The 57,671-nt window shown below is 74.7% G+C and carries 45 protein-coding genes and 1 rRNA gene; 19 read left to right on the forward strand and 27 right to left on the reverse strand.

The features are described 5' to 3' along the window. The first annotated feature begins 9 nt into the window (after positions 1-9). Positions 10-126: ribosomal RNA gene (gene rrf, locus GVV04_RS29860) — 5S ribosomal RNA — on the forward strand. Positions 127-196: 70 nt separating this feature from the next. Here rrf and GVV04_RS29865 read toward each other — a convergent pair. Further along, positions 197-1,192 (reverse strand): alpha/beta hydrolase, encoded by a 996-nt coding sequence (locus GVV04_RS29865; RefSeq protein WP_161692358.1) that lies wholly within the window; start codon positions 1,190-1,192, stop codon positions 197-199. Positions 1,193-1,634: 442 nt separating this feature from the next. On the opposite strand from GVV04_RS29865, the gene GVV04_RS34640 reads away from it, so the two are divergent. Next, complete coding sequence (locus GVV04_RS34640) at positions 1,635-3,149, forward strand: FG-GAP-like repeat-containing protein (RefSeq protein WP_161692359.1); 1,515 nt, start codon at positions 1,635-1,637, stop codon at positions 3,147-3,149. 89 nt (positions 3,150-3,238) lie between these two features. Then, positions 3,239-4,357 carry a DUF4185 domain-containing protein gene (locus tag GVV04_RS29875; protein WP_161692360.1) on the forward strand — a complete coding sequence of 373 codons (1,119 nt, stop codon included), beginning with the start codon at positions 3,239-3,241 and terminating at the stop codon, positions 4,355-4,357. Positions 4,358-4,439: 82 nt separating this feature from the next. Here GVV04_RS29875 and GVV04_RS29880 read toward each other — a convergent pair whose 3' ends face one another. Beyond that, the gene (locus tag GVV04_RS29880; protein WP_161692361.1) at positions 4,440-6,002 is read right to left on the reverse strand and encodes a WD40 repeat domain-containing protein; all 1,563 of its coding nucleotides are present in this window, start codon (positions 6,000-6,002) and stop codon (positions 4,440-4,442) included. A 113-nt stretch (positions 6,003-6,115) separates the two neighbouring features. Beyond that, positions 6,116-6,736, reverse strand: a complete 621-nt coding sequence (locus GVV04_RS29885) for an L-threonylcarbamoyladenylate synthase (protein ID WP_161692362.1) — start codon at positions 6,734-6,736, stop codon at positions 6,116-6,118. 84 nt (positions 6,737-6,820) lie between these two features. Between GVV04_RS29885 and GVV04_RS29890 the strand changes: the two genes are divergently transcribed. Next, positions 6,821-7,222 (forward strand): hypothetical protein, encoded by a 402-nt coding sequence (locus GVV04_RS29890; RefSeq protein WP_161692363.1) that lies wholly within the window; start codon positions 6,821-6,823, stop codon positions 7,220-7,222. Here GVV04_RS29890 and GVV04_RS29895 read toward each other — a convergent pair. The 4 genes from GVV04_RS29895 to GVV04_RS29910 are packed head-to-tail and all read right to left on the reverse strand — an operon-like array spanning position 7,197 to position 17,880. Beyond that, a complete protein-coding gene (locus GVV04_RS29895; protein WP_161692364.1) occupies positions 7,197-7,487 on the reverse strand; it encodes an acyl carrier protein in 291 nt (96 codons plus the stop codon). The two genes, GVV04_RS29890 and GVV04_RS29895, sit on opposite strands and share 26 nt — an antisense overlap. Beyond that, a complete protein-coding gene (locus GVV04_RS29900; RefSeq protein ID WP_161692365.1) occupies positions 7,487-10,579 on the reverse strand; it encodes a non-ribosomal peptide synthetase in 3,093 nt (1,030 codons plus the stop codon). The genes GVV04_RS29895 and GVV04_RS29900 overlap by 1 nt, the downstream gene beginning before the upstream one ends. A 24-nt stretch (positions 10,580-10,603) precedes the next feature. Next, positions 10,604-12,109 (reverse strand): class I adenylate-forming enzyme family protein, encoded by a 1,506-nt coding sequence (locus GVV04_RS29905; RefSeq protein ID WP_328822648.1) that lies wholly within the window; start codon positions 12,107-12,109, stop codon positions 10,604-10,606. Beyond that, positions 12,106-17,880: a non-ribosomal peptide synthetase gene (locus GVV04_RS29910; protein WP_328822649.1), complete on the reverse strand. Its 5,775-nt coding sequence runs from the start codon at positions 17,878-17,880 to the stop codon at positions 12,106-12,108. Before GVV04_RS29910 ends, GVV04_RS29905 begins: the two co-directional genes overlap by 4 nt. Positions 17,881-18,018: 138 nt before the next feature. On the opposite strand from GVV04_RS29910, the gene GVV04_RS29915 reads away from it, so the two are divergent. The 3 genes from GVV04_RS29915 to GVV04_RS29925 all read left to right on the forward strand — a co-directional run bounded on the left by GVV04_RS29915 (position 18,019) and on the right by GVV04_RS29925 (position 22,476). Further along, a complete protein-coding gene (locus tag GVV04_RS29915) occupies positions 18,019-20,859 on the forward strand; it encodes a condensation domain-containing protein (RefSeq protein ID WP_161692366.1) in 2,841 nt (946 codons plus the stop codon). Between the two features lie 239 nt (positions 20,860-21,098). After that, positions 21,099-21,743, forward strand: a complete 645-nt coding sequence (locus GVV04_RS29920) for a hypothetical protein (protein ID WP_161692367.1) — start codon at positions 21,099-21,101, stop codon at positions 21,741-21,743. Between the two features lie 133 nt (positions 21,744-21,876). Beyond that, a complete protein-coding gene (locus GVV04_RS29925) occupies positions 21,877-22,476 on the forward strand; it encodes a hypothetical protein (RefSeq protein ID WP_161692368.1) in 600 nt (199 codons plus the stop codon). 46 nt (positions 22,477-22,522) lie between these two features. Here the strand turns inward: GVV04_RS29925 and GVV04_RS29930 are convergent, their stop codons facing one another. The 10 genes from GVV04_RS29930 to GVV04_RS29975 form a co-directional block, all read right to left on the reverse strand. Continuing rightward, complete coding sequence (locus GVV04_RS29930; RefSeq protein WP_201754380.1) at positions 22,523-23,617, reverse strand: RICIN domain-containing protein; 1,095 nt, start codon at positions 23,615-23,617, stop codon at positions 22,523-22,525. A gap of 82 nt (positions 23,618-23,699) precedes the next feature. After that, positions 23,700-24,353 (reverse strand): S26 family signal peptidase, encoded by a 654-nt coding sequence (locus GVV04_RS29935; protein ID WP_161692369.1) that lies wholly within the window; start codon positions 24,351-24,353, stop codon positions 23,700-23,702. Further along, positions 24,350-26,209, reverse strand: a complete 1,860-nt coding sequence (locus GVV04_RS29940) for an ABC transporter ATP-binding protein (RefSeq protein ID WP_161692370.1) — start codon at positions 26,207-26,209, stop codon at positions 24,350-24,352. Before GVV04_RS29940 ends, GVV04_RS29935 begins: the two co-directional genes overlap by 4 nt. After that, positions 26,206-26,745 carry a TlpA family protein disulfide reductase gene (locus tag GVV04_RS29945; protein ID WP_161692371.1) on the reverse strand — a complete coding sequence of 180 codons (540 nt, stop codon included), beginning with the start codon at positions 26,743-26,745 and terminating at the stop codon, positions 26,206-26,208. Before GVV04_RS29945 ends, GVV04_RS29940 begins: the two co-directional genes overlap by 4 nt. After that, complete coding sequence (locus tag GVV04_RS29950) at positions 26,645-27,322, reverse strand: MauE/DoxX family redox-associated membrane protein (RefSeq protein WP_161692372.1); 678 nt, start codon at positions 27,320-27,322, stop codon at positions 26,645-26,647. Before GVV04_RS29950 ends, GVV04_RS29945 begins: the two co-directional genes overlap by 101 nt. A gap of 105 nt (positions 27,323-27,427) precedes the next feature. Continuing rightward, positions 27,428-27,628: a hypothetical protein gene (locus tag GVV04_RS29955; RefSeq protein WP_161692373.1), complete on the reverse strand. Its 201-nt coding sequence runs from the start codon at positions 27,626-27,628 to the stop codon at positions 27,428-27,430. 132 nt (positions 27,629-27,760) lie between these two features. Beyond that, positions 27,761-28,588 (reverse strand): helix-turn-helix domain-containing protein, encoded by an 828-nt coding sequence (locus GVV04_RS29960; RefSeq protein ID WP_161692374.1) that lies wholly within the window; start codon positions 28,586-28,588, stop codon positions 27,761-27,763. 490 nt (positions 28,589-29,078) lie between these two features. Continuing rightward, on the reverse strand, positions 29,079-29,543 hold the full coding sequence (locus GVV04_RS29965; protein WP_161692375.1) for a hypothetical protein: 465 nt from the start codon (positions 29,541-29,543) through the stop codon (positions 29,079-29,081). Next, positions 29,518-30,150: an RNA polymerase sigma factor gene (locus tag GVV04_RS29970; protein WP_161692376.1), complete on the reverse strand. Its 633-nt coding sequence runs from the start codon at positions 30,148-30,150 to the stop codon at positions 29,518-29,520. Before GVV04_RS29970 ends, GVV04_RS29965 begins: the two co-directional genes overlap by 26 nt. Before the next feature lie 31 nt (positions 30,151-30,181). Beyond that, positions 30,182-31,495, reverse strand: coding sequence for a S8/S53 family peptidase (locus tag GVV04_RS29975; RefSeq protein ID WP_161692377.1), 1,314 nt, complete (start codon positions 31,493-31,495; stop codon positions 30,182-30,184). A gap of 194 nt (positions 31,496-31,689) precedes the next feature. On the opposite strand from GVV04_RS29975, the gene GVV04_RS29980 reads away from it, so the two are divergent. After that, the gene (locus GVV04_RS29980) at positions 31,690-34,305 is read left to right on the forward strand and encodes a CHAT domain-containing protein (protein ID WP_161692378.1); all 2,616 of its coding nucleotides are present in this window, start codon (positions 31,690-31,692) and stop codon (positions 34,303-34,305) included. Between the two features lie 220 nt (positions 34,306-34,525). Beyond that, positions 34,526-35,323 (forward strand): S1 family peptidase, encoded by a 798-nt coding sequence (locus tag GVV04_RS29985; RefSeq protein WP_161692379.1) that lies wholly within the window; start codon positions 34,526-34,528, stop codon positions 35,321-35,323. Between the two features lie 61 nt (positions 35,324-35,384). On the opposite strand, the gene GVV04_RS29990 is transcribed toward GVV04_RS29985, so the two are convergent. Beyond that, on the reverse strand, positions 35,385-36,671 hold the full coding sequence (locus GVV04_RS29990) for a YncE family protein (RefSeq protein ID WP_161692380.1): 1,287 nt from the start codon (positions 36,669-36,671) through the stop codon (positions 35,385-35,387). Positions 36,672-36,855: 184 nt separating this feature from the next. Here GVV04_RS29990 and GVV04_RS29995 point away from each other — a divergent pair, with 184 nt between their 5' ends. After that, positions 36,856-38,016, forward strand: a complete 1,161-nt coding sequence (locus GVV04_RS29995) for a helix-turn-helix domain-containing protein (protein WP_161692381.1) — start codon at positions 36,856-36,858, stop codon at positions 38,014-38,016. 51 nt (positions 38,017-38,067) lie between these two features. On the opposite strand, the gene GVV04_RS30000 is transcribed toward GVV04_RS29995, so the two are convergent. From GVV04_RS30000 to GVV04_RS30010, 3 genes are all read right to left on the reverse strand, one after another. Further along, positions 38,068-39,033, reverse strand: coding sequence for a golvesin C-terminal-like domain-containing protein (locus GVV04_RS30000; protein WP_161692382.1), 966 nt, complete (start codon positions 39,031-39,033; stop codon positions 38,068-38,070). Then, positions 39,033-39,191, reverse strand: a complete 159-nt coding sequence (locus GVV04_RS30005; protein ID WP_161692383.1) for a hypothetical protein — start codon at positions 39,189-39,191, stop codon at positions 39,033-39,035. Before GVV04_RS30005 ends, GVV04_RS30000 begins: the two co-directional genes overlap by 1 nt. A gap of 99 nt (positions 39,192-39,290) precedes the next feature. Next, on the reverse strand, positions 39,291-41,384 hold the full coding sequence (locus GVV04_RS30010) for a penicillin acylase family protein (protein WP_161692384.1): 2,094 nt from the start codon (positions 41,382-41,384) through the stop codon (positions 39,291-39,293). A 168-nt stretch (positions 41,385-41,552) separates the two neighbouring features. Here GVV04_RS30010 and GVV04_RS30015 point away from each other — a divergent pair, with 168 nt between their 5' ends. The 5 genes from GVV04_RS30015 to GVV04_RS30035 all read left to right on the forward strand — a co-directional run bounded on the left by GVV04_RS30015 (position 41,553) and on the right by GVV04_RS30035 (position 48,293). Next, entirely contained in the window at positions 41,553-43,052 is a 1,500-nt protein-coding gene (locus GVV04_RS30015; protein ID WP_161692385.1) for an MFS transporter, read from the forward strand. A 363-nt stretch (positions 43,053-43,415) separates the two neighbouring features. Then, positions 43,416-45,608: a carbohydrate-binding module family 20 domain-containing protein gene (locus GVV04_RS30020; protein WP_161692386.1), complete on the forward strand. Its 2,193-nt coding sequence runs from the start codon at positions 43,416-43,418 to the stop codon at positions 45,606-45,608. 363 nt (positions 45,609-45,971) lie between these two features. Further along, positions 45,972-46,532, forward strand: coding sequence for a GNAT family N-acetyltransferase (locus GVV04_RS30025; protein ID WP_161692387.1), 561 nt, complete (start codon positions 45,972-45,974; stop codon positions 46,530-46,532). A gap of 150 nt (positions 46,533-46,682) precedes the next feature. Beyond that, a complete protein-coding gene (locus GVV04_RS30030; protein ID WP_161692447.1) occupies positions 46,683-47,612 on the forward strand; it encodes a siderophore-interacting protein in 930 nt (309 codons plus the stop codon). A 357-nt stretch (positions 47,613-47,969) separates the two neighbouring features. Beyond that, positions 47,970-48,293 carry a TraR/DksA family transcriptional regulator gene (locus GVV04_RS30035; RefSeq protein ID WP_161692388.1) on the forward strand — a complete coding sequence of 108 codons (324 nt, stop codon included), beginning with the start codon at positions 47,970-47,972 and terminating at the stop codon, positions 48,291-48,293. Positions 48,294-48,321: 28 nt separating this feature from the next. Here the strand turns inward: GVV04_RS30035 and GVV04_RS30040 are convergent, their stop codons facing one another. Continuing rightward, the gene (locus tag GVV04_RS30040; protein WP_161692389.1) at positions 48,322-48,786 is read right to left on the reverse strand and encodes a septum formation initiator; all 465 of its coding nucleotides are present in this window, start codon (positions 48,784-48,786) and stop codon (positions 48,322-48,324) included. Between the two features lie 102 nt (positions 48,787-48,888). On the opposite strand from GVV04_RS30040, the gene GVV04_RS30045 reads away from it, so the two are divergent. The 4 genes from GVV04_RS30045 (at position 48,889) to GVV04_RS30060 (ending at position 52,351) form a co-directional block, all read left to right on the forward strand. After that, on the forward strand, positions 48,889-49,581 hold the full coding sequence (locus tag GVV04_RS30045) for a response regulator transcription factor (RefSeq protein ID WP_161692390.1): 693 nt from the start codon (positions 48,889-48,891) through the stop codon (positions 49,579-49,581). Beyond that, positions 49,578-50,861, forward strand: a complete 1,284-nt coding sequence (locus tag GVV04_RS30050) for a sensor histidine kinase (RefSeq protein ID WP_161692391.1) — start codon at positions 49,578-49,580, stop codon at positions 50,859-50,861. Before GVV04_RS30045 ends, GVV04_RS30050 begins: the two co-directional genes overlap by 4 nt. 71 nt (positions 50,862-50,932) lie before the next feature. Further along, positions 50,933-51,430 (forward strand): PepSY domain-containing protein, encoded by a 498-nt coding sequence (locus GVV04_RS30055; protein ID WP_161692392.1) that lies wholly within the window; start codon positions 50,933-50,935, stop codon positions 51,428-51,430. 345 nt (positions 51,431-51,775) lie between these two features. Continuing rightward, on the forward strand, positions 51,776-52,351 hold the full coding sequence (locus GVV04_RS30060) for a sigma-70 family RNA polymerase sigma factor (RefSeq protein WP_161692448.1): 576 nt from the start codon (positions 51,776-51,778) through the stop codon (positions 52,349-52,351). Positions 52,352-52,458: 107 nt separating this feature from the next. Here the strand turns inward: GVV04_RS30060 and GVV04_RS30065 are convergent, their stop codons facing one another. The 5 genes from GVV04_RS30065 to GVV04_RS30085 form a co-directional block, all read right to left on the reverse strand. Next, positions 52,459-53,211: a zf-HC2 domain-containing protein gene (locus GVV04_RS30065; protein WP_161692449.1), complete on the reverse strand. Its 753-nt coding sequence runs from the start codon at positions 53,209-53,211 to the stop codon at positions 52,459-52,461. 145 nt (positions 53,212-53,356) lie between these two features. Continuing rightward, positions 53,357-54,388, reverse strand: coding sequence for a methyltransferase (locus tag GVV04_RS30070; RefSeq protein WP_161692393.1), 1,032 nt, complete (start codon positions 54,386-54,388; stop codon positions 53,357-53,359). Further along, positions 54,385-55,563, reverse strand: a complete 1,179-nt coding sequence (locus tag GVV04_RS30075; RefSeq protein ID WP_328822650.1) for an aminotransferase class V-fold PLP-dependent enzyme — start codon at positions 55,561-55,563, stop codon at positions 54,385-54,387. Before GVV04_RS30075 ends, GVV04_RS30070 begins: the two co-directional genes overlap by 4 nt. After that, positions 55,560-56,861 (reverse strand): tryptophan 2,3-dioxygenase, encoded by a 1,302-nt coding sequence (locus tag GVV04_RS30080; protein ID WP_328822651.1) that lies wholly within the window; start codon positions 56,859-56,861, stop codon positions 55,560-55,562. Before GVV04_RS30080 ends, GVV04_RS30075 begins: the two co-directional genes overlap by 4 nt. A gap of 67 nt (positions 56,862-56,928) precedes the next feature. Continuing rightward, complete coding sequence (locus GVV04_RS30085) at positions 56,929-57,642, reverse strand: tryptophan 2,3-dioxygenase family protein (RefSeq protein ID WP_161692395.1); 714 nt, start codon at positions 57,640-57,642, stop codon at positions 56,929-56,931. Between the last annotated feature and the right edge of the window lie 29 nt (positions 57,643-57,671).

Consider the following 57,671-nt stretch of genomic DNA (forward strand, 5'->3'; position numbering starts at 1 on the left):
CGATAGAGTTACGGCGGTCATGGCGGAGGGGAAACGCCCGGTTACATTCCGAACCCGGAAGCTAAGCCCTCCAGCGCCGATGGTACTGCACTCGGGAGGGTGTGGGAGAGTAGGACACCGCCGGACACCTTTCGAAAAGGGCCATCCCCTAGGGGATGGCCCTTTTCGTGTCTACCGCCGATCGGGCGGGGCCGGGTCAGCCGGCACGACGGAGACGACCGAGCATCCCGTTGAGGTCCTGGACGAAGAGCTCGTGGCGGAAGTAGTGCCCGCCGGGCACCTCGCGCCACTCGTGCGGGATCCCCGCCTGACCGAGAGCCGCCCGGAACTCGCGCTGGCCGGCCAGCACCTGGGTCTCGTTCACCGTGTCGAACCAGTTCACCGGGTCGGGTGAGGTGCCGGCGGCGAGGAAGATCCGCTTGTTGTGGTAGCTCCCGATGCGCTGCACCGGGTTGTCGGCGTTGACCCGCGCCTCGTTCCACAGCGGGGCACCGTAGACGGTGCCGCCACCCAGCTCGACCGCGGCCGAGCTCACGTTGGCCCAGTGCACGACGAGGCCGAAGTCCCGGCGCAGGCTGGCCGGCCCGGAGTGGGAGCTGACCGAGCAGAAGTGGCCGTAGTACTTCGCGGCGTACTTCAGGGCGCCGAACCCGCCCATCGAGAAGCCGGCGACGGCGCGGCCGTTGTACTCGGGGAAGGTGCGGAAGTTCTGCTCGATCCACGGCAGCAACTGCGCGATGTGGAAGGTCTCCCAGTTGCGGGGCCCGGTGTTGCTGCTGACCGGGTTGGAGTACCACCCGGTCGCGGCGTCCGGCATGACGACGATGATCTCCCGGCCGGCGGTGAGGTTGACGATGTTCTCGTACATGTGGAAGGCCCGGAAGTCGGAGTTTCCGCCGTGCAGCAGGTACAGCACCGGGTAGCGCTTGTTGCTGGTGTGGTAGCCGTCGGGCAACAGGACGTTGACCCCGGGATCCCACGCGATCGCGTCAGTGGCGAAGCGGTAGTACTGGAGGCGTCCGCCGTTCTCGTTGCGGTCGACGATGCGCAGGCCGTGCCCGTCGCCGGCGGCCTGAGCGGCCAGCGGCGCGCTGAGGGCACCGGCCAGCGCGCCGGCGGCAGCGACTCCCGCCGCTCCGGCCAGGAGCCGCCGGCGGCTGAGGGGCCGAACGCCGTCAGGGGTGAAGTCCATCGAATCTCCTCGGGGAAGCTGCCTATGTGTGGAGTGTCCATGACGGCCCTCCGGGAAGCGGGGAAGGTGGGGCGGGGCCGCTGTCCCGGAGGCGAGGACGAGCGGCGAGCAGTGCGAAGACGTCTGTCGATAGATGGATGAAACTTACGGCCACTCGACGATGCAGTCAAGGAAGAAACTTTCGTGCGGGTGGAGGTCTGGAGATCGTCTCCCACCTGCGGGAATGGCGGGCGACGGAGTGCCCTACCCCGTCCGGCCGCGACGTAAGGTATTGACAGCGATCGAAGTAATTGGCTTCACTTCCGCCAGTGGCGCCGTCCAGGAGCCCGCCCGCCGAGGTGACACATGGCCCGATCCCGCGGCTTGCACGGCTGGCGGTGGAGCGACCAGATCGCCCCGGCTCCGACCTTCCCCGCCCGAGCCTCCCCTGACAGGAGCCGCCATGCCCCGGCACCCGAGAACCCTCCGTCGCTGCCTCGTCGCGCTGGTCACCCTGGCCTCGGCCGTCCTGACCGGCGTCGCGTCGGCGCCCCCGGCCGCGCTGGCCGCGCCCAACTTCAAGGCGCCGTTCCCGTGCGGGCAGCGGTGGACCTACGACCACCACAGCGCCGAGGTGCGCCAGGCGCTCGACTTCGTGCGGGCCGACGGCGGCACCACCGGGGGCACGCCGCAGGTCGCCTCCGCCGCAGGGGTGGCCCGCCGCTACGCGCAGCCCAGCGGCGCCGGCAACTACGTGGTCATCGACCACGGCGGCGGCTGGACCACCTACTACTTCCACCTCAGCGCCTACTCGGTGCCCGACGGGGCGTACGTCGAGCAGGGCCAGCAGATCGGCGTTACCGGCAGCACCGGCAACTCCTCCGGCCCGCACGTGCACTACGAGCAGCTCTACAACGGGGTGGGGCAGTCGATCGTCATCAACGGTGTCTCGCTCGCGCCCTACCCGGGCCAGTACCACCAGAAGTACCTCGTCAGCGACAACTGCGGCGGTGGTGGGGGTGGTCGGTATCTGGCGGGTTCGCCGACGGATTTCAATGATGACGGCAAGGACGACATCGTCGCGTTCAACCAGGGAACCCTCAACGACGTGTACGTCGCCACCTCAACCGGGTCGTCGTTCGCGGGCACCTCCGTGAAGTGGAACGACTTCTTCGGCCTCAACGGCGAAACCCTGTCCACCGGAGACTTCAACGGCGACGGCAAAGACGACATCATCGCCTTCACCCACGGAACCCTCGCCGACGTCTACGTCGCCACCTCCACCGGCACCACCTTCAACCCCGCCACCAAATGGCACGACTGGTTCGCCCCCGGAGCCGAAGTCGCCGCCATCGGCGACGTCAACGGCGACAACAAAGACGACATCATCGCCTTCACCCACGACAACGCCGCCGACGTCTACGTCGCCCTCTCCACCGGAACCGGATTCACCGGCACCGCCAACAAATGGCACGAGTACTTCTCCATCCCCGGCGAATACCCCGCCATCGGCGACGTCAACGGCGACGGCAAAGACGACATCATCACCTTCACCCAAGGCCCCAACACCAACTCCGACGTCATCATCGCCCTCTCCAACGGCACCAACTTCGGCCCACCACAAAAATGGCACGACCTCTTCGCCGTCGGCAACGAACAACCCCGAATCGGCGACATCAACGGCGACGGCAAAGACGACATCATCACCTTCACCTGCAACACCGACGCCGACGTCTACGCCGCCACCTCCACCGGCACCGAATTCACCGGCACCACCATCAAATGGCACGACCACTTCTGCACACCCGGCGAATTCCCCTACCTCGGAGACTTCAACGGCGACGGCAAAGACGACATCATCGTCTTCACCAAAAACACCACCAACGACGTCCACGTCGCACTGTCCACCGGCACCACCTTCACCCCCACCACCAAATGGCACGACTTCTTCGGCCTCCCCGGAGAAACCACCCTCTGAACTCGCCCCCACCTGAGCTGCCTCGCCGTCTTTCCCCGGGGAGGCATCGAGCGCGCCCGGCCGGACCGGCCGGGCGGGAAGGACCTGACATGGCATTGGACCGTCGTGCATTCCTCGGCAGGGTCGCCGCGGTCGCCACGGCCTCGGCCGTCGCGCCGGCCCTGGCCTTCCCCGGCCCGGCCCAGGCCGCCACCTGGAAGAAGCGCCTCACCGGCGCCGACCTGGACACCAACGGCCGGTGGCAGGTCGCCGGCACGGACCTGGGCATCCCGTACGTGCTGGAGAACGGCTCGATCGGGTACCTCTTCGGCGACACCTTCAACACCCCGTGGCCCGAGGGGCCGCCGCTGCCCAACGACTGGCGGTCCCCGGTGATGCTGCGTTCCGGCGTCCACCCCGGTGCGCCCGGAGGAGTCGTCTTCGACAGCGCCGCGCGGGTGGCCGGCAACGGCCGGGCCCCCGAGATCATGCACAACGGGCACCACGGGATCGGGATCGACGGACTGTGGGAGGTGAGCGTCATCCCCAACGACGGGATCAGCTTCCCCGAGACCGGCCGCCAACTGATCTCCTACATGAGCATCGAGAACTGGGACTCCGCCGGTCCCGCCGGCCCGCACTGGCGTTCGCGCTACGCCGGCCTGGCCTATTCCGACAACGACAACGACTTCGTCCGTACTTCGCTGAAGTGGTGGAACAACGGCAACAACACCGACCCGTTCCAGATGTGGACGATGCAGCGCGACGGGGACTGGGTCTACGTCTTCTCCGTCCGCGCCGGTCGCCAGGACGGCCCGATGATGCTGCGCCGGGTCCGCTGGGACCGGCTGTTCTACCCCGAGTCGTACGAGGGCTGGGGCTGGAACGGCAGCAACTGGGGCTGGGGCAGGCCCTGCACCCCGATCCTCAACGGCCGGTTCGGTGAACCGTCGGTACGCAGGCTGCACGACGGAACCTGGGTCATGTCCTACGTCAACTGCGTGACCGGCTGCGTCGTCACCCGCACCGCCGGCGGGCCGGACCAGGTGTGGACCGCCGAGAAGATCCAGGTGTTCCCGTGGCAGGAGCCCGCGCTGTACGGCGGCTTCATCCACCCCTGGTCCGGCAGGAACGCCAACGAGCTCCACCTGATGGTCTCGAAGTGGACCAGGGGGCTCGACAACCGCAGCACCGCCTACCACGTCAGCCAGTTCGTCGGATCCCTCTGAACCATCCGAGGTCGCCGGGCGGCGACGGGGTGCCGTCGTCCGCCCGGCGTCGCTCGACGCGGGACCGGGCCGGGGTGGTCGGTCAGGAGGCCCCCTCCGGCTCGGCGAGGGACCGCAGCGCCGGCCGGAGGCGGATCTGCTCGACCGCGCGGTGGTAGCCGGCGAGCATCAGGAACGAGTCGTCGCCGGCCCCGACCTGGCACATCGACCGAATCCAACCCGTCGAGCCGGTCAGCAGGCCCAGCAGCGACTCGGTGCCCAACGAGCCCCGGCGCGTCCCGCTCGCCGCGTCCCACAGGGTGACGCCGATGCCGTCCCCGGCTGCGGCGAGGAGCACCTCGCCGTCCATTTCCACAGTGCAGAGCGCGTACCGGGGGGCCTCGTCGTCGAAGGAGCCGAGGTGCTCGCCGCTGTCGGGGTCCCACAGGACCACGGTGCCGTCGCCGGCCGCCGAGGCGAGCCGGGTCACGCCGTCGACGGTGACCGCGCAGACGGCATTGACGCCGCCCTGCTGCGCGCCCAGGTGGCGGACCAGTCGCCCGTCGACCGGGTCCCACAGCCGGACGGTGCCGTCGGCGTACCCGGCGGCGAGCAGGATCCGACCGTCCACCGGCACGGCGCACAGCGCCCGGACGACCCACCGCGCCTGCGGGCCGACGACCCGCACCTGGCGGCCCGTCGCCGGCTTCCAGATCCGGATTCGGCCGTCGTCCCCGCCGGAGGCGAGCAGGACGGTGTCGCCGACCGGCACGGCGCACAGGGCGTTCACCGGGCCCAGGTGGCCGGCGAGGGCGTGCACCGCCTGGCCGGTCTCGGGGTCCCACAGGTGCACGGCGTCGCCGTAGCCGGCGGAGGCGAGCAGCACCCCCTGCGGCGTCTCGATCGCGCAGGCGGCCCGCACCACGCCGGGGGTGAGGCGGTCGAGGAACTGGCGGAGCCTGTCGGGGGTCGGGTCCGGCAGCAGGCCCGACAGGTCGGCGAGCACGCCGCCGGAGCCCATCGTCCGCAGGTGCTCACCGGCGCCCGGGTCGCCGATCCCGACAACGTGCCCGATGCCGCCGTACGCGGCCCGCACGCGACCGCCCACCGTCACCGGCGTCACGCAGGCGTGCCACGGCCTGGTCCACGCCAGGGCCGTGCCCGCGACGAGGGTGCTTCCCGCGACGAGGCCGCCCAGCAGCACGCCGGGCCACCGGTGCGCCGACTGCACGCCCGGCACCACCTCGGCGGCGGCGAGGTACCAGGCCGCCGGCACCACGAACCGCGCCGCGAGCCGGGCCACGCCGAGGACGTCCGGCGGGAACGGCTCCGCCCGCAGCGCGTGCCCACCGCCGCGCAGCAGCGAGAACAGCAGGGCCAGCGCCACCAGGATCCCACCGACGACCGTCGCCGGACCGGGCTCGTCGGTGAACGCGGCCAGCAGGACGAACGCGACGGCGGTCGAGAGGAACCCGCGGATCCACGGCGCGGCCCGGGAGAAGGCGACCCGGGACAGGCCCAGGGTCAGCGCCGAGCCGAGCGCCGTCACCACCGCGACCAGCGCCAGCGGCCAGAATCCGTCGACCCGCAGGGCGTCCGGTTGTGACCATCGCACCGCGATCAGCACCAGCAGCGTCGCGGCGACCGGCAGGATGAGTCGCACCATCGGATGACCTCACAGTCCGCGTTCCCGGCCCGGCCGGGGATCGATGAGCTTTGAGCGAATGCCGGTCCGATTGTGCCGAACGGACGCCACCGTGCGGCGGCGGGCCGGTCACACTACGCGAAGCGGGACGGGTCTCCCGCGCCGACGCGGACGACCTCGGGTTCGCCGTCGGAGAAGTCGACCACCGTGGTCGGTTCGGTGCCGCAGTCACCGGAGTCGACGACCGCGTCGACGACGTGGTCGAGGCGTTCCTTGATCTCCCAGCCCTGGGTCATCGGTTCGGCGTCGCCGGGCAGCAGCAGCGTGCTGGACAGCAGGGGCTCGCCCAGCTCGGTGAGCAGCGCCTGGGTGACGGTGTGCGCGGGGATGCGGACGCCGACGGTCTTCTTCTTCGGGTGCAGCAGCCGGCGGGGCACCTCCTTCGTGGCGGGCAGGATGAAGGTGTAGCTGCCGGGGGTGGCCGCCTTCACGGCGCGGAACACGGCGTTGCCGAGGTGGACGAACTGGCCGAGCTGCGCGAAGTCCCGGCACACCAGGGTGAAGTGGTGGCCGCTGTCGAGGTGGCGGATCTCCCGGATCCGGTCCATGCCCTCCTTGTTGCCCAGCCGGCAGCCCAGGGCGAAGCACGAGTCGGTCGGGTAGGCGATCAACCCGTCCCCCCGGACGACGTCGACCACCTGGCGGATCGTCCGGGGTTGCGGGTTGTCGGGGTGCACGTCGTAGTACTTCGCCATGGCGGAAGCTTAGGCCGACGCTCGGCTGTGTCGTATTCCTGACAGTGTCCGATCCCCTTGCGGGTAGGCCTCCATCGTTGTTCCATGGTGCTTCGACCGCCCCGCGCCGGTGGGTACGACGGCGTGCTGCGCCGCCCCCCGATGCCCGGTCCCGTGCTGACCACCGTGCTCGTGTTCGCGCTCCTGGCGCTGCTGTTCGCGCTGGCGACGGTGCATCGGCTGCTGGCCGAGGACGGCTCCCTGGGCGCCGCCGTGTTCTTCGCCAGCATGGCCGTCACCTGCGCCTTCGTGGCGTTCAGCCTGTCCGGCCGCCGCCCCTGGGCGGCCTACCCCGCGTACGTGTCGTCCGGGCTGTTCGCCGTGGCCTCGCTCGGGATGTTCGGCGCGATCACCATCGTCGGGGTCGGCCTGCTGGCCTGGGTGCTGTGGGCCCTGAACTCCCGGTCCGCCCGGGAGTGGCTCAGCGGCCGTCACCGGCTGCGCTGACCACCGCGCCCGCCTCGTCCGGGCGGGCCGCCTCGACGACCGCCACCAGGTCGTCGAGGGTGTCCAGCCGGTGGCCGGGCTCGGTCAGCTCGACCTCCACGCCGTACTCCAGCTCGATCGCGTCGACCAGGCGCAGCAGGCCGAGGGAGTCGACGCCGAGGGCGACCAGCGACCCGCCGCCGAGCACGTCGGCGGCCGGCACGTCACCCCCGGTGGCCTCGCTGACCAGTGCGGCGACCTGCGCGCGCAGCTCGGTGGTGCCCATCAGAGTTCCTTTCCGGACTGTCGGACGATCTCGGCGATCTCCGCGATCGTGGGGGTGTCGAAGAAGGCGTCGAGCGGCACCTCGACGCCGAGCCGTTGCTGGATCCGGCCGCTGATCCGGGTGATGGTCAGCGAGTGCCCGCCCAGGTCGAACAGGTCCTCGTGCACGCCGATGTCGGGGATCTTCAGCACGTCCTGCCAGATCTCGCGCAGCGTCTCCACCACCGGGTCGCCGGCCTCCCCGGGCGGGGCGGGGTTCGCCGCGACCGGGTCGGCGCGGGGCGCCGGGGCGGGCAGCGCCGCCCGGTCGACCTTGCCGTTGGGGCTCAGCGGGAGCCGGTCCAGCAGCATCCAGTCGGTGGGCAGCACGGCCGTCGGCAGGCTCAGCGCCAGGTGCCGGCGCAGGTCCGCCGGGTCCGCGACCGCGCCGGCCCGGGCCACCACGTACGCCACCAGGCGGGCCTCGCCGTCGGCGTCCTGGTGCAGCGTCGCGGTCGCCTCGGCCAGCGCCGGGTGCTCCAGCAGTCGGGCGTCGACCTCGCCCAGCTCGACCCGGTGCCCCCGGATCTTGACCTGGTCGTCGGCCCGGCCGAGGAAGTCGAGCCGGCCGTCCGGCAGCCACCGGCAGCGGTCGCCGGTGCGGTAGAGCCGCCCGTCGCCGAACGGGTCCGGCGCGAATCGCTCGGCGGTCAGGTCGTCGCGCCCGAGGTAGCCGTCGGCCAGCCCCGCACCCGCGAGGTACAGCTCGCCGGGCACCCCGACCGGCACCGGCCGCAGCGCCTCGTCCAGCAGGTACGCCCGCACGTTCGGCAGCGGGCGGCCGATGGTCACCTCGGCCGGGTCGGCGGGGACGTCGGCGGTGCTGGCGTAGATCGTCGCCTCGGTCGGGCCGTACCCGTTGACCAGCCGGGTGGTGCGGGCCCGCAGCGCCCGGGCCAGGGCGACCGGCAGGGCCTCCCCGCCGGCGAGGGCGACCAGCGGGCCCGCCGCGTCCAGGCCCGCCTCCAGCAGCACCCGCCACCCGGACGGGGTGGCCTGGGCGTGGGTCACCCCGGCGTCACGGACCAGCCGCAGCACCCCGGCGCCGTCCAGCGCGCTCACCGCCGAGGCGACGACCACCCGGCCGCCGGTGACCAGCGGCAGGAACACCTCCACCGCGGAGATGTCGAACGACGGAGAGGTCAGGTGCAGCCATCGGTGCCCGGGCCGGCTGTCCAGCAGGTCCCGCATCCCCAGCAGCAGGTTGGTCAGCGCGCCGTGACGCACCGCGACGCCCTTCGGCCGGCCCGTGGAGCCGGAGGTGTACAGCACGTACGCCAGGTCTGCGGCGGCCGGCGCGTCGGTGTCCCGGGTCGGGACCGGGCCTGCGAGGCCACGCTCCGGGTCCGGGCCGGCGAGCAGATCCACCCCGTCCAGGGTGAGTTCGGGCCGGGCGTCCTGCGTTCCGCCGGACGCGGTCACCACCAGCGCCGGGTCGGCGTCGGCGAGCACCAGGTCCCGCCGGGCCGGCGGGTGGCCGGGGTCGACCGGCAGGTACGCGGCCCGGCGGCGCAACACCGCCAGCATCGTCACCACCGTCCGCCAGGACCGGTCCAGCTCGACCGCGACCAGCGACCCGGGGCCGACGCCGCGCTCGCGCAGCAGCGCCGCGAGCCGGGCGCTGGCGGCGTCGAGCCGGGCGTAGCTGAGCGTGACGTCGCCGTCGACGACGGCCACCGCGTCCGGGTCCGCGGCGACCCGGGCCGCGAACAGCTCGGGCACGGTGTCGCCGGGGTACGCCCGCGCGGTGTTGTTCCAGCCCTCGGTGACCCGGTGCAGCTCGTCGGCGGGCAGCACCGGCAGGTCGCCGACCTGCCGCCCGGGGTCGGCGACCACGGCGGCGAGCAGGGTGCGCAGGTGAGCGCCGATCCGGGTGACCGCGTCGGTGTCGATGGCGGCGGGGCTGTGCTGGAGGCTCACCGTGATCCCGGTCGGGCCGTCCACGATCTGCACGTGCAGCGCGTTGCGGGCTGCGCCGCCGAACAACGTCCAGTCCACGCCGGTGGCCACCCCGGGGAAGGCCGGCTCGGCGCCGCGCCGCCGGTAGCCGACCGAGACTCCGGTCAGCGCGGGCGCGGGGCGCAGCCCCGACACGGCGTGGGCGAGGGGCACCGCGCGGAACCGGTACAGCTCGCGCAGCCGGGCCCGCACGGCGTGGGCGTGGTCGGCGAAGGTGCCGGCGGCCGGGTCGGCGGCGAAGGGCAGTTCGTTGACGAACAACCCGACCCGGTCGGCCTGCGCGGCCGTGCGGGTGGACAGCGTGACGCCGACCGGGACGCCCCGGTTGCCGTACCGGGCCAGCAGGGCGTGCACCGCGGCGAGCAGCAGCTCGAACCGGGTCACCCCGAGCGCCCCGGCGGCCCGGCCCACGCCGTCGGCCAGGTCGGCGGGCAGGTCGACGTCCACCGCGGCACCCGGTTCCGCGCCCGTGGGCAGCCGGCGCAGGCCGGGCAGCACCACGTCGCCCGGGCCGGACCAGTGCCGAGCCCAGTACGCGCGGGCCGCCGGCAGGTCGACCGCGACGCGTTCCCGCTCGGCGGCCGCGTCTCCGGCGTACCCGTCGCAGCGGGGCGCGGCCCGCGCCGGGAGGTCGGCGAGCGCGGCGGCGTACGCGTCGGCCAGGTCCCGGGCCAGCACGTCCTTGGACATCCCGTCGAACACCAGGTGGTGGACGGTGACCAGCAGCAGGTGCCGGCCGTCGGCGGCGGTGAGCAGCGTGAACCGGCACAGCGGGCCGACCCGCAGGTCGTGGGGGCGGGCCAGCTCGTGCGCGACCCGGGCGTCGGTCCACTCGCCGAAGGTGACCGCCGGCCGCACGTCGGCCGGCGCGAGCCCGGGGGTGCCGTCGGCCTCGGTGACCACCCGGGTGCCGAGGACGGGGTGCCGGTCGGTCACCGCCGCGCACGCCTCGACGAGGGCCCGGCGGTCCAGGTCGGCGGCGAACCGGACGCCGAGCGCCATGTGGTACGCCGTGCCGGCGACCCCGGCCTGCTCGGTGAACCAGACGGCGTGCTGCGCGGATGTCGCCTCGGCGGTGCCCACATGCTCTCCCATGAATCGCGTTCCCAGTGCTGGTGGTCAGTTGTCGAACAGGCCGGTGAGCTGCCGCTTGAGCACCTTGCCGCCCTCGTTGCGGGGCAGCCCGTCGAGCAACAGCAACCGGGCGGGAAGCTGGTGGCCGGCGAGCCGGTCGGCGAGGAAGCCGCGCAGCGCCGGCAGGGTCAGCCCGTCGGCGACGGCCTGCGGCCGGGGCACCACGGCGGCGGCGACCGCCGACCCGAGCACCGGGTGCGGCACGCCGACCACGGCGGCCTCGGCGACCAGGGGGTGCTCGTGCAGCGCCGCCTCCACCTCGAGGGAGGAGATCTTGAACGCGCCGGACTTGATGACGTCCTGGTGCCGGTCGGTGAGGTAGAGGAAGCCGTCGGCGTCGATCCGCCCGACGTCGCCCATCCGCACCCACCCGTCGCGGAAGGTCGCCCGGTTGGCGTCCTCGTCGCGGTAGTAGGCGCGGGGGTACGGGGCCCGCAGCCACACGTCGCCGGTCGTCCCGGGTGGCAGCGGGACGCCGTCGGCGTCGGCGACGCGTAGCTGCCCGCCGACCGGCCGGCCCACCGCGTCCCGACGCGCCGGGTCGTAGATCATCGTGGTCTGGGCCGGTGCCGCCTCGGTCGAGGTGTAGTAGTTGACGATCGTGGCCTGCGGGAACGCCTCGGCGAGCCGGGCCGCCACCGCCGGCGGCAGCGCCGCCGCGGTCGACCCGATCAGGTGTACGCCGGCCAGGTCCCGGCCCCGCAGCGCCCCCGAGTCGAGCAGCTCGATCGCCATCGACGGGACGACGAACAGCGTCCCCGTGCCCGGGGTCTCGACCAGCCGGGCGAACCGGGCCGGGGTGAACGTGGGCAGGGTCAGCGCGCCGGCCTTCGCGGTCAGCGCGTTGAACAGCATGGTCTGCCCGGCGTTGGTGCCGATGGCGAACGCGTGCAGGAAACGCTGCGAGTGGGCCAGCGCCAGCCGGCGCGGGTTTGTCGACGTGCCGACGGTCAGGTTGGCGTGGCTGGCCCCGACGCCCTTCGGGCGGCCCGTGGTGCCGGAGGTGTAGAGGATCTGCGCGAGGTCACCGGGGCGTACCGTCGGCAGGTCGGCGTCGGTCGCGGGCCCGGCGGCCAGGTCACCGGCCCGCCACACCGGCAGCCCGGCGGGGGCGTGCGGCGCGGCGGTGTCGTCGCCGTGCACGACGGCGGCGGCCGCGCAGTGGGTCAGCGCGTGGCCGAGCTGCCCGGCGGCCAGCCGGTCGGACAGCGGCACGGCGACCCCGCCGGCCCGCAGCACCCCGCAGTACGCCACGGCGAACCGGGTCCAGTCGCGGGCGCCGAACACCAGCCCGACCCGGTCGCCGGGGCGCAGCCCCCGCCGGCCCAGCTCGGCGGCGACGGCGGTCGCGCCGGCGGACCACTGGGCGAAGGTCAGCGCGGCCACCCCGGCCACCTCGACCGCGACCCGGTCCGGGTGCAGGGCGGTGCGCCAGGCCAGCAGTTCCGGCACCGTCCGGGCGGCCGGTGTGCCGCTCGTCGTCGCGGTCACCGCCGCCCACCCCCGGTCCCGGCGACCTGCACTCGGACCTTTTCGACGCCGTCGGTGGCGGCGTAGGCCCCCGGCGCGGTGACGCCGACGGAGGCCCGGGCCTGGCGTTCCTCGATGCCGACGACGTCGTCCGGCGGCGCGTCGGGCACCTCGTCGTCGAACCGGGACAGCACCGGCGTGGCCAGCGCGGTCAGCGCGGTCAGCGCGATGCACACCCCGAACACGACGTACAGCAGGCCGTGGCCCCGGCCGGGGCCGACGCCGATCACCACCCCGACCGTGCCGGCCAGCGCGCCGCCGGGCAACAGCAGCGGCTCGGTCACCTTCGCGGCGAGCGGGGCGATGATCCCCCAGCCCAGCGGCATGGTCGACCAGGCGATCATCTGGTTGAGCGCGAACACCCGGCCGTGGAAGCGCGGCGGCACCTTGGTCTGGATGATCGTGTTGTAGACGCCGTTGACGACGCCCAGCGACAGGTACATGCCGAACGCGCCCGCGCCGACCAGCAGCGGGTCCGGCCGCAGCCCGGTCAGCACGGCGGCCACCGCGATGCCCAGGGTGCCCAGCAGCACCGCCCGCATCCGGCGGCGGCTCGGGCCGCCCCAGACCAGCATCACCAGGCCGCCCACGGCCGCGCCGACGCCGCCGGTCAGCGCGATCCGCGCCACCTGGTCCAGGTCGGCGAAGCCGAGCACCAGCGGGGAGAGCAGGTACAGCGCCGGGAACAGGAACAGGTTCAGGGCGGCGAAGAAGGTCAGCATGGCGCGGAACTCCCGGCGGCGCAGCGCGTAGCGCAGCCCGGCGGCCATCTCCTCGCCGAGCCCCTCCCGGCGTTGCAGGGCCAGGGTCCGGGGGAACCGGACGAGCCCCAGCACCCCCATCGCGAACACGTACGACGCCACGTCGATGAGCAGGATGCCGCGCAGCCCGACCGCGTCCAGCAGGGCGACCGCGACCAGCGGGACGGTGAACTGGGTCAGGCCCATCGCGGTCTGGGTCACCCCGTTGGCGTGGCCGAGGAAGCGCTTGGGCACCAGCTGCGGCACCGCCGAGACGAACGCGAGGCGTTGGAAGGCCAGCGCCACCGACAGCCAGGCCACCAGCGGGTAGAAGTGCCACACCTGCGCCCGGTCGGCCAGCACCAGGGCGGCCAGCACCGCGTTCGCGCCTCCGGCGGCGAGGCCCGCCGTCAGCAGCACCCGCCGCCGGCTGGTCCGGTCGATCAGCGCGCCGGCCAGTGGGGCGACGAGCAGGCCGGGCAGCAGGCCGAGCACCGCGAACAGGGCGAACCTGGCCAGCGACCCGGTCTCCAGGTAGATCCACAGGGGGATCGCGAAGTTGGTCAGCGCGGTGCCCATGCCGGAGACGACCTGGCCGGCCGCGACCAGCCCGAAGCGGCGCATGCTGGGCTCCGGCGCATTCGCCGGGCCGGCGGTCGGGGCGTCCGGCGTGCCGGGGGGCCCGGCCGGCTGGCGGGAGACGGCGACCAGTTGCCACCCGCGCTCCGGCCCGCCGGCCGGTTCGACCGCCCCGGGCGGCACGAGCCCTCGGGCGTCCGGGGCGGGTGAGTCTCGGACGGGTGCGCTCGGGTCGACGGTTTCGGGCCGACCGGCGGCCGCGGTCGCGTCGGAGGGCGGCGCGGGCGGGACGGGCGAATCGACCTGCCGGTGCGCGGTCGTGACGATCTCGGCCAGCTCGCCGGCCCGGTACTTCAGGAAGTAGTGCCCGCCCTCGTCGATCACCGCGAGCGCGGTGCGGTCGGCGAGGAAGTGCCACTCCCGGAACCGCTCGCTGTGGTAGTCGGTGCCGCGGTCCCGCTCGCCGACCACCGAGACCACCGGCGCCCGCAGCGGGGTGACCCGCTGACGCATCAGCTCGGTGAAGTACTCCTCGGAGACCCGGGCGTCGTGGCGCATCGCCCGGATCAGGAACGCCACCTCGTCGGGGTCGAGGGAACCGACGGAGGTGCCCTGCGCCTGCAACCAGGTCCGGTAGATCCGGTCGCTGCGCATCCGCTCGGCCAGGCGCAGCCGCAGCAGCGGCCCGAGCAGCCCGCCGGCCGGCCGGCCGAACGGGAACACCGCGCCGAGGTAGACCGCCTCCAGTTCCCGGCCGGCGGCCTCCAGCAGCCGGGCCACCTCCACGGCGAGGGCCCCGCCGGGGCCGCAGTGCCCGTACAGGACCAGCGGGCCCTCCACCCGGGACAGGATCTCGGCGGCGACGTCGGCGGCGACCTCCTCGATCGGCGCCGGATCGTCGGCCAGCCCGATGTCGTGGCCCGGCATCGCCACCGACAGCAGCCGGTACCCGGCCGGCAGCGCGTCGGCCAGCGGCTGGTAGACCACGGCACTGCCGCCGCCGTACGGGATGCAGACCAGCGTGGCGACCCGCTCGGCGGCGCCCACCGGCGGGGTCAGCTCGTGCAGCAGCCCGCCCGGCCCGGCCCCGCCGCCGGTGGCCAGGGCGGCCAGCTCGCGGACCGTCCGGTGCCGGAACAGGTCCATCACGCTGACCGTGCCCGTCGCGCCGCCGTCCACGGTCGGCAGCTCCCGGCGCAGCCGGGCCACCACCTGGGTGGCCAACAGCGAGTGCCCGCCGAGGTCGAAGAAGTCGTCGGTGGCTCCCACCTCGGCCACCCCGAGTACGGCCTGCCAGATCCCGGCGATCAGCGTCTCCACGGGCCCGACCGGCGGCACCCGCTCCCCGGCCGGGACCTCGTGGGTCGGCTCAGGCAGGGCCCGCCGGTCGATCTTGCCGTGCTCCTGCAACGGCAGCCGGTCCAGCATCACCCAGCGGCCGGGCACCATGTGCTCGGGCAGCCGGTCGGCCAGGACCCGGCGCAGCCCGGCCACGTCCGGCGGCTGCGCCCCGGGCGTCGGCTCCAGGTACGCCACCAGCCGGTCGTCGCGCAGCAGCACCGCCGCCTGGTGCACCCCCGGGCAGTCCCGCAGCGCGGCCTCGACCTCGCCCAGCTCCACCCGGTAGCCACGGATCTTCACCTGGTGGTCGCGGCGACCGAGGAACACCAACTGCCCGTCGGCACGCCACCGGCCCAGGTCCCCGGTGCGGTAGAGGCGCGCGCCCGGCGGGCCGTACGGGTCGGGCACGAACCGCTCGGCGGTCAGGCCGGGCCGGTTGAGGTAGCCGCGGGCGAGGCGGTCCCCGCCCAGGTACAGCTCGCCGGGCACCCCGACGGGCACCGGCCGCATCCGCTCGTCGAGCAGGTACACCCGGGCGTGCGGCAGCGGCCGGCCCGTCGGCACCGGGCCGGTGGCGGGCCCGTCGGCGCTCACCTCGTACGTGGCGACGCCGACGGTGGCCTCGGTGGGGCCGTAGTGGTTGAACACCCGGGCCCCGCCGGCGGCGGCGAGCGGCACGATCCGCTCCAGGTCGGACGCCTCGCCACCGAGGATCAGCGCGCGGGCCGGCAGCAGGTCGCCCGGCCCGGTGTCGGCGGCCAGCGCCGCGAGGTGCGACGGGGTGATCTTCAGGTAGTCGATCCGGTGGGCGCGCAGTTGCTCGGCAAGCTCCGCCCCGGTGCACCGGCGCTGCACCAGGTGCACGGCCCCGCCGGTGGCCAGCGCCAGGTAGAAGACGGTGACGGCGAAGTCGAACGACATGGACTGCATCAGCGCGTACCGGGCGGCCGGGACGACGGCGATCCGGTCGGCCACCCCGTCGAGGTAGCGCAGCACCTGCCGGTGCGCCACCGCCACCCCCTTCGGGGTGCCGGTGGAGCCGGAGGTGTAGATGACGTACGCCAGGTTCCCGCCGGTCGCGCCGGTGGGCGGCGGCGTGTCGGGCCCGGCGGCGACCTCGGCGGCCACGGCGCCCAGGCAGGTCGCCTCGACCCCTTCGGGCAGCCGGTCGCGCAGCTCGGTGCTGGTGAGCACCACCGCCGGCCGGGCGTCGGCGAGCATCAGGCCCAGCCGGGCCGGCGGCTGCTCCGGGTCCAGTGGCAGGTACGCCCCGCCGGCCCGCAGCACGCCGAGCAGCGCCACGGCCAGCTCGACCGACTGCTCCAGCAGCACCCCGACCAGCGTGTCGGGGCCGACGCCGCGCCCGCGCAGCCAGTGCGCCAGCCGGTTGGCCCGCCGGTCCAGCTCCCGGTAGGTGATCGCGTCCGTGCCGCACACCACGGCGGGGGCGTCGGGGGTCGCGGCGACGTGCGGGGCGATCAGATCGGCGAGGGTGACCGCCGCCCCGGTGACCCCCGGGCCGCCGGCCCCGGCCCCATCGGCCCCGGCCCCATCGGCCCCGGCCCCATCGGCCCCGGCCCCATCGGCCCCGGCCCCATCGGCCCCGGGCTCGGTGCGGCCGGCCTCGTCCTGGTCGGGTCGGGCCAGCGCCAGCACCCGGTCCCGCTCGGCGGGACCGAGCAGGTCCAGGTCGACCACCGGCAGGTCCGGCTGCGCGACCGCCGCGCGCAGCAGCGTGTCGAGGCTCGCGGCCAGCCTGGCGACCGTGTCCGCGTCGAACAGGTCGGTGTTGTAGACGAACATCCCGCGCAGCCCGTCGGCGGTCTCACTCACGTACAGCGACAGGTCGAAGCGGGCGGCGGCGGCGTCCGCGCCCAGGCTCTCGGTGCTCAGCCCCGCCGGCCACCGGCCGCCGGTGCGGGCGTAGTTCTGCAGGGTGAACAGCACCTGGAACACCGGGGAGCGGCTGACGTCCCGGGGCACGTTCAGCTCCCGGACCAGCCGCTCGAACGGGATCTCCTGGTGGGCCAGGCCCTTCACCACGGTGCCGCGGGTGCGCCGCAGCAGCGCCGCGAAGCTGGGCTCCGTGCCGGGTGAGTCGGCGCCCGCGCCCACCGGGGAGAGGTCGGCCCGCAGCGCGAGGGTGTTGACGAACAGGCCGATCAGGTTCTCCAGCTCCGGCACCACCCGGCCGGCGACGGGGGAGCCGATCGCGAAGTCCCGCTGGCCGCTGTGCCGGAACAGCACGGCCTGCAGGCCGGTGAGCAGGGTCATGTAGAGGGTGGCCCGGTGCGCCCGGCTCAGCCGGCTCAGCCCGTCGGTCAGGTCGGCGTCGACGGTGAACCGGTGGGTGCCGCCGGCGTACGACTGCACGGCCGGTCGGGGCCGGTCGGTGGGCAGCTCCAGCGGCGGCACGCCGGCCAGCGCTCCGGCCCAGTAGGCGAACCCGTCCCCGGTCGCCGGCCCGTCGAGGCGGATCCGCTGCCAGGCGGCGTAGTCGACGTACCCCGTCGTCGGGGCCGTCGGCGCCGGGCCGCCGTCGCGCAGCGCGGCGTAGCCGGCCGCGACCTCGCCCAGCAGCAGGTCCAGCGACCAGCCGTCGCTGACGATGTGGTGCATGTCCAGGTGCAGGACGTGGTCGTCCGCGCCCAGGCGGATCACCGTCGCCCGCAGCAGGGGAGCGGCGGTGAGGTCGAACGGGGTACGCACGGACGCGGCCACCAGCTCGCGGGCCTCCGCCAGCGATCCCGCGTCGGTGCTGGTGACCGGCACCCGCACCTCGGGCCGCACCTCCACCACGGGCTCGCCGTCGACGTTCTCGGTGAAGCGCATGCGCAGGCTGTCGTGCCGGGCGGCGGCGCCGTCCAGGGCGGCGCGCAGCAGCTCGACCTCCAGGGACCCGCGCAGCCGGGTCGTCGACCAGACGAGGTACGCGGTGGTGCCGGGCGTCAGCTGCTCGGTGAACCAGATCCGTTCCTGGCCGAACGACAGCGATGGTCCCGCAGCGACGTCGGGCGGCGTCGCGGGGGGCGGGAGGGTGACGGCCCGCGTCGGTAGGTCGAGATTCGTCACGCGGAAGCCTTAACACCGGTGTCGGACAGGAGCCCGTAGTCTGCATGCTGCGAACGGAGCATCGCGTCGTCTGATCGGTCCACGGTGGAGAATCCGATCGACCGACCCCGGGCGGTACGGCCCGTCGTACGGTCGGGGATGCGATTTGCCGATGCCGTGGTGCCCGCCGAGTGGGCCGACGAGACCCTGGTTCACGCGCCCTTTCACGGTGCCGGCGCCGGCACGGCGCCGCTGACCTGGGCCCAGCAGGTGACCTGGCGGGCGAACGCCCGCCACGGCTCCAACCACCGCTTCCTCAACCTGCGTCGCACGGTGCCGGTCTCCGCCCGGGCCGGCGTCGACACCGAGCGCGCCACCCGGGCGCTCGGTGCGCTGGTCGCCCGACACGGGTCGCTGCGCACCCGGGTGCGCACGGTCGACGACGAGCCCCGCCAGGAGGCCGCCGCGACCGGGCACCTGCCGCTGCTGGTGCTCGCCGGCACCGGTGACGGCGCGCGGGACGCCCGGGAGGCCGCGGACCGCCTCGGCGGCGTCGCGTTCGACCATGCGCGGGAGTGGCCGGTGCGGGTCGCCCTGGTCACCGTGGACGGCCGGGTACGGCAGGTCGTGCTGGTCTTCAGCCACTCGACCGTCGACGCCCACGCCGCAGAGGTGGTCCTGCGGGACCTGCGGCTGCTCCTGCTGCGCGGGCGGGTCGACACCCCGCCCGGCCCCCAGTCGGTGGACGTGGCCCGGCTCCAGCACGGCGCCGAGGGGCGCCGCTCCGAGCGGGCCGTGGCGTACTGGCTGCGGGAGTTCGCGCGGCTGCCCGCCGAGCCGCTGCCGTCGGGCGGCCCCGGGCTCACCCCCCAGCTGCGCCGGGGAGTGCTGGTCTCCTCGGCCGTCGACCTGGCGGCCCGGGCGCTCGCCGCCCGGCACCGGGTCAGCACCTCGGCGGTGCTGCTCGCCGGGGTGACGGCGCTGGCCGCCGCCCGGTCCGGGCGGGACCGCTGCGGCCTGTTCCCGATGGCGCACAACCGGTTCCCCGTCAGGTACGCGAACGCGGTCGCCAACCTCGGGCAGATCGGGTTCGGCGTCCTGGACGTGGCGGACCGCCCCGCGTTCCCGTTGCTGCTGTCCCGCGTCTGGCAGGCGTCGCTGAACGGCCTGCGGAACGCCTTCTACGACCCCTCGGCGCTGCGCCGGGGATTCGCCGACGCCGACCGCGACTACGCGACCGCATTCCTGCCGCACTACTATTTCAACGACGTCCGGCTGCCCGTCGGCGCTGCGGCTGCCGCACCGGAGGTGACCCGGCGCGACCTGCGGGCCGCCATGGCGCGCACCGGCTTCTCCTGGACCAGGGGGCTGGACCGGGCGTCCTGGCACCTGCTGACCCACGTGGTCGACGAGCCGGGCGGGGTGGGGGTGACCCTCACCGTAGACACCCGTCACGTCGCGGTCGACACGGTCGAACCGTTCCTGCGCGAGCTGGAGGAACTGCTGGTGGAAGCGGCATTCGCCGAGGTGTCCTGGCCGTCGGCCGCCCCGGCGGCGGCCCCGGTCGCGGTGGCGACACCGCCCGTGGTGCTCCCCACCGAAGCCGGCGAGGAGGTGGCGTACGCCCAGTTCGCGGGCGGCCGGGTCGGGACCGGCCCACTCACCTGGGGCCAACGGGCGATGTGGCGGGCCGTCGAGGAGTTCGAGTCCCCGAGCCACAGCGTGCTGAACCTGCGTCGCGTCCTGGCCGTCTCCCGGCGGGCCGACGTCGACGTGGCGCGGGCCGCGCGGGCCGTCGGGGCACTGGTGGACCGGCACGAGTCGTTGCGCACCCGGGTGTGCTGCGTCGACGGCGAGCTCTACCAGTCCGCCGCTCCGGCGGGCCGGCTGCCCGTCCTGGTGCACGCGGTCCCGCACGCCGCGGCCGACCCCGACGGCCGGACCGCCGCGGCGGCCCTGGCCGACCGGCTGGGCACCCCCCGCTTCGACCACGCCGCCGAGTGGCCGCTGCGGGCCGCGCTGGTCACCGTGGACGATCGGGTACGACAGGTCGTGCTGGTCTTCAGCCACTCCACCGTGGACTTCCACTCCACCGAGACCGTGCTGCGGGACCTGCGGCTGCTCGTGCTGCGCGGTTCGCTGCCCAACCCGCCCGGACCGCAGTCCCTCGACGTCGCCGAGCGGGAGCGGGACGGGGAACGGCGTCGTGGCGACCGGGCGGTGGCGTACTGGACGCGACACTTCCCCGGCCTCACGGTGGGCCTGTTCGACCAGGTCGGCCCCGGGCTCGACCCCCGGTACCGCCGGGGCTCGCTGGTCTCCGAGGCCGTGCGTCACGCGGCCCGGCTCGTCGCCGCCCGGCACGGCGTCAGCAACGCCACAGTCCTGCTCGCGGCGACCGCCGCCGTGCTCACCGCCGACAACGGCGGGGACGTCTGCGGCGTGTTCACCATGGCCAACAACCGGTTCCAGCCCGAGTACGACGTCGCGATCAGCAAACTCAACCAGATCGGGCTCTGCCGGCTCGACCTGGCCGACCGGCCCGGCTTCGCCGAGTTGCTCTCCCGCGCCCGCAGGGCGTCGCTGGACGCGTACCGGCACGCCTACTACGACCCGGCCGAGTTGGAACGCGCGTTCGCCGAGCGGGGGCTCGACCACCGCACCGCCCTGGCCCCGTTCTGCTACCTCAACGACATCCGGCTGCCGCCCGCCGCCGGCCCCGAACCGGTCGGCCCGGACGAGGCGGCCCTTCGGGCGGCGGTGGGCCGCAGCACGTTCCGCTGGCTGGAGGAGTTGGACCGGTTCGCCTGGCGCTGCCGCCTCCAGGTCGTCGACGCCCCCGGCGCGGTCGAGTTGGCGATCACCGTGGACACCCGCTACCTGCCGCCGGAGCGCGCCGAGCGGTTCCTGCGGGCCGTCGAGGCCCTGCTGGTCGAGGCTGCCTTCCACGACGTGCCCTGGCCGTGGTCGCCGTCGCCGGCCCCCGCCTTCCCCCGGTAGGGCTGGCGGGTGGCGCAGACGTGCCGCCCGGGATGCCCGCGCGCCCGGGCCGTCAGCCCGGGTGGCCGAGCTGTCGCGTCCACGAGGTCTGATTGATCCGGCCTGGCGTCATCTGTCAAAGGCCGGTGCCCGCGACGGTATCTCCGCCCGCCACGCCGGCTCCTGAAGCCATGACCACACCGACGCGGGGGCCGGAGTGTCCCCGGGCCGGTCACCTCCGTCGATGGGAGACAGTTGTCATGGCATTTCTGGGTAGCCGCGCCCGGCGCGCGGCGCTGGCCCTGCTCGCCGGCACGGCCCTGGCCGGCCTGCTGGCGACCACCGCTACCGCCGCTCCACCGGCCGGGGAGCCGGACCGGGTCATGGCGGTCACCGACGTCTGGATGCGGGACGTCGCCACGGACGTCGGCCTCCAGCCGCACACGGGCAGCCCGGTCTGGGCCAGCCCCGACGTCAAGATCTGCCCGACGGCGGTGGAGTGCGCGACCAGCGCGAACGCGATCGTCGGCATGACGAACTACATCTTCGTGAAGCTGCGCAACCCCGGGCCGTACGGCTCGGGCATCGACAGCGGGGCGCTGCGGTTCTACCGTACGACCCCGGGCGGCAGCATGGCCTGGCCGATGGGCTGGCTGCCGGTCGCGGCGGTGAGCGTCGTCGTCGCACCGGGCGTCACGACGGTGAGCGTTCCGTGGGGCGGCGTCCCCGGCCCCGGTCACTTCTCCCTGCTGGCCGTGTGGGAGTCGCCGAACGACCCGTTGCCGTTCCTGACCGCCGACATCCTGGCCAACGTCCGGAACAACAACAACATCGCCTGGCGCGACCTCAACTCGATCAACCCGCTCACGGGTGGCCCTCAGGGATCCGGCCCGGCGTCTGATTGATCCGGCCTGGCGTCATCTGGACAACCGCCACCCCCGGCGTCGGTATCTGCGGTCGGTCGGCCGGCTCCTGAAGGCATGACCACGCCGGCGCGGGAACCGGGCCGGAAACCTCCGTCGATGGGAGACAGTCGTCATGGCATTTCTGGGTAGCCGTGCCCGCCGCGCGGCGCTGGCCCTGCTCGCCGGCACGGCCCTGGCGAGCCTGCTGGCCACCACCGCCACCGCCGCTCCACCGACCGGGAAGCCGGACCGGGTCATGACCCCCACCGACGTCTGGATGCGGGACGTCGCCATGGACTCCGGCCTCCAGCCGCACTCGTACAACCCGATCTGGTCCAGCCCCGACATCAAGGTCTGCCCGACGGCGATGGGGTGCGCGACCAGCGCGAACGCGATCGTCGGCATGACCAACTACATCTTCGTCACGCTGCGCAACCCCGGCCCGTACGGCACGGGCATCGACAGCGGGGCGCTGCGGATCTACCGCACGTCCCCGGGCGGTGGGATGGCCTGGCCGACGGACCTGACCTGGGTGGCGACGGTGCCCGTCGTCGTGCCGCTGGGCGTCACGACCGTGGTCGTCGCGTGGGGCGCTGTGCCCGGTCCCGGGAACTTCTCGCTGTTGGCCGTGTGGGAGTCCCCAGACGACCCGTTGCTGCTGATCACCCCGGACCTGCAGGTCAACGTCCGGTACAACAACAACATCGCCTGGCGCGCCCTGCAGTCGGTCTAGCCTTCGCGGGCGGGCGCGGATCCGGCCGGTTCGCCGCCGCCCGGCGTCATTCGGCGCCGGGCGGGGGCGCGGGCCCGATGCGGAAGACCTGGCCGCCCTTGCCCACGCAGCGTCCCATCACCGCCTCGGTCCCCGCCGAGGTGCCGGAGTCCCGGATACCCACGCAGCCGTAGCCGGGGACGCGGAGGACATAGGTGTCGCTGTCGTACGAACTCGACGGCTCGATCCGGAAGCGGCTGCCGTGTGCGCAGTCGTCCCAGGGCTCCAGGAGCCCGGCGCCGGGCCCCGCGGTCAGAACCCGCAGGCAGCCCGGACCGTAGTCGGGGTGGTCCCACCTGATGCGGTAGGTCTCGTCGCCGGCCGGCTGGAGCGCGGTTGTCTGCGGCCACACCTCGTCGCACGCGCGCTGCACCGCCACCAGCGGGGTGTACCGGAGGTCCAGGACGCGGCCGTCCGTCAGACACAGGTCGGGCGCGGTGACGGGGCGGATGCGGATCTCCCCGAGGAGGCTCGCGGGCAGCGGCGGGGTCTGTTGGAGGGTCGCGCCGGTTGTCTGCGGCCCCGCTGTCGCCGCCGGGCCGGTCGGCGTGCCCCGGGCCGACATCGTCGTCGGCGATGCTCCGATGCCGACGGCCAGCAGGCTCGCCAGGAGTGGTGCGACCAGCGCCGGACGGAACCGGCGTCCCGCCGGCCGCCACCGGGCCGCCGGTGTGCGACGGAGGGTGCCCCCGTCGGAGCGCCCATCCGTGGTCGCGGCCGGGCCGCCGCCCGGGGCCGGGTCGGGCCGGGCGCCGTCGGGTGGTGCGAGCGGGCCGGGTGGCGGGTTTTCGGGCGCCAGGGGCTGATCCGGTTGCTCCCCGGCCGCGTCGAGCCGATCCCGGGCGCGCAGCCACTTCTGCAGGTGTTCCTCAGCCCCACAGGCCCGTACCAGCGCCTCGAGCAACTCGGCCCGTGGTGGGCAGTGCCCGCGCAGGGCGGCGGCGGTGGTGCTCCGGGGCAGGACGTCGCCGCGTGCCGCCGCCCGCCGTTCCAGCTCCCGGTAGGTGTGGCCGGACCGGTCCTTGAGCTCCCGCAGCAACGCGAGGAACTCGACCGTCGTGCCTGCCTGGTCCGGCCGAAGGTCCGCTCCGGATGTCGTCACGCCCCAAGGCTATAGATCGATATCGACTTAAGGATGGTCGGTGATCTGACAGATGCCAGCTGCTGACGGCCCCGGTGTCCGGTCATGTCCCGGCTCGTGTCACCCCCCGGGCGGGTTCCCGGCCGCCGGACAGTACCGCGCCGAGGACGCGTTCCGTCGGGAAGAGGCCCAGCTGCCGCGAGTCCACGCTGGCCGCGCGATTGTCGCCGAGAAGCACCAGCCGGTCCCGGGGCACGCTGCGCCCCCCCGGCCCGTCCGGCGCTGCCGGCAGGCCCCCCGGCAGCGGATCCCCGGCCACCGCGGCGACCCTCTTGATCATCCAGATCCGGTTGGCGATCACCGCCGCCGAGGCGCCTCGGGGCAGCGGTGGCAGACGCCAGCCGTGCGCGGGGCGTTCGACCACCACCACCTGCCCCACGACGGGTGTCCCGGCCCGGCGTACCAGGACCCGGTCGCCGTCGCCGTAGGCGGGAAGCATGCTCGCGCCGCGCACCGTGACGGCGACGAAGTGCCGCCGCAGCACGACCGAACCGGCCCGGACCAGCGCGACCGCGAACAGGCCGCCGGGGAGCGTCACCCACGGCGTGTCCAGCGCCCCGAGCGCGACGACGGCGCCGAGCCCGCCGGCGGTGAGTCCGGGCGCCGCCCGCCTCCACCTGATGCGGCGTCGGATGCGGCGGGCGTCTGCGGCTGTGGGCGGCCGGGGCCGGAGCAGGTGGGCCTGCCCGCCGGTCATGCCTCCTCCCTCCCCGCGGCCGTCGCCTGATAGCCGGCGGCCTGGAGGGTGAACAGCCGGGCGTACTCCCCGCCGGTCGCCATCAGCGTGACGTGGTCCGCCTGCTCCACCACCCGCCCGTCGCGGAGCACGACGATCACGTCGGCGTCCCGCACCGCACCGAGCCGGTGCGAGATGAGCAGACTGGTCCGCCCGCTGCGATGCCGGCGCAGCGAGGTGTGGATCTCGTGCTCGGCCTCGGCGTCGAGCCCGGACGACGGCTCGTCGAGGACCATCAGGTCACGCTGGTCGCGCAGGAACGCCCGGGCCAGGGCCAGGCGTTGCCACTGGCCGCCGGAGAGGACGGTCCCGGTCGTCTGGTCCTCCCTGTCCCGCTCCGAGAAGAAGATGCGGGACAGCAGGGTGTCGTACCCCTGCGGCAGGGCCGCGATCTCGTCGTGGATGCCGGCGCGTTCGGCGGCGATCCGCACCCGGTCGTGCTGTTCGCGCAACGCCAGGTCGCCCAGGCCGATGTTGTCCGTGGCGGTCAGGTCGTAGCGCATGTAGTCCTGGAACACCGCGCCGATGCGCTGCCTCAGGTGCGTCACGTCGAACTCGCGCAGGTCCACACCATCCCAGAGGACCGCGCCGCGGGTCGGGTCGTAGAATCGGCACAGCAGCTTGACCAGGGTGGACTTGCCGGCACCGTTGAGCCCCACCAGCGCGACCGACCGGCCCGCCGGGATCCACAGGTCGACGCCCCGCAACACCCATGGGTGCTCCTCCGAGTAGCGGAACCACACGTCCCGCAGCTCGATGCCGTGACGAAGCGGCGGCAGCGGACGCGGCGGCGCGGCGGTGACCAGGTCGTTCCCGGCCCCGGTCACCGCCGTGTAGTGCTCGAAGACGAGCAGCGCCTGGTGCGCTCGCGCCACCTCGCCCGCCAGGGCGGTGAGCGCGCCCTGCACCCCGGCCACACCGGCGACGAGGACGGTCAGGTCGCCGACCGACAGCCTGCCCGCGCGCGCGGCGGCCACCGCCCACAGCAGGCCACCGCCGGCCACCAGCGCCGCGAGCAGGCCGAGGCCGGACTGGATCCAGCTCTCGCGGCGGTCGACGGCCCGCTTGGCGGCGTTGGCGTCACGCCGCTCGGCGAGCATCCGGCCGCGGAGGTAACCGCCCGTGCCGAACAGCCGGATCTCCTTGGCCGCCTCGGCACTGGACAACAGGTCGCTGTAGAAGAACTCGCGCCGTTCGATGCCGCCCACGTTCCAGAACATGCGGGCCCGTCGACGCGACAGCGCGATCTCGGCCACCAGGACCGGCACGCCGGCTCCCAACACGACGAGCGTCAGCAGCGGGCTGAGGAGGTACAGGGAGCCGAGGAAGCCGACCACCGTGATCGCGCTGCGGACGCCACCGAGCACGCCGTCGACGATCTGGCCGGGTGTCCCTCCGGCAGCCTGCTGGGCCAGGCGGAGCCGGTCGAGAAACCCGGGGTCCTCGAAGCGACTCAGCCCCGCGAAGTCGTCCACCGACGCGAAGAGCCGGTCCTGGGCCACCAGCCCGACCGCCCGGTCCAACTCCGCACGCAGGTACGTGGTCAGTTGCGGCGCCACCGCGACGAGCGCGCCGGCCCCGGCGAGTCCGAGCGCGAGCCAGCCGAGCCCACCGAGCGGGCGGCCCCCGACCAGCCCGTCCAGGATGAGCTTCGTCAGCCACGCGGCGAGGACCGGCAGCGCCCCGCCGACCAGCATCACCACCACGTACACCGTCAGGGTTCCGGGGGCGGTCCGGGCCGCCAGCGCCCAGGCGGGACGGATGCCCCGCGCGGCCCTGGTCGGCCCGGTCGTCGCCCGGTCGGTCCGCCCGCTCATACCAGGGCGGCTGGCTGGTCTAGGGCGAAGTGGTCGTCGGTGACGACGAGCCGGCCGTCGTCGTCCGGCGCTACCGCGAGCACGGTGGGGAACGCCCGCGTCTTGAACGCGAGGCTCATCGGGCCGTCCGGGTTCTCGAGCACCACCCGGACGACCGGGGAGAGCCGGCTGACGAAGTCCGCGGCCTGGTCGGCGTCCCCGACCACCACTGCCAGCGCCCGCCGGTCACCACCGGTCCGGTTCCGCGCGTAGTCGATGAAGGTCGGCAGCTTCTCCTTGCACGGTTGGCAGGTCGGTGAGAAGAAGCCGACGACCGTCTCGCCGGTCAGCGATTCCCGGTCGAGCGGCCGGTCGTCCACGGTGACGGTGCTGAACTCACCGACCGCTTCGCCGGCGACCAGGGACGCCGGGCCTCCGCCGAGGTTGGCGAGCAGTTCAGTGTGCTCGCGGAGTCGCTTGATGGTGCCCATGCTGAGCAGCAGGTTCACGGTGGCGATCAGCCCGACGAGGGTGAGGGCCGCGACCAGTAACGGCATTCTTCGTACCCCTTCTGTGTGGATGCGGCCCGCGCTGGCGGTCGGGGGCCGGGGACATCGGGTGGAGCAGTTCGGCAATGTCGTCCCCGGCCGCCACCAGGAGGCCCAGAATCGTGCCGGCGACGGCGGCCAGTGCGGCTCCGCCGAGGTGCGTCGGCGTCGGTTCCAGCGTGGCCGGCACGGCGGCTGCCGCGAGGGCGGCGAGGACGGCGTTGCGGACCACGTGGGGGAGACCGAGGGTGACGGTGGAAGCGCCGAAGCAGCGGCAGGCGGTCCGGGTGCCCCGCCGCAGCGAGACCGCGATGCCCGCGCTGAACACCAGGAGCAGCGCCGCCGCCACCAGCAGGCCGGCCACGCCGGTCACGGGCAGCGGAACAGCCAGCAGCGTCCAGGCGGCGAACTCGACCGCGACCACGGTGCCGGCGAGGGGCCGTACGGCGCGGGTGGGCGCCAGCCCCAGGTCGCGGATCGACGCGGCGAAGGTCTCGAACGCCCCGCGCCCGGTGACCTTGCTCAACGAGGAGACCAGGAAGACCGTGCCGAGCAGGAACCGGATCCCGATCGTCAGGTACTGCACCGAACCTCCTCGATCGTGGGGCGGATGGGCCGGGCCCGGAGGCGTATCGGTGCCCGGGTGGGCCGTGCCGGCGGATCGCAGAGCCCGCCGGCACGGCCCGTGCGATCAGCAGAAGCAGCTGTAGGAGCCGCCGTTGTTGCACGTCGAGCACGGGGCGTTGTAGGAGCAGTGGCCGCCGTAGGCCTTGTTGCACTGCCAGCAGCCGGGCCAGGACTTGCAGGCCGCCGTCGTCGCCGCAGCCGCCTCGACCCGGGGGACGAAGAGGCCGAGGAGCCTGCCGCCCAGCGCTTCGATCTGTCGGTACATGTTCACCTCCATGGTGATTTCGGGCTGTAGAGCCCAGGTGCCGGTTATGTGGACAACCTTCGTGCACGGCGGCATCGATCGTCTTGGAAAAACCCGACCGGCTGCCGGTGGCCGCCGGAGCGACGTGCGCGGTCAGGGCCGGACGAACCCCGGGTCGGCGCCGCGTTCGAGGAGGTACCGCGAAATGCTGCGGTCGGTCATCCGGGAGAACTCACGGGTGAGGTGCGGCTGGTCGTAGTAGCCGCACACCGCGGCGACCTCGGCGGCAGGGCTGCCCCCGACCAGCAGTCGGAGCGCCCGCTGGAACCGCACGACCCGTCCCGCCGTCTTCGGCGACAGCCCGATCTGCTGGCGGAAGCCGCGCTCCAGATTCCGGGCGCTGCAGTGGGTCGAGGCGGCCAGGCCGGAGACGGACGCCGTGCCGCCGCTGCCGGTGAGGAGCTGCCAGGCGCGAAGCACGTACGGGTAGCACCGGGGCCCCCGGTCCAGCCAGCGGCCGAGGGCCTGGTCGAGCCCGTGGAGGCGCCGGCGCCAGTCGGGTGCCGCGGTGATCGCGTCGGTGAGGACGACCGTCGGCACGCCGGGCAGGTCGGTCAGGTCGGTGGCGACGTCTGTCAACTCGTGCATCGGGACGCCGAGAAGGGTGAACGCCGCCCACGGTTCGAGGGCGATCTCCAGGGTGTACGGCCGGACCCCGCGTATCCGTTTTCGGGGCCGGGTGTGCAGGCCGTAGACGGTGTAGGCGAACGAGTCCGGATCGACCACGGTCCCGTCCCCGTCCCCGTCCGGGTCGAACTCGGCGACGAGGGTCACGGCGTCGGTGGGAACCGCGAGGTAGTCCTTCGGGCGGTCGGGATGGCGGCCGAAGCGGCGGTATCCGCGGATGCCCGGCGGCCGGCCGTCGACATCTGCTGCTCCCGCCGACCGATGTGCCGGGCGCGACTGGTGTGCCGTGACCATCGAATCCCCCGATTCGTCTGTGGCAGAGTGCCGCAACGTCGGCGCCCGACTACTGGGCCGGGCGGGCCGTGTGCGCGGCTGCCTCCACCCTGTAGAGGCGGTCGGGAGACTGACAAGACACCTCGTCGTCCAGGACACCTGACCGGTTGTCCTGGCTGCTCAGGGCCGCTGTCCGGCACTGTCCGGGACAGCGTCGGCCCGCCGCTTCGGACGGCGGCGGGCCTGGCGGTGCGTCCCCGGGCGGTGGCGGATCGGCGTTGTCCCGGACGGCGCGTACCCCGGGCGGCGGTGACGGCCGTGCGTCCCCGGGCGGCGGCGGATCGGCGTTGTGCCGGGCGGCGGTGACGGCCGCGCGTCTCCCGGGCGGCGGTGGACCACCGCGCTTCCCCGGGCGGCGGTGCGCGGGCGGCGGGCATGCGCCGCCCGCGATGTCGGATCCGAGGGAAGGGCGCCCGTCAGTGGTGGGTGCCGACAGGCCGGCCCCGTGGCCTCAGCCCAGGCTGACCCAGTCGGTGGCCACCGCGTACCCGTCGGCGCGGGCGGCGAGCCGGACCGGGCCGGCCGGGGGAGCGCCCAGCGAGAAGAAGCCCACCTCGTCGACCGGCGACTCGTCGTACTGGCCGGTGGCCGTCCGGGCGGTGACCCGACCGCCTCGGGCCGGGGAGAGCTGGCCGACGATGCCGGCGTCGCTCACCTCGATCTCCAGCACCACGGCGCCGCTGCGGAAGGACAGGGTCCGCGCCGTGCCGCCCGAGCGGGTGAGCCCGGCGGGCTCGGCGTCGCACGCCGAGTCGAACATCAGCTCGGCGACCGCCAGTTCGGCGTCCAATGTCCGCCAGGCGAACGCTGCCCGCGCGGCGGTCAGGAACTCCTCGGGGACGGGCCCGGCGTCCCACAGCGCCGCGCCCAGCTCCACGGTCAGGGCATCGTCATCGGCCGGCGGCCACGGCGCCATCGCGGTCACCCCCGTTCTTGTTGGGGCCGCGACGGGCCCCGAGGAACGGGGCGAGCGCCGGGCAGTTACGCAGCTTGTGCAGACAGCGGCCCTGGGTGGGCCCAATGCTACCGACCGGCATGCCGAGTCGCTCGCCGATCTCCCGGTAGCTGACCGGGGGGTCGGCCGTGAGTAGGGCCAGCAGCTCCTGGCAGCGGGGCGGGAGCTGGGCGAAGCCCTCCCGCAGCGCCTGGCCGCGTTCGGCCCGCAGCAGCTCCTCGTCCGGCGCCGGCGCGTCCACCGGCGGCCCGTGCCGGGCGTCGAGTGCGTCGTCGTACGGGTCGACCGGCTGGCTGCGCCGGCCGAGGCGGGACAGCCGGTAGCACTCTCGGCGGGCGGTGGTGGCCAGCCAGGCGGCCAGCGCCTGCGGGTCCCGTACCTGGTCCAGCCGCTCCACCAGGCGCAGCCAGACGGTCTGGTTGACGTCGGCGGCGTCGGCGCGGCTCATCCCGTGCGCCCGGATCACCGACACCACCAGCGGGGTGTAGCGGCGCACCAGCTCGGCCCAGGCCGCCTCGTCACCGCCGGTGGCGGCGGCGACCAGCTTGGTGGCGGTCGGGTCGCTCACCGGCGTGCCCCTTCGCCGACCGGGCGGAATCTCACGCGACCAGCACGCCGTAGTCGGGATGCCAGCGGGGGTTCGCGAGCAGCGCGATCCGGGCCGCGTCGGCGGTCAGGCCCCCGGCGACCATCATGGCCGCCAGCCGGCCGGAGACGTACGCCGTGGCGAACGAGGTGCCGGCCCACCCGGCGAACCCGTGGAACACCCGGGTCGGCCGCCCCGGCAGCGGCAGTTGGCCTACGACGTACGTGCTGTCGTGCTCGCCGACCGCGCAGGCGTCGACCCACGGGCCGAAACCGCTGTACGCCGCCGGCGCGATGCCGGTGCCGGCCCGGCTCACCGCGGCCACGCCGAGCACCCGGCCCAGGGCGGCCGGCCAGACCGGGCGGCTGGTGCCGGCGTTGCCGGCGGCGGCCACCACGGCGGTCTGCGCCGGCAGCGCGGCCACGGCGTTGACCAGGGGCAGCGGGGGCAGGTCGTCCTGCGTGAAGCCGCCCAGGGACAGGTTGACGACGGAGACCTGCGGCCCGAGCCGGGCCATGGCCGCCACCAGCATCGCCTCGTCGCCGACGCCGGTGGGGTTCAGCGCCTGCTCCGGGTCGACCCCGACTCCCGGCGCGGCCTGCCGGACCACCCCGGCGACGAAGGTGCCGTGGCCGCCCTGCGCGGCCAGCACGGTCCCGGAGACGTAGAGCGCGTCCTCGTCGTCCGACTCCGGGACGTAGCTGCCGCCGAGCCACTGGGGGTGGTACGCGCCGGCCTGCTGCCAGATCCCGGTGTCGCAGACGCCGACGGTGACCCCGGCGCCCTCGCCGAGCCGGGCCGGGTCCGGCGCGGCCAGCGCGCCCACCGCCTGGGGCGGCCCACCCGGGTTGCCCATGATGTTGCCCAGGCCCAGCAGCACGTGGTGCGGCTGGACCGCCGGGACCGGCTGGCCCTGCCACTGCTGGGGGTTGCGCAGCGCCGACACCACCGTGGGGACGTCGGTCTCCTTGGCGAACACCAGTCGGGTGACCCCGGCGAAGCCGGCGCCGACGGTCACCTGGTGCCCGCGCGTGCGCAGCCAGGTAATGACCCGCTGGGCGTCGGCATTGGCCGCGAGCAACTGCCGGGGGCGGTAGAGGAACTCCCGGCCCGCAACCGTGTGCCGCCGGATGTTCGGGTCGGCGGCCAGCGCGTCGGAGAAGGCGCGTTGGTACGCGTCGTCGTCGCCGGTGTCGCCGGCGGCGGCGGCGGGTCGTAGCGAGCTGCCCAGGGGCGCCGCCGCCGCGGCGAGCGCGCCGAGTGTCAGCACCCGGCGTCGGGACAGCCGGCCGGCCGCTGGCGGCGGGCTGGGGAGGTCAGTCGGCACCGGTCCTCCATGCGGTTGCGGGCGGCGCGATCGGCGGTGTCCCCGGTGCGGGCGCCACAGCACTTACCGGGCAGGGCTGATTCTTCCAAACCATTGTTGAATGTCAATGACGTGAATCGTCGCCCAGATCCATGGAACTCCCACTGACCGCGTCCGCATTGACGCTGGTCGGTTCATCGGGAACGCTGTCCGACATGGCCGACAGCGCCGATCCCGGTGCCGGAGCGGCCCAGTCCGCGCTCGACGCGGTGCAGCGCTATCCGCGCGAGGCGATCACGATCGCGCAGCGGGTGCTCGCCGCCGGCCGCGCCGTCACCGGCGACGAGCGCTCCACCGCCGAACGGGCCGTCGGCCTGGCCCTGCGGGAGCTCAACGACCTGCCCGGCGCGCTGCGTCACCTGCGCCGGGCGGTGCGGGCCGCCGCGACACCCCGCACCCGCGCGCTGGCCCGGATGAGCCTCGGCTACGTCCTGGCCAACGCCGGCCGCACCGGCGCGGCCCTGCGCGCGGTGACCGCCGCCCTGCCGCCGCTCACCGGGGCGGACGCCGGGCGTGCCCGGATGCAGCGGGGGGTGGTGCTGCACTACCGGGGCCGCTACGACGAGGCGGTGCGCGACTACTCCCTCGCCGTCGAGATCGCCCAGCGCGAGGACGACCCGCTGCTGGAGGCCCGGGCCCGCAACAACCGAGGTCTGCTCAACGCCCATCGGGGCACCGGCCGGGGCCGCGACGACGACCTCGCCCGGGCGGCGGTGATCTTCCAGCGGCTCGGGCTGGAACTCGCCGCCGCCGACGCCCGCTGGAACCTGGGCATCGCGGCGGGCCAGCGCGGCGACACCGTGGGCGCGCTGCGCTGCTTCGCCGAGGTCGAGCAGGAGTACCGCCGGCTGTCGGTGCCCCGGCCGGCGCTGCTGCTGGACCGGTTCGAGCTGCTGCTGTCGGTGCCGCTGCTCGACGAGGCGGTCGAGGTGGCCGGGGCGGCCGTGCGGGAGCTGGGCCGCCGGGGGATGGCCTCCGACCTGGCCGAGGCGCTGCTGGCCCAGGCCCGCGCCGCGCTGCTCGCCGGGGACCTGGACACCGCCACCGACGCCGCCGCCCGGGCGCGGGTCCGCTTCCGCCGCCAGGGCCGCCGCACCTGGGCCGCCTTCGCCCGGCACGTCGAGCTGCGCGCCGAGTTCCGCCGCGGCACCCGCTCGGCGGCGCTGCTCACCGCGCTGGTGCGCACCGCCGACCAGCTCGACGCCACCGGCTGGCCCGGCCCCGCGCTGACCACCCGGATCGACGCGGGCCGGCTGGCCGCCGCGCTCGGCCGTACCGGAAAGGCGGCGGCCCTGCTCGGCCGGGCGGCGCGGGCCCGTCGGCGGGGCACCGCGCCGGGCCGGGCCCAGGGGTGGTACGCCCTGGCGCTGGCGCGCCGGCTCGCGGGGGACGACCGCTCCGCAGCCCGGGCGCTGCGGCGCGGACTGGCCGTGCTGGACAGCCACCGGGCCTCGCTCGGCGCCACCGAGCTGCGGGCGCACAGCGGGGCGTACGGGCAGCAGTTGGCCGCCGAGGGACTGGACCTCGCGGTCCGGTCCGGCGCCCCGGGCCAGGTCCTGGCCTGGGCGGAGCGGTGGCGGGCCAATGCCCTACGCACCCGGCCGGCGCTGCCGCCCGAGGACCCGGACCTGGTCGCGGCGCTCAGCGAGCTTCGCCTGGTCAGCAGCCTGTTGGAGGATGTCCTGCTCGCGGGCCGGCCGACGCACGCGCTGCGGGGCCGACAGGCCCGGCTCGAACAGCGCATCCGGGACCTGGCCCGGCGCGCGCCCGGCGGCGGCGACGTTACGGCCCCGCCGGGCATCGCGGCGCTCGCCGCCCGGCTCGGCCCACGCGTGCTGGTGGAGCTGGTGGCGCACGGCAGCCGCCTGGGGGCGGTGCTGGTCCGCGACGGCCGGGCCAGCCTGCACGACCTCGGTCCGCTCGCCGAGGCGGTGGAGCAGGCCCGGCGGCACCGCTTCGGCCTGCGCCGGCTGGTCACCACCGGCGACACCGCGGCGGCCCGGGCCGGGGTCGGGCACGCCGCGGCGGCGCTGGACCGGCAGCTGTTCGACCCGCTGCGGCGGCGGCTGGGCGACCGCCCCCTGGTGCTCGTCCCGACTGCGGCGCTGCACGCGGTCCCGTGGTCCGGCCTGCCGACCTGCGCCGGGCGGCCGGTGACGGTGGCCCCGTCGGCCACGGTCTGGCTGCGCGCGGACGGCCGGGCGGCGCCCGACGGCGCACCGGTGCTGGCGGCGGGCCCGCGCCTGCCGGCAGCGCGGACCGAGGTCGGGCTGCTCGCCCGCGAACTGCCCGGCTCCCGGCTGCTCGCCGGGGCGGACGCCACCGCCGCCGCGTTGACCGCCGCGCTGGACGGCGCCGGGCTGGCCCACATCGCCGCGCACGGCACCTTCCGGGCCGACAACCCGCTCTTCTCCGGCCTGGAGCTGGCCGATGGGCCGTTGCTCGCGTACGAGCTGGAACGGCTGCCCCGCCCGCCGGGCTGCGTGGTGCTCTCCGCGTGCGACTCGGGGCTGTCCGGGGTGCGTCCCGGCGACGAGGTGCTGGGCTTCACCGCCGTGCTGCTGGCGCTGGGCACCCGGTGCCTGGTGGCGACCGTGTTGCCGGTGCCGGCCGACCTCACCACCGCACTCATGCTGGACCTGCACCGGCGGATGCGTGCCGGCGTCCGGCCGGCGCGGGCCCTCGCCGACGCCCAGGCCGCGTTCGTGGCCACCGGCGACGGCTCCGCCGTGGCCACGGCCGCCGCCTTCGTCTGCTTCGGCGCCGGCTGAGTGGTGCCTGCGGTGCCCGGCCCGGCCGGCCCGGCCCGGCCGGCTCGGCTCGGCTGGACGGCTCGGTCGCGCCGCCCGCCGGGGCCTCGGCCAGACGCGTGAATAGCGCCGTCGTATGACCCGGAGGGGATGATCAGAAATTCATATACTTCAATAGAATCTCCGTCATCCGGCCGCGGTGCGTCCACCGGCGCGCCGGTCTTCCGATGCGGAGGAACATATGGTTCGCTGGCGCACCCTCACCGGCCTGTTGGCCGCCGCGCTCGCCGCGGTGACCGCGGGCAGCCTCACCCTCACCGCACCCGCCGCCGCGGCACCCGACGACACGATCACCCCGAACGTCGTCGGCGGCACCCGGGCCACCCAGGGCGAGTTCCCGTTCATGGTGCGGCTCTCGATGGGCTGCGGCGGGGCGCTCTACAGCCCCCGACTGGTCCTCACCGCCGCGCACTGCGTGGGCGCCACGGGCACCAACACCAGCATCACGGCCACCCTCGGCGCGGTCGACCTGCAGTCCAGCAGCCGGATCACCGTGAAGTCGAACTACGTCTACCGCGCCCCGGGCTACAACGGCTCGGGCAAGGACTGGGCGCTGATCCGGCTGGCCACCCCGGTCACCACCCTGGCCACCCTGCCGATCGCCACCAGCGGCGCGTACGACAGCGGCACCTTCACCATCGCCGGCTGGGGCGCGGCGCGGGAGGGCGGCGCGCAGCAGCGCTACATGCTCAAGGCCACGGTGCCGTTCGTCAGCGACTCGGTCTGCAACTCCAACTACGGCGGCGACATCATCCCGGCCGAGGAGATCTGCGCCGGCTACACCAGCGGCGGCACCGACACCTGCCAGGGTGACTCGGGCGGCCCGATGTTCCGCCGCGACGCCAGCAACGCCTGGATCCAGGTCGGCATCGTCAGTTGGGGCAACGGCTGCGCCCGCCCCAACTACCCGGGCGTCTACACCCAGGTGAGCTACTTCGCCTCCGCGATCGCCGCGGGCGCCGCGAGCCTCGGCGGCTGACCGGACGACAGCACGGTACGGCCCGGCCGGACCACCGGCCGGGCCGTACCGTGCGCCGGGCCTACTGGGCGGCCGGCGGCGTCCAGTCGCTCGGCAGGTGCCCGATCCGCACCCGCTGCGGGTGGTCGCCGACGGGCACGCTGGCCACCTTCTGGCCGGTGGTGAAGCTGATCGCGGTGACCCGGTCCGCGCCCGACTCGGAGATGACGCAGTCGCGGCCGTCCCCGCTCACCGTCGCCCAGTACGGCTTGCTGGCGGCGACCAGCGGGCCGGGGGCGAGGGTGGCCCGGTCGACGACGGTGGCGTAGTCGTCCATCGTGCCGGCGACGCAGAGCTTCGCGCCGCCGGGACTGATCGACATGCCGTGGTGCCGGGAGTCGTTGACCCAGGTGGTGCGGTCCTCGCTGGTGTTGGGGTTCTTCGGCAGGGTGGCGACTCGGGTGATCTTGTCGGTGGCCACGTCGTACTCGACGAAGCCGTTGAAGAACGACACCTGGAAGTAGAGCTTGCGCTCGTCGGGGGTGAAGACCGCGGGCCGGACGGCGTCGGAGAGGTCGCCGCGGCCGAAGGCGTCCAGCCGGGGCCGCATGTCGATCTCCTTCACCTTCTGCAAGGTGCCGGCGTCGGCGATCGTGATGTGCCGGTCGCCCTTGGTCCAGTCCTGCGACGGGTCGTCGAGAGAGGTGTTCACCTCGCCGATGGACATGTTCCAGATGTGCTGGCCGCCGCCGGTGAAGAGGTTCTCGTGCGGCTTGTCGCCGGTGCCGAACGAGCCGACCTGCTGGCCGGTGTTGATGTCGAGGACGTGCACCTTGTTCGAGGTGGAGGCGGAGACCGCGACCCGGGTGCCGTCGGGCGAGACCGCCATGTGGTCGGAGCGGAACCCGGAGACCGGGAACCGCCACCGCACCGCCCCGCTGCTCAGGTCGATCGAGACGACGTCGGCGAAGCTGGGCCGGGACGCCACCAGCGCGGTGCCGTCCGGGGTGGTGTACATGTCGTCGACGAGTTGGTCGTGCCCCTCGCCGGGGCCCTGCTGGATGCCCAGGTAGAACGCGAGTTTGATGGGGTTGAGGTAGATCTCCCAGAGCCGCTGCTGCTTGTCCGGGATGACGTTGAGCCGGCCGAGGCGGGCGTAGTCGCCGCGCGGGCGGATGACGTCCACGGTGCCCTCCCAGTTGTTGCCGACGAACATCACCTCCGCCAGCCCGGCGGCGGCGGGGGCGGCGGCGTGGCCGACGGCGGGGGCGCCGACGGTGGGCGCGGCGGCGACGGCGAGAACGAGGGCGGCGTACCGGCGCGGGCGGGGGCGGTGGGCGTGCGGGAGCGCGGACGGTGCTGGGGTCATGGACTGCTCTCCTGGACGATGGGTCGGCCATGGCGTGGGGCTCCGCGGCGCGGAGCGCGGTGTTACCTTTCGGTAACAGAAGGAAACCAACCGAAGCCGGGCTCCCGGTAGGCGCCGGGGGCCAAAACCCGGTCGGGCCGTTGTGGACGGGCCACAGCGGTCGCGGCCGAGGGGGAGCGGGCCGATGGCGTTGACGGAACGGGCCGGACCCCTCGGCGCGCTGCTGCGCGAGCTGGCCGCGGACCGGCAGGTCGTGGACGAGATGGTCCAGGCCGCCCGGGTGCACTCACCGGAGGTGGCGCGGCTGCCGCCGGCGGAGAACCGCCGGCACGTGGCGGCCCTGTTGGCCGCCGGGCTGGCCTCCTTCCAGCGCCTCGCGGAGCCCGGCGAACGGGACTTCGCGGCGGCGCGGCGGCTCGGTGCCGACCGGGCCGCGCAGGGCGTCTCCGTCGCCGGCCTGCTGCGCGGGGTGCAGGCGGGCCGGCAGAAGGTGGTGGAGATCGCGCTCGACCGCGGCCGGGCCGCCGGGATACCCGACACCGCGTTGCTGGAGGCCCTGCTGGAGTTCGGCCGGTACGCCGGCGGCCTGGAGCGCGCCCTGGTCGACGGCCACCACGCGGCGGAGCTGGAACTGGTCCGCACCCGGCGGGACTCCCGCAACCGGCTGCTACGGCGGCTGCTGCTCGACGAGGCGGCCGACGTCCGGCCGGACGAGTTGGCCGCGTTCGGGCTGCGCCCCGACGGCTGGTACCACTGCGTGGCCACCGACCTGACCGACCCGGCCCGGATCCCGGCGGTGCGGCGGCAGTTCTGCGGGGGCGGGGGAGTCTTCGGCACGGTCGACGACCGACTCGCCGGCCTGGCCCCACGGCTGCCGCCCGCCGGCCTGGCCGACGCGGCCGTGCTCGTGGTGGCCGCCCCGGCCCGACCGCTGGCCGAGGCCCCGGCCGTGCACCGGCTGTGCGTGGCCGCCCTGCGGGTGGCCGCCCGGGCCGGGCTGCGCGGCCTACACGGAGTGGTCGACCTGGCCGGCGAGACCGCGCTGGCCGCCCAGCCGGAGCTGGCCGGGCTGGTCAGCGGGGAGCTGCTCGGCGCCCTCGACCCGGCCGACGACTTCCACCGGCAGCTCGCCTCGACCGCGCTGGCCTACCTGGACCACGGGCAACGGCTGGACCTGACGGCCGCCGCCCTGCACCTGCACCCGAACACCGTCCGCTACCGGCTGCGCCGGTTGCAGGAGCTCGCCGGGCTGCCGCCGACCCTCGCGGAGCCGGGCGGCCGGTGGCCGGTGCCGCAGACCCTGCGCTGGTGGTGGGCGCTGCGGACCTGGCTGGGGCAGGAGTGAGGCGTACCGCCGGTCCGGGCCGTACGCCTCACCCCACCCCCTGCGGTGGCCTCAGGTGATCCGGGTGAACCGGACCGCGTCGGCGATGACCAGTCCGGCGGCGGTGGTCCACCGGCTGACCCCGACGCGGTTGGCGTCCCCGGCCGGCAGGGCGAACGTGCCGAGGGAACGCCACTGTCCGCCGGTGGCGCGCTGGTCGACCTGGACGGTCCGGTTGCCGGCGGTGGTGGCCACGATGTACGGCGTGGCGCTGTTGTAGCCCGCGTTCGCCGGCCACCAGGCGTCGATCCGGTAGCTCCCGGCCGCCGGGACGTTGACCCGGTACCACGCGACGTCGCTGGACTGCACCGGATCGGCGAAGCGGTAGTCGGCGCCGTACCGCTGCCCCGAGTACGACGAGACGCCCCAGTTGGCGCTGGCGGTGAACCGCCCGGCGGTGGTGTTGTCCACGATCGTGCTCCACGCGCCCCCGCCGGACATCCGGGCGGCGACGTCGGCGCGCATCACGTCGAGGTCGATGAACGACGGGTCGATCTTGCCGGAGGTGCTGGTCTCGCGGTGGCCCCGGGCGTGGCTGGCGTCCCGGCCCAGGCGGGTGAGCACCGCGGCGGTGGCGGCGACGCAGGCGCTGTACTGGGCGCTGGTCATCTCCTGGTTGACGCCGTTGTAGTCGATCTCCCAGCCGATCATCAGGGTGTTGCCGTCGCCGGCCGGGATCGGGCCGCTGCCCCGGCTGGCGCCGGCGTGGTTGCACCGACCGGCGGAGATCAGGTGGAACACGCCGTGGTAGTCGACCAGGGCCTGGCAGAGCGGGCCGGCCAGGTCGGGGCGGCCGTTGATGCAGATGTTCAGCGCTGGGTGCGGGTTGGTGGCGCTGGAGGTGGACGCGGTGTGGTGCCACAGCACCCCGATCGGGGCGAAGTCGCCCGGTCGTGCCCGGTTGCGCCAGTCGCCCTCCTCGACGACCTGCACACCCGCGGCCCGCAGCACGTCGGCGAGCCAGGGGACCGTGGCCATCAGGACGACTCGAGCAGGTCGGCCAGGCACTCGGCCTGCCCGGCGGCGCGGGCCGGGGCGGGCCGGGCGGTGGCGGTGACGGTGAACGCGGCGGCCAGCAGGGCCGGCAGGCCGAGCAGGCGCCGACGCCGCAGGGTGGCGGAGGGGGAGGTGGCCACGGCACTCCTCGGTGAGGGACGGGGGGCCCGTCGATCGACGATCAGGATGACGGGCACGCTATACCGTCACGAGCATCGATGTCGATACCCTTCGACCCCTCAGATCATCATGCCGGTGAGCTGCTCCCAGTCGGTGACCACCGGGATCAGCTGGCCTGCGGCCCACAGGGGCAGCTGGTCGTCGAAGTGCGGGTCGTCGGGGCTGCCGGAGGCGCCGAACGGCACCACCCACCGGCTGTCCGCCCGGTCGGTCAGGTCCCAGACGTAGCGGGCGACCGGGCCCCGCCAGCAGGCGTCGGAGATCCCGGGGACGCTGCTCGTGGCCAGTACGCAGTCGGCGTCGCCGGAGAGCGTCACCCGCTCGCGCATCTCCTCCACCGCCGCATCGACCTCCTTGGCCACCGACAGGTGCACCGGGTGCAGGACGTGCCGCCGCCCCCAGGTGCCGGGCGGGTCGCCGTGCGCCACCTCCTCGAGCGCGGCGGCGGCCACGGGCCCCACGTCGACGCCGAGGGGGCCCAGCCCCGCCACCACGGCGTCGAGGGCGTGGCCGATGCGACCCAGGGGATTGGTCCACGCCGCGAACAGCTCGTCGTACGCGCCCTCGGCGCGCAGTGGGCGCAGCCGCGGGTGCTCGTGCAGCCCTCGGGCCAGGGCCGCCCGCCAGGCGGCGAACGCGCCGGCGTCGGCGCTGTCGGCGCGCATCCGCCCGTCCCAGGCGGTCAGCCGGTCGTGCAGGGCCCGGGCCGGCGTGCTGAGGGCGTCGACGTCGAGGCGGTCGAGCGCGCCGCGCAGGACGGCGGCGTCCAGCCGGTCGTCGGTGTGCACGGTGGACGGCCCGGCCCCGGCATCCAGCAGCGTGCGGATGCGCCGGGCGCGGTGCGGCGGGGCGAAGTCGACGCCGAGCGCCGCCACGTCGGGCCGGCGGTCGTTGGCGCAGACCGCCGGCCCGGTCACCGCGGTCCGGGGCATCGGGGCGTACTCGCCGGTCCAGTGGTAGCGCGGCTCCCAGCCGGGCACCGGCTCCCGCCGGCACCGCTCGTCGCGGACCGGGACGAGGCCGGTGACGAGCTGGGCGACCGCCCCCGACCGGTCGGCGACGAGCACGCTGTTGACCGGCTCGACCCAGCGGCGCAGCGCCGTGGCGACGTCGTCGACGGTCCGCGACCGCAGCAGCGGCAGCAGCGCGTCGAAGCCGAGGCGCTGCTCGACCCGGGCGGGGGTGCGCAGGCTGATCGCCTCGCCGGTGTGCCGGTCCTCGTCGATGACCGGGCCCCGGGGCGTCTCGATCACCTCGACCCGCACCGGGTCGCCGCCGCGTACGCCGATGCGCTCGACGTGGCGGCGGGCCGGCGCCCAGCCGTCGGCCTCGCGCACCAGGACCCGGTCGCCGTCGCGGCGCAGCTGCTCCCGGTAGAGGTCCTGGTAGTCGGCCATCGCGTTGGTCACCGCCCAGGCCACCTCGCCGGCGTGGCCGAAGTGCGGCAGGCCGGGAACGCCGGGGAAGGCGAACCCGAGCACGTCGAACTCGGGGCAGGCCAGCCGGACCTGGTGGTAGATGCCGGGGAGTTCGAGGACCCGGTGCGGATCGCCGGCGATGACCGGGCCCCGCCCGGTGGCCGGGTCGGCGGGCACGGCCCAGGCGTTGCTGCCCGATCCGGCCGGCGGCTCGGCGCTGAACAGCCCGGCCGCCGCGGGCCCGAGGGTGGCGGCGACGTGCGCGTGCCACAGCTTGTTCGGGAAGGTCGCGAACAGCACGTGCTGCACCAGGAAGACCCCGAGCGGGGACCACGGCCGCCACCGGCCGGGGGCGCAGCCGGCCGCCGCGAACTCCGGGGCCTTGGCGGCCCCCTCGGCGAGCCCGTCGTTGACCCCCTGTGCGTACGCGGCGACCCAGCGCCGGGCGGCGGGGTCGAGCCGGACGAAGCAGCGCCGGGCGGTGTCGTCGAGGCGGGCCCGGCGGGCGAACCGGTCCCAGCCCACCTCGGCGGGCCCGACGTGCTGGGCGAGCCGGCCCTCGGAGCGCCACCGCTCCACCTCGATCTGCCAGGCCCGGTCGAGCGCCGCCGCCCGGCCCTGGAGGCGGGCCAGCTCGTCCACGGTGTCCGCCCACAGGTGCGCCACGCCCCAGGCGTCGCGACGGATGCCGGTCGTCCGGGCGTGCGGCGCACCCGACGAGGCAGGCTCCCACAACAGTCCCAATTTAGGTTACCCTCCCCTAACTTACGGACCTTACTGGAGGGGTGCGTGAAACGGAACCGGGAGGGGAGGTCGCCCCTCGGCACGCTCGCCGCCCGTCACGTCCCGGTGCTCGCCGCGAGCTGAGCGGTCCACCCGCTTTCCCTTCCGCCCAGGAGCGCCATGAGCCTGTCCGAACCCGCCGTCCGGACGCTGTCCGCCCCCGCCCGCCCGCTGCCCACCCGGTGGCTGATCCTCGCCGTGCTCTGCCTCGCCCAGGTCACCGTGGTGCTCGACAACACCGTGCTGACCGTGGCGGTGCCCGTGCTCACCGCCGAACTGGGCGCCAGCGCCGCCGACGTGCAGTGGACCATCAACGCGTACGCGCTGGTCCAGTCCGGACTGCTGCTCACCGCGGGCAGCGCCGTCGACCGGTACGGCCGGCGCCGGCTGCTGCTGGCCGGCCTCGTCCTGTTCGGCGCCGGCTCGCTGGCTGCGGCGTTCGCCCAGTCCACCGGGCAGCTCATCGCGGCCCGGGCCGGCATGGGCGTCGGCGGCGCCCTGCTCGTCACCGCCACCCTCGCCGTGGCGATGCAGGTCTTCGACGCCGCCGAGCGGCCCCGGGCGATCGGCATCTGGGCGGCGGCCAGCGCGCTGGGTTTCGCGGCCGGGCCGCCCGTCGGCGGGCTCATCCTCGCCCGCTTCCCGTGGGAGGCGATCTTCCTGGTCAACGTCCCGATCGTGGTGGTCTGCCTGGTGGCCGCCGGGCTCCTGGTGCCGGAGTCCCGTAACCCGTCCGGCGGTCGCCTCGACCTCGGCGGGGTGGCGCTGTCCACGGCCGGCCTCACCGCCGTGGTGTACGCGATCATCGCCGGCCCCGACCGGGGCTGGGTCTCCGCCCCGGTGCTGGGCCCGGCCGCCGGGGGAGTGCTGCTGCTCGCCGCGTTCGTGTGGTGGGAGCGGCGGATCGCCCACCCCATGCTGGACATGGGCTTCTTCCGGGACCGCCGTTTCGTCGGCGCGGTCTCCGGGGTCGTCCTGATCACCTTCGGCGCCACCGGCGCGCTGTTCCTGCTGACCCAGCACCTCCAGTTCGTGCGCGGGTACCCGGCCTGGGAGGCCGGGTTGCGGATGGTGCCGTTCGCGCTGTCCATCGTGGTGCTCAACCTCGCCGGCATCGCCGCCCGGCTGATCCGCCGGCTCGGCACGGCCGGGGCCATCGCCGTCGGCATGACCCTGCTCTGCGGCGGCCTGCTGTTCGTCACCCACGCCCCGGGGGACGGCTACGGCGTGCTGCTGGTCGGCCTGCTCACCATGGGCACCGGCTGCGCCCTGGCCAACCCGGCGATCGTGGAGGCGGTGATGAGCGCGATCCCGCCGGAGAAGGCCGGCGCGGGCGCCGGCGTGGACGGCGCGATGACGGAGGTCGGCAGCAGCCTCGGCGTCGCCGTCCTGGGCGCCGTGCTGAACGCCCGGTTCGCGGCCCTGTTGCCCGCCGCGCTGGCCGGCGCCGGTTCGTTCCCTGCGGCGCTGGCCGCCGCCCGGACAGACGCGGACCGGGCCCAGGTTGCCGACGCCTTCCGCGCCGCGTCGGAGTCCGGGCAGACGGTGGGCGCGGTCGCCGTCCTCGCCGGTGGCCTGGTCGCCGCCTGGCTGCTGCGGCGGGCGCACCGCACTGCCTGAGGCGCCCTCCGGCCGGCCGACCGGACCGCAGCGCGATGCCGACCGACCGGAGCGTGCGGCGTGGCGGTGCCCGGGTCGTGCAAGCCTCTCGCAAAAGCTGGAAGTTGTTGCGGTGGAAGTTGCGCCGATTTTCGGGGCGCGTCAAGGAGTTCCCTCGGACGCGAGGGGAGAGTCCTTGGGGTGGGCGGCGGGGATGCGCCGGGAGTGCGGTGGGGCGGCTGCGCGGGCGGCGTGTTGCCGGCAGGTTTCAAAAAATTTGCCGAAAGGTCTTGCAAAGTCTTTCATCCATCCCGCATCGTCTTGCTACCTGGACGGCCGTCCATCCACCAGTGCCTCTTCGCCCCCGAGGAAGGTTCACCCGTCATGGAACGTTTGAGGTCACCCCTACGTGGCCGCGCCGGCGGCCTGCTGCTCGCCGCCGCCGTCGCCGCGTCGGTCGCCGTGCCGGCCGCGATCGCTACCACCACCGCCGCCACCCCCGCCCGCGCCGCCGCCGGGCTCAACGACAGCGAGGTGACGGCCAGCCTGTGGGAGTGGAACTGGCCGTCCGTCTCCGCCGCCTGCACCAACCACCTTGGCCCCGCCGGGTACGGCGCGGTCCAGGTCGCGCCGCCGCAGGAGTCGGTCAGCCTGCCCAACAGCGTCGACGGCGTGCACCCCTGGTACGAGGTGTACCAGCCGGTGTCGTACAAGCTGGAGAGCCGGTTCGGCACCCGCGCGCAGTTCGCCGCGATGGTCACCGCCTGCCACAACGCCGGCGTCCGGGTGTACGTCGACGCGGTCGTCAACCACATGGCCGGGGCGAACAACCCCGAGGAGATCGTCGGGTACGCGGGGACGGACTTCTCCGGCCCCGGCTACAGCTTCCCGGCCGTGCCCTACGGCAACGGGGACTTCCACCGGCCGGGCGACAACTGCCCGACCAGCGGCGGCATCAACGACTGGAACAACGAGGCCCAGGTCACCAGTTGCGAGCTGCTGGCACTGACGGACCTGTACACCGAGAAGGACAGCGTCCGCACGAAGGTCGCCGGCTTCCTCAACGACATGATCGGCCTCGGCGTCGACGGGTTCCGGGTCGACGCGGTCAAGCACATCAAGAAGGACGACTTCGCGGCGATCCTCGGCAAGCTCCGCAACACCGTGGCCGAGAACAAGCGCCCGTACATCGCGCAGGAGATCTTCGACGGCGCCAGCAACGACGCGCTGAAGGCGCGGGCGTTCACCGGCAACGGCGACGTGCTGGACTTCGCGTACGCCAAGGGCCTCAGGTCCGCCTTCCAGGGCTCGATCTCCACCCTCGCCAACATTCCGAGCTGGAACCTCGACGCCCCCAGCGCCAACGTCTTCTCCATGGTCACCAACCACGACCTGGAGCGCGACGGGGTCGTGCTGTCCTACAAGAACGGCAGCGACTACACCCTGGCCAACTACTTCGCCCTGGCCTACCCGCACGGCAAGCCCTCGGTCTACGACAGCTTCTCCTGGTCCAACCGCAACCAGTCCCCGCCGGCCAACGGCAGCGGCTACGTCACCGACACCGCCTGCGGCGGCGCGTGGAACTGCCTGAGCCAGTCCACCGGCGTCAAGGGCATGGTCGGCTGGGCCAACGCCGCCCGGTCGGTCAAGACCGTCTCCGACTTCACCACCGTCAACAGCAACGTCATCGGCTTCCACCGGGGCGACCGCGCCTGGTTCGGCGTCAACGACTCCGGCAGCGCCTCCACCGCCACGTTCACCACCGGCCTCGCCGACGGCCAGTACTGCGATGTCGTCTCCGGCCCCGCCACCGGGTCCGGCTGCGCCGGCGGCACGGTGACCGTCTCCGGCGGCCGGGCCACCGTGACCATCCCCGCCAACAACGCGGTCGCGATCCACGTCAACGCCCGGCCCGGCGGCGCCACCCCGTCGCCCACCGCGTCGCCCACGGTCACCCCGACGGTCATCCCCACCGACAAGGTCGCCACCACCTTCACCGTCGCCGCGACCCCGGCCGCCGACCAGGACGTCTACGTCGTCGGCAGCATCCCCGCCCTCGGCTCCTGGGCCCCGGCCAGCGCCGTCAAGCTGACCGCGCAGGGCAACAACACGTACCAGGCGGTGATCGAGCTGCCGCAGTCCACGGCGGTGGAGTACAAGTTCATCAAGAAGACCTCGGACGGCTCCGTCACCTGGGAGACCGGCGCCAACCGCTCCTTCACCACCCCGGAGGGCGGCACCTACACGGTGAACGAGACCTTCCGCGGCGACACCGACACGGGCGGGCAGGTCGCCGCCTCGTTCCACGCCACCGTCACCACCTCCTACGGCCAGAACGTCTACGTCGTCGGCAACATCGCGGCCCTCGGCGGCTGGAACCCGGCCAGCGCCGTCGCGCTCTCCTCGGCCGACTACCCGGTCTGGCGGGCCACGCTGAACCTGCCCCCGAACACGGCGGTGGAGTACAAGTACATCAAGAAGAATCCAAACGGCTCCGTCACCTGGGAGAACGGCGGTAACCGCACCTTCACCACCCCGGCCGGCGGCACCCGGACCAGCACCGACACCTGGCGGTAGGCGACCCACCGCCCCTGCGCCGACGGGGTGGCCGGCTCCCCGGAGCCGGCCACCCCGTCGGCGGTCGCGGGCCACCCGGGACTGTCCGACACGGCCACGAGGAGGGCTGCCGAAGACGCTGATCGTGCCGGAGCCGCGACGGCCTACGGCGGCAGGGAACTCCCCGCCTCCGTAGGTGGGGAGGGCTTCCCAGCCGGGCGGGAGACTGTGGACCGTGGCGCACGCCCGACGGTTAGGCTAGCCTGTCCTGACTTTCCGCCACGGTGCCGCGCCGTGGCCGGTGCCGGCGGCCGGTGCCGTCGGCGTGGCAGGCCGCCGGCCGGACGGCGGCCCGCGCCACCGCCGGCCCCATCGAGGAGAGACATGACGACTGCCCCGACCTCCTACGCGCGCCACATCGACGGCTTCGGCGAGGTGGCCATCCGGCCCGTGCGGCCGGCCGAGGACATCGACGTGATCCACGACTGGGTCACCCGGGAGCGCTCGCGGTTCTGGGGCATGCGTGACGCCGGCCGCGAGCGGGTGCTGGAGATCTACGAGTACCTGGACTCGCTCGACACCCACCACGCCTACCTGATCCACCGGGACGGCCGGCCGGTGGCGCTGTTCCAGACGTACGAGCCGGCGGCCGACCCGGTGGGGGAGTGCTACGACGTCCAGCCCGGCGACTTCGGCATCCACCTGATGATCGGGCCGCCGGACGGCGGCGTCGAGCCGGGCTTCACCGCCGTCCTGCTCGACGCCTTCCTGGCCTTCGTGCTGACCGACCCGAGCCGTCGGCGCATCGTGGCGGAGCCGGACGCGCGCAACGACAAGGCGATCGCCCGGCTGACCCGCGCGGGATTCGTGCCGGGACCGCAGATCGACCTGCCGGAGAAGCGCGCCCAGTTGCTCTTCCTGGACCGGGCCGCCGCGCTCGGCTGACCCACCGGCGGGCGCCGTCCGGCCTGGTCAGGGCGGTGGCCGCCGCCCGAAGGAGGGAAGGCTGCACCACCCTGACACCCGACTGTGGCGTTAGGTTAGCCTAACCTCGTGTCGAATGATCACGTCGAGCCGTCGCCGGAGCAGGGTGTCATGACCCAGACCCTGCCCATCGCGCCGTGGCGCCTGTTCGCCGTCGAGGTCCGCGCCGTACGCCGGCTCAGCCCCTCGTTCCTCCGCGTCACCTTCACCGGCCCCGACCTCGACCGGTTCGCGGACAACGGCTACGACCAGCGGATCAAACTGGCGCTGCCGCTGCCCGGGGAGCGCGGGGTCCAGCTCCCCGTCGGCGCCGACTGGCACGCGAGGTGGCGGGCTCTGCCCGAGGACCGGCGCTGCCCGGTGCGCACCTACACCGTCCGGGCGGCCCGGCCCCAACTGGCCGAGGTCGACATCGACCTCGTCCTGCACGGTGACGGCGGCCCGGCCAGCCGGTGGGCCCACCGGGTCCGGCCCGGGGACGAGGCCGCCCTGCTCGGCCCCGACGCCGGCTACCCCGGCGAGCACGGCGGAATCGAGTTCCGGCCCCCGTCGACGGATCACCTGCTGCTGGCCGGCGACGAGACGGCCGTGCCCGCGATCTGCGCCATCCTGGAACGGCTCCCACTCGACGCCCGGGGCCGGGTGCTGCTGGAGGTGCCGGAGCGGGCCGATGCGCTGTCCGTCCCGACCCCGCCCGGCGTCGACGTGGCCTGGCTGCCCCGTGACGGGGGGCCGCACGGCAGCCGCCTGGTCCCCGCCGTCGCCGCGGCGACGGCGAGCATGCTGTCCGGCCGGGCGCCGGCCGTGGCGGGCCCGCCGTCCGGGCGGATGTCGATCGCCGACGTGGACGTCGACTGGGACATCCTCTGGGAGGTGCCGCCCCCGGCGGCGCCGGTACAGGGGCCGCTGTACGCCTGGCTGGCGGGCGAGGCCGGGGTGATCCGTACGCTGCGCCGGCACCTGGTCGTCGAGCGGGGGATCGACCGGCGGGCGGTGGCGTTCATGGGCTACTGGCGGCTGGGCCGGGCCGACCCGATCTGACCCGCCGCCGATCGGGGTGGGCTGGGACCGGCCGCCGGAACCGCTGTTTCCGGCGGGCAACCTGGTTGGGTTCCGCGTCGGCGCGGCCTATGGTGGCCCCATGCCATCGGCCGCGCCGCTCGCCCGCGTCACCGTCACCGTCGTGACGGCGTCGCCGGCTGCCGCCGGCCGGCGCACGTGGGTGGCCGCCCGCCCGGCGGGTGCGCCGTCGCTCGGCGCCGCCCCCATCCACGGGCTGCCGAGCCCGATCCCCAGCGGGCGTGGCCCCCCGCCGGGATACCTCCGACGGGTACGGCCACCAGGGCGAAGCTTCCGGCTTCGGCCCTTTTCTTTTACCTTTTTCCGGAAGGACGCGACATGAGCACCGACATCCAGGACGCCAGCGGCCGGCATTGGCTCGCCGACCTGCGCGCGACACTGACCGACGATCACGCGGCGCAGACGGTCCGGCTGACCGAGCTGACCGCCGACACCGGCGACCCGGGTGAGGCGCACACCCGCGCCGCGCTGATCGCGGCGACCCGGATGAGCCTGGGGCGGATCGCCGATGCCCTGCGCCGCATCGAGGACGGGAGCTACGGCGCCTGCGAGAAGTGCGGGGCGCAGATCCCGCCGGAGCGGCTGGAGGTCGTCCCGCACGCCCGATTCTGCGTGCCCTGCCAGCAGAAGCACCACGGCTGACGACGATCCGCCGGTGGCCGTCGCCGAGTCAGTCGTCGGCGACGGCCACCGGCTCGCCGGCCACGCACCGCAGCTTCAGCTCGTGCTCGCCGCCCGACCCGACGAAGGTGACCTCGACGTCGTCGTCCGGGCCCTGGTCGGCGTCGCCGACCCGGTAGCCCTGCGCGGGTGCCCAGGACACCAGCCGCACCCCGCCAGGGGCGCACTCGGCCACCGCGCTGCCGCCGGCGGTCGCGAAGAACCGGCGCGCGCCGGCCCCCGGCGACGCGGTCGCCGACGGCCCGCCCGGCCCGGTGGACGGGCTGCCGCCCGGGGCCCCCGTGCTCGCCTGCGGGGAGGCCAGCGCCCGTTCGACGTCCCGCTGGCTGTGCACCCCGCCCGGGGTGCCGGTGATGCTCTCCCCGACCAGCCGGATCGCGGCCACCCCGACCAGGGTGGCGAGCAGGGCGGTGGCCAGCCACCCGGCGAAGGCGAGGGCACGACGACGGCGCATCCCCCGACTATCCCCGATCGAAGGTTGGCGGGAGCGCCGGTCGAGGCTAAGGGAGGGTTAAGGAACCGGCCGGCGGCGGTCCCGGCGGCTAGCCTGCATCCTGTGCCCCGCCTGCTGCTCATCGAGGACGACCTGACCATCCGGACGCCGCTGGCGCGGGCGCTGCGGGACCGGGGCCACGCCGTGGCCGCCGCGTCCACCGCGATGGCGGGTCTGCGCGACGCCCTCGACGACCGGCCGGACCTCGTCGTGCTGGACCTGGGCCTGCCCGACCTCGACGGGCGGGACCTGCTGCGGATGCTGCGGGCGGTCAGCGCGGTGCCGATCATCGTGGCGACCGCCCGCGACGACGAGACCGAGATCGTCCGGGTCCTCGACGCCGGCGCCGACGACTACGTGGTGAAGCCGTTCACCGCCGCCCAACTTGACGCGCGGGTCCGCGCGGTGCTGCGGCGCGGCGCGGCCCAGGCGACGCAGGACCCGACGCTGGCGGTGGGCGGCCTGCGGGTGGACCCGCGCTCACGTCAGGTGACCCTCGACGGCACGCCGGTCGAGCTGACCCCACGCGAGTTCGACCTGCTGCACCACCTCGCGGCCCGGCCCGGCGAGGTGGTCACCAAGCGGGAGCTGCTCACCGAGGTCTGGCAGATCCCGTACGGGGGCGCGGACAAGACCGTCGACGTGCACCTGTCGTGGCTGCGCCGCAAGCTGGGCGAGAGCGCCCAGCAGCCCCGCTACCTGTACACGGTGCGGGGGGTGGGGGTCCGGCTGGAGTGCCCGGGCGGTGCCGGGTGAGGGCGCGGCTCGCGCTGCTGGCCGCCGCGGTCAGCGTGCTCACCCTCGTGGCCTTCCTCGTCCCGCTGGCGCTGCTGGTGCGGGACGTGGCCGAGGACCGGGCCACGGTCCGGGCGACCGCGGACGCGCAGAGCCTGGTGCCGGTGGTGGGTACGGCCGACGCGGCGACCATCCGGCTGACCGCCGAGCAGCTCGCCGCGGAGTCGGGCCGACCGGTCAGCGTGTTCCTGCCCGGCGACACGGTGTTGGGCACGCCCGTCCCGCGTACCCCGGCGGTGGCCCTGGCCGAACGGGGGCGCAGCCTCACCGCGGAGTCGGACGAGGGACGCGAGGTGGTCATCGCCGTGCAGGGGCGGCCGGACGGCACGGGCGTGATCCGGACGGTGGTGCCGCGCGCCGAGCTGACCGCCGGGGTGACCCGGGCCTGGCTGGTGCTGGCCCTGCTCGGGGTGCTGCTGGTGCTGCTCGGGCTGCTGGTCGCCGACCGGCTGGCCCGCACCCTGGTCCGGCCGATCGCCGAGCTGTCCACGGTGTCGCACCGGCTGGCCAACGCCGAGCTGGACGCCCGGGTGACGCCCGCGGGCCCGGCGGAACTGCGCGAGGTTGCCGGCGCGCTCAACCACCTGGCGGGCCGGATCCAGGTCCTGCTCGCCCAGGAGCGCGAGCAGGTGGCCGACCTTTCCCACCGGCTGCGCACCCCGCTGACGGCGCTGCGGCTGGAGGCCGAGTCGCTGCGCGAGCCGCAGGAGGCGGCGCGGATCGCCGCCGCGGTGGACGGGTTGGAGCGGGCCGTGACCGGCCTGATCCGCCAGGCCCGCCGCGACCGGTCGCCGGCCGCCGTGGGCGGCGACGCGGCGGCGGTGGTCGCCGACCGGGTGGCGTTCTGGTCGGTGCTGGCCGAGGACACCGGGCGGGAGGTCCGCTGCGACCTGAATCCCGGGCCGCTGCCGGTCAGGGTGCCCGCCGACGAGCTGGCCGCGGCCCTCGACGCGTTGCTCGGCAACGTGTTCGCGCACACCCCGGATGGCACCGCGTTCACCGTCCGTCTCGCCCGCGACGCCGACGGGGTGGTCCTCACCGTGTCCGACGAGGGACCCGGCATGCCGGCCGCCACGGTACGCCGGGGAGCCAGCCCGGCCGGGTCCACCGGGCTGGGCCTGGACATCGCCCGCCGCGCGGCGGAGGCCGGCGGTGGCCGGCTGGAGCTGCGCACCGCCCCGGGCGGCGGGGCCGAGGTGCGCCTGCGGCTGGCCCCGCCGGCGACCTTAACCGGGCCTTAGCGTTCGTGCAGCGCGCCGCTATCCCGCCACGGTCGATCCTCGACGCAGCAACCGAGGAAAGGTGTACCGAGATGAAGCGCAACTCCCTGATCATGGCGTCCGTCGGTGGCGCGGCGATGCTGGCGGTGGCCGGGGTCGCCCTCGGCGTCACCGCCACCGACGACCGCGCCACACCGACCGCCCTGGTCGCCGCCACCGTGGCCCCGGCGGCGACCGGCAGCCCGGACGGCGCCCCCACCTCGGCGCCGGCGACCGGTGTGCCCGCCACCGGCTCGCCGGCCGGCACGGCGACGCCGCCCCCCGCCGACGGGAGCGTCGACGAGCGGCGGGCCGGCGAGATCGCGCTGGCGCGTGCCGGAGGCGGCCGGATCGTCGAGGTCGAGGCCGAGGACGAGGACGGCCGTCAGGTGTGGAGCGTCGAGATCGTCAACGGGCAGACCGAGCACGAGGTCGACGTCGACCGCAACGACGGCGCGGTGGTCAAGGCCGAGCAGGAGCCGGTCGACGACGACGACCGTGACGATGACCGTGACGATGACGACGACGATGACGACGGCAGCGACGACTGAGCGACGCCGGCCGGCCGGGCGGGCTGCTCCCATCCGGGAGCGGCCCGCCCGTCCCCGTCGCCGGGCATGCCGTCGCCCGTCCGATGGCGCGCCCGGCGACGGCCCGGTGCGGCGCCGGGAACTTTTCCGTCCCCGCGCCCGACAAACAGTGGTGCGCCGCACCGGGGCGGCGCGCGGAGATACGCCTCCCGCCGCTGGTGGGAGGCGTCAGCCGCCGGAGCCGGGCCGGGAGACAGACCACGTGAACGCAACAGCGCCGCGCGCCGTACCGGTCCGCGTGAGCACCGCCGAAGCGCGCCGCCGGTCGGGCGCGGCCACCCGCGTCGGGTCGGGTGGCCGGCCGTGGTGACCGCGGAGGCCGACGACGAGCAGGTGACCCGCTGGGCACGCCTCGCCGGGCAGGGCGACCAGCAGGCCGCCGCGGCGTTCGTCCGGGCCCTGCAGCGACCGGTGTGGCGGTTCCTGGCCCACCTCGCCGGGCCGGGAGAGGCCGACGACCTGACCCAGGAGACGTTCCTGCGGGCGCTGCGCAGCCTGCCCGGCTTCGCCGGCCGCTCCTCGGCCCGCACCTGGCTGTTCACCATCGCCCGCCGGGTCGCCGTCGACCACGTCCGGGCGGCGGTGACCCGCCCGCGTACCGCGACCCTGCCGGACTGGCGCACGGCGGCGGAGGGCGTGGGCGCGGTCGAGCCTGCGGCCGACGACGGGGTCGCCCTGCACCGGCTGATCGCCGCGCTGGCCCCGGAACGACGGGTGGCTTTCGTGGCCACGCAGGTGGCCGGCCTGTCCTACGCGGAGGCCGCCCAGGTCTGCGGCTGCCCGATCGGCACGATCCGCTCCCGGGTGGCGCGGGCGCGCGAGGACCTCGTGGCCGCCTGGCAGGCCGACGCCCACCCGGCCCGCCCGACCAGCGCCGGCTGAGCCCCGGGGCGGGTGGCCCGGAGACCGCTGACGCCCGTCCGACCAGCGCCGGCTGAGTCCTCCGGGGACCGCCGACGGCGCCTGCCCCGCCCGCCGAGGGCCGGCCTTCAGGCGGCCCGCCGGTCGCTGGCCTGCGCGGCGTACGGCTGCGGTGGCACCAGGCGCAGCGGGGCCGGCTGCTCGGACTGGTCCGGCTCGACCCGCCAGCGGGAGGCCCGCGACCGGCCCTGCCCCGACGACGGACCACCCGGGCGCAGCCGGGGCCGCGACAGCAGCACGGTGAGCACCCAGCCGACCACCAGGAAACCGTGGCTGACCAGCCGGGACGCGGCCACCTGACCGGTCATCAGGTCGTTCACCGACAGCAGCACCAGCGTCGCGACGAAGGCGCTGAGCATCGGCAGCACCCCGGCGGGCGGGAACCGCCGCGCCGCGACGAACAGGAACCCGGCGCCGACGGCGACGTTCCACGCCGCCGACTCGTGCCACAGGTGCTGGCCGGCGGCGTGCGCGTGCGCGACGACCGCGCCCCGGCCGACCTGCGCCAGCCCGAGCACCAGTTGCACGGCACCGACCAGGCCCAGCGCGGCCCGCAGCCCGGCCACCAGCCGGCCCCGCCAGGCGGGCGTCCGGCGGGGGGAGGCCCCGGCCGGGACGGCGGCGAGGACCGCGTCGGCCAGGTCGGGCATGGGCGACACCACCCGGGTACGCGCCCGCCGAGTCACCGCCGCCGCCGCGTCGAACCAGGCCCGGCAGTCACCGCACGTGTCCAGGTGCCCGTCGGTCGCGGCCCGCTCGGCCGGGGTCTCCTCCCCGTCCAGTTGGGCCGACAGGATCTCCCGCCACTGCTCACACCGCATGTACCGATAGTCGCTCACCGGCGGCCTGTGGTTCCCGCCGACGAACCGCGCGCTGCTGGTCAGGTGCCCCGCGGGCGCTGCCTCCCGGCGAAGCGGTCGTCATGCCGCTCGACGACGAGCGCACCCCGCCGCCGCCCGCCCCGGCTCACGGCCCGTGCGGCGGCTTGTACGCGGTGACCAGCTCCCAGCCGCCGGGCAGCACCCGCACCCGGGTGAAGCCGACCTCCTCGAGCAGGGCGGTGTAGAACTCCACCTCCCGCAGCCGGCTGACGCAGCTGTCGACGCCGATGAGGAAGTAGCTCCAGAAGAACTGCATCGCCAGCCGGTCCGGGGTGCGGAACTCCTCGCAGATCAGCAGGAGCCCGCCCGGCGCGAGGGCGGCGTACGCCTTCTCGACCAGCGTGCGGGCCACGTCGTTCGGCCAGTCGTGCAGCACCCGCACGAACGCCAGCGCGTCGTAGCCGCCGGGCAGCGGCTCGGCGAGGAAGTCGCCGCCGACGAACCCCAGCCGGTCCGGGTGCCCGCAGCGGGCCCGCGTCAGCTCCACCAGCGGTGCCACCGCCGGCAGGTTGTACACGTCGGCCCGCAGCCCCGGGGCGTCGTCGAGCACCCGCGCGGCGAGCGTGCCGTCGCCGCCGCCGACGTCGAGCAGGCGGCGCCGGTCCGGCCACAACCGGTCGGCGTGCCGGTGGACCGTCTCGAGCACCGGGCCGAGGCCGACGGCCATGCTGCGCTCGAAGGCGGCGGTCTGCTCGTCGTCGCGCGGCGGCCACGCGAAGTCGTCGTCGGTCATGCCCGCGTCTCCGCGCAGGCTCTCCGCGAGCCGGCCGTGCAGCCGCCGCCACGGGTACCGGTCCCGGTCCCGCTCGACCGCGTCCGGCCCGGCGACGGCCGCCACGGCGTCGCGCAGCCCGGGCACGGCCCGGTAGCGGGCCACGGCGATGTCGTCGCCGGGTTCGTCCCGCTCGACGAACCCGAGGCTTTCCAGGCAGTCCAGGAACTTGTACAGCCGCAGCGGGCGCACCCCGAACTTCTCGGCGAGCTCGCCGAGGACGGCCGGACCCGGCTCCAGCGCGTCGAGCAGGCCCATGGTGAGTGCTGTCTCCAGCACGTCCATGGCCTTGGTGCCGTTGGCGAGCAGGCTCATCAGGGCCCGCGGCGACAGCGTGACGGTCATCGACCCAGCTCCTCTTCCAGTGCGTCCATGAACGCGTCGACCTCGTCGAGGGTGTTGTAGACGTGCGGGCCGACCCGCAGGTAGCCCCGCCAACTGCAGATCACGTCCCGCGCGGCCAGCCGTCGCTTGACCGCCTCACCGTCTGCGACGTCCAGGCACACGACGCCGCCGCGCCGATGCGGCTCGGTCGGGCTGACCACCGTGATGCCGGCGGCCCCGGCGCGGGCCAGGATCCGGGACGTGCACGCCAGGGAGTGCTCCCGGATCGCGGCGACGCCCACGCCGGCCAGCAGGTCCAGGCCGACCTGGGAGACCAGCGAGGTGAGCGGGAACGGGGTGCCGCCGGCGAACCGCTGGGCGCCGGCGGCCCAGCCGGTCGACGGCCGGAAGGTCAGCGCCCGGTCGCCGGCCTGCCAACCGGTCGCCGCCGGCTCCAGGGTCGGTGTCAGGTCGGGGCGGACGTAGAGGAAGGCCGTGCCGACCCCGCACAGCCACTTGTGCGAGCCGCCGAGGACGACGTCGACGCCGAGGGCCGTCACGTCCAGCGGCATGACCCCGACGCTCTGGAAGGCGTCCACCACCACCAGGGCGCCCACGTCGTGGGCGCGCGCGACCAGGCGGGGCAGGTCGACGGTGGCCCCGGTGGAGAAGCTGGCGTGCGGCACGCACACCAGCAGCGTCCGCTCGTCGACGCGCCGGACGAGCGCGTCCTCGTCGAAGTCGGGGCCGCCGGTGCCGACCACGTCGAGCCGGGCGCCGTAGCGGCGGAACGCGTTCCACACGAACGGCACGGCCGGGAACTCCAGGTCGGTGATGACGACCCGGTCGCGCGGCGGGCGGTAGTCGAAGCAGGACGCGATCCGGCCGAGCAGGATGCTCAGGTTCGCGTCGGTGACCACGCTGCCCGGCGGGGCGCCGATGAACGCGGCCAGTCCGTCGGCGTACCGGTCGAGGCCCTCGTGCCAGCCCTGCCACGCGTCGTCCCGCCAGGTGCGCAACGTGTCCCAGTAGCCGGTGAGCACGCCCTGCGCCGCCCTCGGCACCGCGCCGGTCGAGTTGTTGTTCAGGTAGAGGCAGGTCTCCAGCAGGGGGAACTCGGCGCGCAGCGCGGCGTGCGCGGCGGCGTCGAGACACCGCGGCCCGCCGGTCGCGGATTCCAGTTCGGGTGCGCTCACTCGGGACAGCCTCCACTCGGTTCGGACGGGGCGGCCGGGTCGGGTTCGGCGGCGACGGCGGTGAAGACCGGGATCGCGCGGACCTCGGCCAGGTAGGGGGTCCCCTCGGTGTAGCCGGTGCCGGGCCGCTCGCCGAGCATCCGGACCGCCAGCCGGTGGTGGGTGCGGCGCCAGTGCAGCACCGTCGCCGCGAATTCGCGCATCCGCCCCTGCACCAGGTCGCGGTCCGCCCCGGCCAGCCGGCCGTCGCGGACGGCCGCCCGCAGCGCCGCGTCGACCGTCGGCCCCCCGGCGCGCACCCGGTCGCGCAGCTCGGGCACCGACCGGTAGGCGGCCGAGTCCAGCCGGGACCCCTCGGGGGTACGGCACAGCGACTCCATCAGCTTGTAGGAGCGGGACTGGATCGCGCTGGCCCCCTCGGTGTACGCCCGGAACGTCCGGAACGACTCCGGCTGCATGCTCGCCAGCAGCGAGAACAGGGGCGCGGCCGAGGCGAGCTGGTCCCGGGCGTACGCCAACCGGTCCGCCGCCGTGACGGCCCGTCCCGCGTCGAGCGCGTCGATCGCCGCGCGCAGCTCGTCGGCGAGCCCGGCGAAGACGCACTCGTAGGACTGGAGCACCCGGATGAACAGGTACTCGTCGTGCGACAGGTACACCGGCAGCATGCTCAGTCGCAGCGCCCGCTCCTCGGCGGCGCTGCGGTCGGCGGCGGCCAGGGCGTGCAGCGCCGCGACGGCCGCCGCCGGCCGGGGATCGTCGACGGTCAGGCCCAGCCGGGACAGCGCGGGGGTGACGGCCCGGACGCCCAGCCGGTAACGCTTGGCCACCAGCGCCGGCCCGGGCCGCTGCTCGGGCAGCAGGTCGGTGGCGTCGGTGGCGGCGGCCAGCTCGAACGCCAGGGCGTCGGCGACCAGGTGCACGAGCAGCCGGTCGCGGCCCTCACGGGTGGCGGCCAGCTCCGCCACCGGCCCGTCGTCGCCACTGCCACCGCCTCCGCCGTCGGGCAGCCCGAGCAGGCCCAACGCGAGGTAGCTGCGGTAGTCGTACCGACCGTCCCACTTGTCGAGCGCGACGTCGAGGAAGGCGCGCAGCAGCCGGGCGGGGCCGGAGTCCGCCGACCCGGTGCCGGTCGCCCGCGCGGCGACGTGCGACCTCGTCTCGTCGAGGAGGGCGAGCAACTCCTTTCCGACGAAGTGTTTGCCGGTCCGGTGGAACTCCGCCGTCACCGGGAGGTAGGGAAAACTGTCGGGATCGGCCCCACCGGACAGCCAGCTCGTCAGCTCGCGCACGAACCGCACCTCGACATTACAATTATGTAAAACACGGACGGTGACGTTCCGGCGAATTTCGAGCCGGCGAGATTCTTCAGGGCCGGTCCGGCTGGAAAATGTCCTCGGCCGGCGTGGCGGGGGCGACGCGCGCCTGCCACAGTTCCGGGAAGAACCGGTGGTCGATCAGCCTCGCGAGCATGGTGGCCGGGCTGCCCTCGGTGCCGGCGACGCCGTGGCCGCCGACCCGGATCGCGGCCTGGTAGTGCCGCACCCGCCAGAACGCGACCCGCTCGTCCCACTCCACCATGGCCTCGGCCAGCCGGTGCGCCGGGTCCGTCGGGTCCGCCCGGAGCAGCGTCGACAGGTCGGTCCCCCGCCGAGCGAGGTGGTCGGTGAAGGCCCGGCCGAGGTTCCGGCTCCCCGCCTGCACTCCGCGCCAGCCGGGCGACTCGGCGCCCGATCCGGTGCCGAGCGCCGGCTGCATCGCCTGGAAGACCGTCGGGGGCAGGTGTCGGAACATCTCCAGCTGGTCGGTGACCAGCCGCACCCCGAGCGTCGCCCGGGCCAGCAGCGGCTCGGCCGCCGCCGGCTCGTCGGCGGCCACCCGGGCGCCGGCCTCGGCCAGCTCGGCCCCCGCCAGCTTCAGCCACAGCTCGGTGGACTGGTGCACCACCTGGAAGAGCAGCTCGTCGCGGTGGATCATCTCCTCCGGGCGGCGCTGGAGCTCCAGCAGCGAGTCCGTGCGCATGTAGCGCGCGTAGTCGGTGGCGCCGTCGCCCGGCAGCACGGGTGAGTGGTCCCGCTTCACGGAATAATTTCCCTTCGATCGACACCGGT

The sequence above is a fragment of the Micromonospora rubida genome (assembly GCF_009908295.1).
GTDB classification, from domain to species: domain Bacteria; phylum Actinomycetota; class Actinomycetes; order Mycobacteriales; family Micromonosporaceae; genus Micromonospora; species Micromonospora rubida.

Coding starts and splice junctions, on each gene's coding strand:
- GVV04_RS29865 (WP_161692358.1), bottom strand. CDS start 1,192: ATGGACTTCACCCCTGACGGCGTTCGGCCCCTCAGCCGCCGGCGGCTC.
- GVV04_RS34640 (WP_161692359.1), top strand. CDS start 1,635: ATGCCCCGGCACCCGAGAACCCTCCGTCGCTGCCTCGTCGCGCTGGTC.
- GVV04_RS29875 (WP_161692360.1), top strand. CDS start 3,239: ATGGCATTGGACCGTCGTGCATTCCTCGGCAGGGTCGCCGCGGTCGCC.
- GVV04_RS29880 (WP_161692361.1), bottom strand. CDS start 6,002: ATGGTGCGACTCATCCTGCCGGTCGCCGCGACGCTGCTGGTGCTGATC.
- GVV04_RS29885 (WP_161692362.1), bottom strand. CDS start 6,736: ATGGCGAAGTACTACGACGTGCACCCCGACAACCCGCAACCCCGGACG.
- GVV04_RS29890 (WP_161692363.1), top strand. CDS start 6,821: ATGGTGCTTCGACCGCCCCGCGCCGGTGGGTACGACGGCGTGCTGCGC.
- GVV04_RS29895 (WP_161692364.1), bottom strand. CDS start 7,487: ATGGGCACCACCGAGCTGCGCGCGCAGGTCGCCGCACTGGTCAGCGAG.
- GVV04_RS29900 (WP_161692365.1), bottom strand. CDS start 10,579: ATGGGAGAGCATGTGGGCACCGCCGAGGCGACATCCGCGCAGCACGCC.
- GVV04_RS29915 (WP_161692366.1), top strand. CDS start 18,019: ATGCGATTTGCCGATGCCGTGGTGCCCGCCGAGTGGGCCGACGAGACC.
- GVV04_RS29920 (WP_161692367.1), top strand. CDS start 21,099: ATGGCATTTCTGGGTAGCCGCGCCCGGCGCGCGGCGCTGGCCCTGCTC.
- GVV04_RS29925 (WP_161692368.1), top strand. CDS start 21,877: ATGGCATTTCTGGGTAGCCGTGCCCGCCGCGCGGCGCTGGCCCTGCTC.
- GVV04_RS29935 (WP_161692369.1), bottom strand. CDS start 24,353: ATGACCGGCGGGCAGGCCCACCTGCTCCGGCCCCGGCCGCCCACAGCC.
- GVV04_RS29940 (WP_161692370.1), bottom strand. CDS start 26,209: ATGAGCGGGCGGACCGACCGGGCGACGACCGGGCCGACCAGGGCCGCG.
- GVV04_RS29945 (WP_161692371.1), bottom strand. CDS start 26,745: ATGCCGTTACTGGTCGCGGCCCTCACCCTCGTCGGGCTGATCGCCACC.
- GVV04_RS29955 (WP_161692373.1), bottom strand. CDS start 27,628: ATGTACCGACAGATCGAAGCGCTGGGCGGCAGGCTCCTCGGCCTCTTC.
- GVV04_RS29960 (WP_161692374.1), bottom strand. CDS start 28,588: ATGGTCACGGCACACCAGTCGCGCCCGGCACATCGGTCGGCGGGAGCA.
- GVV04_RS29965 (WP_161692375.1), bottom strand. CDS start 29,543: ATGGCGCCGTGGCCGCCGGCCGATGACGATGCCCTGACCGTGGAGCTG.
- GVV04_RS29980 (WP_161692378.1), top strand. CDS start 31,690: ATGGCCGACAGCGCCGATCCCGGTGCCGGAGCGGCCCAGTCCGCGCTC.
- GVV04_RS29985 (WP_161692379.1), top strand. CDS start 34,526: ATGGTTCGCTGGCGCACCCTCACCGGCCTGTTGGCCGCCGCGCTCGCC.
- GVV04_RS29990 (WP_161692380.1), bottom strand. CDS start 36,671: ATGACCCCAGCACCGTCCGCGCTCCCGCACGCCCACCGCCCCCGCCCG.
- GVV04_RS29995 (WP_161692381.1), top strand. CDS start 36,856: ATGGCGTTGACGGAACGGGCCGGACCCCTCGGCGCGCTGCTGCGCGAG.
- GVV04_RS30000 (WP_161692382.1), bottom strand. CDS start 39,033: ATGGCCACGGTCCCCTGGCTCGCCGACGTGCTGCGGGCCGCGGGTGTG.
- GVV04_RS30015 (WP_161692385.1), top strand. CDS start 41,553: ATGAGCCTGTCCGAACCCGCCGTCCGGACGCTGTCCGCCCCCGCCCGC.
- GVV04_RS30020 (WP_161692386.1), top strand. CDS start 43,416: ATGGAACGTTTGAGGTCACCCCTACGTGGCCGCGCCGGCGGCCTGCTG.
- GVV04_RS30025 (WP_161692387.1), top strand. CDS start 45,972: ATGACGACTGCCCCGACCTCCTACGCGCGCCACATCGACGGCTTCGGC.
- GVV04_RS30030 (WP_161692447.1), top strand. CDS start 46,683: ATGACCCAGACCCTGCCCATCGCGCCGTGGCGCCTGTTCGCCGTCGAG.
- GVV04_RS30035 (WP_161692388.1), top strand. CDS start 47,970: ATGAGCACCGACATCCAGGACGCCAGCGGCCGGCATTGGCTCGCCGAC.
- GVV04_RS30040 (WP_161692389.1), bottom strand. CDS start 48,786: ATGCGCCGTCGTCGTGCCCTCGCCTTCGCCGGGTGGCTGGCCACCGCC.
- GVV04_RS30055 (WP_161692392.1), top strand. CDS start 50,933: ATGAAGCGCAACTCCCTGATCATGGCGTCCGTCGGTGGCGCGGCGATG.
- GVV04_RS30065 (WP_161692449.1), bottom strand. CDS start 53,211: ATGCGGTGTGAGCAGTGGCGGGAGATCCTGTCGGCCCAACTGGACGGG.
- GVV04_RS30070 (WP_161692393.1), bottom strand. CDS start 54,388: ATGACCGTCACGCTGTCGCCGCGGGCCCTGATGAGCCTGCTCGCCAAC.